49 protein-coding genes and 1 pseudogene (1 of these 50 running past the window's edge) are annotated in these 57671 nt (G+C 62.6%); 29 read left to right on the top strand and 21 right to left on the bottom strand.

All coding sequences use genetic code 11. The features are described 5' to 3' along the window. From SB772_RS36370 to SB772_RS36360, 3 genes are all read right to left on the bottom strand, one after another. Nucleotides 1–340, bottom strand: partial view of a Fic family protein gene (locus SB772_RS36370; protein WP_410837952.1) — the 5' portion only. The gene continues 1199 nt to the left of window position 1, outside the view; only the first 340 of its 1539 coding nucleotides appear in the window; it begins with the start codon at nucleotides 338–340; its stop codon lies beyond the left edge, outside the window. Nucleotides 341–565: 225 nt separating this feature from the next. Next, complete coding sequence (locus tag SB772_RS36365; protein ID WP_410837951.1) at nucleotides 566–1480, bottom strand: IclR family transcriptional regulator; 915 nt, start codon at nucleotides 1478–1480, stop codon at nucleotides 566–568. Next, nucleotides 1477–2340, bottom strand: coding sequence for an IclR family transcriptional regulator (locus tag SB772_RS36360; protein ID WP_410837950.1), 864 nt, complete (start codon nucleotides 2338–2340; stop codon nucleotides 1477–1479). The genes SB772_RS36365 and SB772_RS36360 overlap by 4 nt, the downstream gene beginning before the upstream one ends. A gap of 269 nt (nucleotides 2341–2609) precedes the next feature. On the opposite strand from SB772_RS36360, the gene SB772_RS36355 reads away from it, so the two are divergent. The 5 genes from SB772_RS36355 to SB772_RS36335 all read left to right on the top strand — a co-directional run bounded on the left by SB772_RS36355 (nucleotide 2610) and on the right by SB772_RS36335 (nucleotide 7818). Beyond that, nucleotides 2610–3569, top strand: coding sequence for an MBL fold metallo-hydrolase (locus tag SB772_RS36355; protein WP_410837949.1), 960 nt, complete (start codon nucleotides 2610–2612; stop codon nucleotides 3567–3569). Nucleotides 3570–3614: 45 nt separating this feature from the next. After that, entirely contained in the window at nucleotides 3615–5324 is a 1710-nt protein-coding gene (locus SB772_RS36350) for an FAD-dependent oxidoreductase (RefSeq protein ID WP_410837948.1), read from the top strand. A gap of 67 nt (nucleotides 5325–5391) precedes the next feature. Continuing rightward, nucleotides 5392–5640, top strand: coding sequence for a DUF2783 domain-containing protein (locus tag SB772_RS36345; protein ID WP_410837947.1), 249 nt, complete (start codon nucleotides 5392–5394; stop codon nucleotides 5638–5640). A gap of 68 nt (nucleotides 5641–5708) precedes the next feature. Next, entirely contained in the window at nucleotides 5709–7037 is a 1329-nt protein-coding gene (locus tag SB772_RS36340; RefSeq protein WP_410837946.1) for an MFS transporter, read from the top strand. An 82-nt stretch (nucleotides 7038–7119) separates the two neighbouring features. After that, complete coding sequence (locus tag SB772_RS36335; protein ID WP_410837945.1) at nucleotides 7120–7818, top strand: 4'-phosphopantetheinyl transferase family protein; 699 nt, start codon at nucleotides 7120–7122, stop codon at nucleotides 7816–7818. A gap of 174 nt (nucleotides 7819–7992) precedes the next feature. On the opposite strand, the gene SB772_RS36330 is transcribed toward SB772_RS36335, so the two are convergent. The 4 genes from SB772_RS36330 to SB772_RS36315 all read right to left on the bottom strand — a co-directional run bounded on the left by SB772_RS36330 (nucleotide 7993) and on the right by SB772_RS36315 (nucleotide 10670). After that, nucleotides 7993–9630, bottom strand: a complete 1638-nt coding sequence (locus SB772_RS36330; RefSeq protein WP_410837944.1) for an MFS transporter — start codon at nucleotides 9628–9630, stop codon at nucleotides 7993–7995. Nucleotides 9631–9671: 41 nt separating this feature from the next. After that, nucleotides 9672–9956 carry a DUF3303 domain-containing protein gene (locus tag SB772_RS36325; protein ID WP_410837943.1) on the bottom strand — a complete coding sequence of 95 codons (285 nt, stop codon included), beginning with the start codon at nucleotides 9954–9956 and terminating at the stop codon, nucleotides 9672–9674. 349 nt (nucleotides 9957–10305) lie between these two features. Further along, nucleotides 10306–10431: a hypothetical protein gene (locus tag SB772_RS36320; protein ID WP_410837942.1), complete on the bottom strand. Its 126-nt coding sequence runs from the start codon at nucleotides 10429–10431 to the stop codon at nucleotides 10306–10308. A gap of 20 nt (nucleotides 10432–10451) precedes the next feature. Then, entirely contained in the window at nucleotides 10452–10670 is a 219-nt protein-coding gene (locus tag SB772_RS36315; protein ID WP_410837941.1) for a hypothetical protein, read from the bottom strand. A gap of 422 nt (nucleotides 10671–11092) precedes the next feature. Between SB772_RS36315 and SB772_RS36310 the strand changes: the two genes are divergently transcribed. Further along, nucleotides 11093–13231: a protein kinase domain-containing protein gene (locus SB772_RS36310; RefSeq protein ID WP_410837940.1), complete on the top strand. Its 2139-nt coding sequence runs from the start codon at nucleotides 11093–11095 to the stop codon at nucleotides 13229–13231. Nucleotides 13232–13262: 31 nt separating this feature from the next. On the opposite strand, the gene SB772_RS36305 is transcribed toward SB772_RS36310, so the two are convergent. Beyond that, a complete protein-coding gene (locus SB772_RS36305; RefSeq protein WP_410837939.1) occupies nucleotides 13263–15158 on the bottom strand; it encodes an SUMF1/EgtB/PvdO family nonheme iron enzyme in 1896 nt (631 codons plus the stop codon). A 457-nt stretch (nucleotides 15159–15615) separates the two neighbouring features. Here SB772_RS36305 and SB772_RS36300 point away from each other — a divergent pair, with 457 nt between their 5' ends. The 9 genes from SB772_RS36300 (at nucleotide 15616) to SB772_RS36260 (ending at nucleotide 28256) form a co-directional block, all read left to right on the top strand. Beyond that, a complete protein-coding gene (locus SB772_RS36300; RefSeq protein WP_410837971.1) occupies nucleotides 15616–16014 on the top strand; it encodes a DUF4399 domain-containing protein in 399 nt (132 codons plus the stop codon). 53 nt (nucleotides 16015–16067) lie between these two features. Further along, nucleotides 16068–16502 carry a DUF4399 domain-containing protein gene (locus SB772_RS36295; protein WP_410837938.1) on the top strand — a complete coding sequence of 145 codons (435 nt, stop codon included), beginning with the start codon at nucleotides 16068–16070 and terminating at the stop codon, nucleotides 16500–16502. Nucleotides 16503–16793: 291 nt separating this feature from the next. Continuing rightward, a complete protein-coding gene (locus tag SB772_RS36290; RefSeq protein ID WP_410837937.1) occupies nucleotides 16794–17078 on the top strand; it encodes a hypothetical protein in 285 nt (94 codons plus the stop codon). A gap of 329 nt (nucleotides 17079–17407) precedes the next feature. Next, entirely contained in the window at nucleotides 17408–18808 is a 1401-nt protein-coding gene (locus SB772_RS36285) for an efflux transporter outer membrane subunit (RefSeq protein ID WP_410837970.1), read from the top strand. Between the two features lie 252 nt (nucleotides 18809–19060). Further along, nucleotides 19061–21643, top strand: coding sequence for an FHA domain-containing protein (locus tag SB772_RS36280; protein WP_410837936.1), 2583 nt, complete (start codon nucleotides 19061–19063; stop codon nucleotides 21641–21643). After that, nucleotides 21621–22994, top strand: a complete 1374-nt coding sequence (locus tag SB772_RS36275; protein ID WP_410837935.1) for an HlyD family efflux transporter periplasmic adaptor subunit — start codon at nucleotides 21621–21623, stop codon at nucleotides 22992–22994. The genes SB772_RS36280 and SB772_RS36275 overlap by 23 nt, the downstream gene beginning before the upstream one ends. A 37-nt stretch (nucleotides 22995–23031) precedes the next feature. Continuing rightward, nucleotides 23032–23784, top strand: coding sequence for a peptidylprolyl isomerase (locus SB772_RS36270; protein ID WP_410837934.1), 753 nt, complete (start codon nucleotides 23032–23034; stop codon nucleotides 23782–23784). A 42-nt stretch (nucleotides 23785–23826) separates the two neighbouring features. Beyond that, complete coding sequence (locus SB772_RS36265) at nucleotides 23827–26883, top strand: peptidase domain-containing ABC transporter (RefSeq protein ID WP_410837933.1); 3057 nt, start codon at nucleotides 23827–23829, stop codon at nucleotides 26881–26883. Then, nucleotides 26880–28256: a sigma-54 interaction domain-containing protein gene (locus SB772_RS36260; RefSeq protein WP_410837932.1), complete on the top strand. Its 1377-nt coding sequence runs from the start codon at nucleotides 26880–26882 to the stop codon at nucleotides 28254–28256. The genes SB772_RS36265 and SB772_RS36260 overlap by 4 nt, the downstream gene beginning before the upstream one ends. Here SB772_RS36260 and SB772_RS36255 read toward each other — a convergent pair. Together SB772_RS36255 and SB772_RS36250 are read right to left on the bottom strand one after the other, a co-directional pair. Continuing rightward, on the bottom strand, nucleotides 28248–29018 hold the full coding sequence (locus tag SB772_RS36255) for a PP2C family protein-serine/threonine phosphatase (RefSeq protein ID WP_410837931.1): 771 nt from the start codon (nucleotides 29016–29018) through the stop codon (nucleotides 28248–28250). The two genes, SB772_RS36260 and SB772_RS36255, sit on opposite strands and share 9 nt — an antisense overlap. 5 nt (nucleotides 29019–29023) lie before the next feature. Next, on the bottom strand, nucleotides 29024–29311 hold the full coding sequence (locus tag SB772_RS36250; protein WP_115100824.1) for a hypothetical protein: 288 nt from the start codon (nucleotides 29309–29311) through the stop codon (nucleotides 29024–29026). Between the two features lie 438 nt (nucleotides 29312–29749). Here SB772_RS36250 and SB772_RS36245 point away from each other — a divergent pair, with 438 nt between their 5' ends. Together SB772_RS36245 and SB772_RS36240 are read left to right on the top strand one after the other, a co-directional pair. Continuing rightward, nucleotides 29750–30253 (top strand): lecithin retinol acyltransferase family protein, encoded by a 504-nt coding sequence (locus SB772_RS36245; RefSeq protein WP_410837930.1) that lies wholly within the window; start codon nucleotides 29750–29752, stop codon nucleotides 30251–30253. A 39-nt stretch (nucleotides 30254–30292) separates the two neighbouring features. After that, entirely contained in the window at nucleotides 30293–30547 is a 255-nt protein-coding gene (locus SB772_RS36240; RefSeq protein WP_410837929.1) for a hypothetical protein, read from the top strand. 2 nt (nucleotides 30548–30549) lie between these two features. Here the strand turns inward: SB772_RS36240 and SB772_RS36235 are convergent. Beyond that, a pseudogene (locus SB772_RS36235) lies at nucleotides 30550–30816 on the bottom strand (LysR substrate-binding domain-containing protein); the annotation flags it as partial. A 190-nt stretch (nucleotides 30817–31006) separates the two neighbouring features. On the opposite strand from SB772_RS36235, the gene SB772_RS36230 reads away from it, so the two are divergent. After that, the gene (locus SB772_RS36230; RefSeq protein WP_410837928.1) at nucleotides 31007–32059 is read left to right on the top strand and encodes a phytoene/squalene synthase family protein; all 1053 of its coding nucleotides are present in this window, start codon (nucleotides 31007–31009) and stop codon (nucleotides 32057–32059) included. A gap of 212 nt (nucleotides 32060–32271) precedes the next feature. Continuing rightward, entirely contained in the window at nucleotides 32272–32520 is a 249-nt protein-coding gene (locus SB772_RS36225; protein ID WP_410837927.1) for a hypothetical protein, read from the top strand. Here SB772_RS36225 and SB772_RS36220 read toward each other — a convergent pair whose 3' ends face one another. From SB772_RS36220 to SB772_RS36195, 6 genes are all read right to left on the bottom strand, one after another. Further along, entirely contained in the window at nucleotides 32521–34086 is a 1566-nt protein-coding gene (locus SB772_RS36220; protein WP_410837926.1) for an alkaline phosphatase family protein, read from the bottom strand. A gap of 174 nt (nucleotides 34087–34260) precedes the next feature. Next, entirely contained in the window at nucleotides 34261–35700 is a 1440-nt protein-coding gene (locus SB772_RS36215) for a tetratricopeptide repeat protein (protein WP_410837925.1), read from the bottom strand. Between the two features lie 330 nt (nucleotides 35701–36030). Continuing rightward, nucleotides 36031–36291, bottom strand: a complete 261-nt coding sequence (locus tag SB772_RS36210) for a hypothetical protein (protein WP_410837924.1) — start codon at nucleotides 36289–36291, stop codon at nucleotides 36031–36033. 483 nt (nucleotides 36292–36774) lie between these two features. Continuing rightward, a complete protein-coding gene (locus tag SB772_RS36205; RefSeq protein WP_410837923.1) occupies nucleotides 36775–37638 on the bottom strand; it encodes an ABC transporter permease in 864 nt (287 codons plus the stop codon). Between the two features lie 16 nt (nucleotides 37639–37654). Further along, nucleotides 37655–38449 (bottom strand): ABC transporter ATP-binding protein, encoded by a 795-nt coding sequence (locus SB772_RS36200; RefSeq protein WP_410837922.1) that lies wholly within the window; start codon nucleotides 38447–38449, stop codon nucleotides 37655–37657. A 39-nt stretch (nucleotides 38450–38488) separates the two neighbouring features. Next, nucleotides 38489–39511 carry an ABC transporter substrate-binding protein gene (locus SB772_RS36195; protein WP_410837921.1) on the bottom strand — a complete coding sequence of 341 codons (1023 nt, stop codon included), beginning with the start codon at nucleotides 39509–39511 and terminating at the stop codon, nucleotides 38489–38491. 270 nt (nucleotides 39512–39781) lie between these two features. On the opposite strand from SB772_RS36195, the gene SB772_RS36190 reads away from it, so the two are divergent. Genes SB772_RS36190 through SB772_RS36175 form a run of 4 tightly spaced genes read left to right on the top strand, consistent with a single transcriptional unit; the run spans nucleotide 39782 to nucleotide 43975 of the window. After that, the gene (locus SB772_RS36190) at nucleotides 39782–40459 is read left to right on the top strand and encodes a response regulator (protein ID WP_410837969.1); all 678 of its coding nucleotides are present in this window, start codon (nucleotides 39782–39784) and stop codon (nucleotides 40457–40459) included. Continuing rightward, the gene (locus SB772_RS36185) at nucleotides 40449–41852 is read left to right on the top strand and encodes a sensor histidine kinase (protein ID WP_410837920.1); all 1404 of its coding nucleotides are present in this window, start codon (nucleotides 40449–40451) and stop codon (nucleotides 41850–41852) included. Before SB772_RS36190 ends, SB772_RS36185 begins: the two co-directional genes overlap by 11 nt. A gap of 18 nt (nucleotides 41853–41870) precedes the next feature. Further along, nucleotides 41871–43280 carry a sensor histidine kinase gene (locus SB772_RS36180; RefSeq protein ID WP_410837919.1) on the top strand — a complete coding sequence of 470 codons (1410 nt, stop codon included), beginning with the start codon at nucleotides 41871–41873 and terminating at the stop codon, nucleotides 43278–43280. Continuing rightward, nucleotides 43277–43975, top strand: a complete 699-nt coding sequence (locus SB772_RS36175; protein ID WP_410837918.1) for a response regulator — start codon at nucleotides 43277–43279, stop codon at nucleotides 43973–43975. Before SB772_RS36180 ends, SB772_RS36175 begins: the two co-directional genes overlap by 4 nt. A gap of 55 nt (nucleotides 43976–44030) precedes the next feature. On the opposite strand, the gene SB772_RS36170 is transcribed toward SB772_RS36175, so the two are convergent. After that, nucleotides 44031–45386: a sensor histidine kinase gene (locus SB772_RS36170; RefSeq protein WP_410837917.1), complete on the bottom strand. Its 1356-nt coding sequence runs from the start codon at nucleotides 45384–45386 to the stop codon at nucleotides 44031–44033. Further along, nucleotides 45373–46056, bottom strand: a complete 684-nt coding sequence (locus SB772_RS36165) for a response regulator transcription factor (protein WP_410837916.1) — start codon at nucleotides 46054–46056, stop codon at nucleotides 45373–45375. Before SB772_RS36165 ends, SB772_RS36170 begins: the two co-directional genes overlap by 14 nt. Nucleotides 46057–46221: 165 nt before the next feature. On the opposite strand from SB772_RS36165, the gene SB772_RS36160 reads away from it, so the two are divergent. From SB772_RS36160 to SB772_RS36135, 6 genes are all read left to right on the top strand, one after another. Beyond that, nucleotides 46222–46899 carry a response regulator transcription factor gene (locus tag SB772_RS36160; protein ID WP_410837915.1) on the top strand — a complete coding sequence of 226 codons (678 nt, stop codon included), beginning with the start codon at nucleotides 46222–46224 and terminating at the stop codon, nucleotides 46897–46899. A 148-nt stretch (nucleotides 46900–47047) separates the two neighbouring features. After that, nucleotides 47048–48529: an efflux transporter outer membrane subunit gene (locus SB772_RS36155; RefSeq protein ID WP_410837914.1), complete on the top strand. Its 1482-nt coding sequence runs from the start codon at nucleotides 47048–47050 to the stop codon at nucleotides 48527–48529. Next, entirely contained in the window at nucleotides 48526–49740 is a 1215-nt protein-coding gene (locus SB772_RS36150; protein ID WP_410837913.1) for an efflux RND transporter periplasmic adaptor subunit, read from the top strand. Before SB772_RS36155 ends, SB772_RS36150 begins: the two co-directional genes overlap by 4 nt. Then, nucleotides 49737–52850 (top strand): efflux RND transporter permease subunit, encoded by a 3114-nt coding sequence (locus SB772_RS36145; RefSeq protein ID WP_410837912.1) that lies wholly within the window; start codon nucleotides 49737–49739, stop codon nucleotides 52848–52850. Before SB772_RS36150 ends, SB772_RS36145 begins: the two co-directional genes overlap by 4 nt. Nucleotides 52851–53124: 274 nt before the next feature. Then, complete coding sequence (locus SB772_RS36140; protein ID WP_410837968.1) at nucleotides 53125–53880, top strand: hypothetical protein; 756 nt, start codon at nucleotides 53125–53127, stop codon at nucleotides 53878–53880. A gap of 88 nt (nucleotides 53881–53968) precedes the next feature. Then, nucleotides 53969–54388, top strand: a complete 420-nt coding sequence (locus SB772_RS36135; protein ID WP_410837911.1) for a histidine kinase — start codon at nucleotides 53969–53971, stop codon at nucleotides 54386–54388. Nucleotides 54389–54572: 184 nt separating this feature from the next. Here the strand turns inward: SB772_RS36135 and SB772_RS36130 are convergent, their stop codons facing one another. Both SB772_RS36130 and rpoD read right to left on the bottom strand, forming a co-directional pair. Beyond that, entirely contained in the window at nucleotides 54573–54905 is a 333-nt protein-coding gene (locus tag SB772_RS36130) for a transposase (RefSeq protein ID WP_410837910.1), read from the bottom strand. Between the two features lie 224 nt (nucleotides 54906–55129). After that, entirely contained in the window at nucleotides 55130–57124 is a 1995-nt protein-coding gene (gene rpoD / locus SB772_RS36125; protein ID WP_410837909.1) for an RNA polymerase sigma factor RpoD, read from the bottom strand. Nucleotides 57125–57671 lie beyond the last annotated feature (547 nt).

Here is a 57671-nt window from a genome sequence, read left to right as displayed (position 1 = left end):
TTAGCGGCTCCGGCATCAACCACTCATAAAAGAAGCAGGCGCGGCGAGCGTACGCGCCGGTGGGTTCGCGGGCGATCCATGCCTCCATTTCATGGCGCACGGGTTGCAGCGCATAGAGCCGTGCGAGGAATTCCAGATGAATGCCCTCGTGCCGGAAGGCGAAAGTCAGGTTATCGGTCAGGCTGGCGGCCGGGCGATAAGGCTCGGGGTAAACCTCGCGGCGGATGTCGCCGTCGGTGGACGTTGAGCGAGTCCGGCCGATTTCGCTCTGAACGGCGAACGGGTGGACCGGTACGACGCCGTACGTGTTGGATAGCCATTGATAACCGATCTGCGGCATGATTTTCGATCCGGGGTGGCTGGGACGCGCGCGAGGACACGTTGTTTTGCTCAGTTTCGCTCAGTTTCGATTACTCGGCACGCAAAACGATTATAAAACGTATGTTTTTTAAAAAAACGATTATACGGCGTCTGCGCATCGTTTCGATTATTCGGCTCGCAAAACGATTACAAAGTGGTGGTTTTTGGAAAAAACGATTACTTGTCCCCGGTTGAGGCGGCTTTTTTAGGTCCCGGCCGCCACCGCCATCCACCCGAACCGCCGCGACAACCTCAACGCCGCCGCGCGCAGCGTCTGTGCCGGCCCGCCCGCCAGCTCGCTATCGAAGCTGCCGGTCGGCCCCATCAACGCCAGCACCAGACAGATGCTGCCGGTATGGTCCAGCACCGGCGCAGCCAATGTATTGATGCCCGGAACCGGCCGGCTCAATGCGGTATCGATGCCGTCCGCGCGGATTTGCGCGAGGCGCTGAGCGTAGGATTTTGTCAGCTGCGGCAGCGATGGCGCAGCGTTTTTGCCGCCTGCGGTCGTTGTCGGAACCTCAGCCGCCGTCACCGTCGCCGCCGCCTTCCCTGCAAAAATCTCTGTCTTGTCCGCTCCCGCCAGCCGCAAGTGATCCTGCGCCAGCAAGCCATTGCGCACGTCGTCCGCGACGTAAGCAGAAAACACGCGGCCGATCGCCGTGTTCACCAGCGACATCACCGTGCCGACCCGCAAGCTCACGTGCAGCGGCCGCGTCGATTCTTCCAGACGCACGACGGTCGGCCCGAGCGGCCCGAGCACCGCCATCGCGACGCTCATTCCCGTCGACGCGGCCAGTTCGACCACTTCCGGTTCGGCTTCGCGCGCCGGCGATAAGCGTTGCAAGCCGATCAAGCCAAGCTCCAGCGCGAGCGGACCGGCTTCGAAACAACCCGACGCGTCGCGATTGAGCAAACCGATCTTCAGCAGGCTGACCAGATGCGGAAAGGCCTTGGCAGGCGGCATGCCCGCGGCGGCCGCCAGATCGCGCAACGTCAATGGCCTAGCCGCCGCGACCAGCGCGGCGAGCAATTCGCCGGTGCTGTCGAGCGACTGGATGCCGCGCTGCGGTTTCACATCGGCGAAGACGCCGTTCGAGGTGTCGGGAGCGTCGGTCACGATGCGGACGAAGCGAGCAGGGAAGGTGTCGCGGCGAGTTCGGCGCGGATGTCTCGAGCCGCGGCGAGCAGCGCCCGCGCGATCGGGCCGTCGGCGGCCACGTCGATCGCACCGGTCGAGCCGATGACCGTCAGTGCGAGGCATAGCCGGCCGTCGGCATCGAGCACCGGCGCGCTCAGGCTGCTGATTCCCGGGCTCGGCACGTCGACGCTGCACTCGAGCCCGTGTGCGCGGATCCCGGCAAGCGCCGCTTCGAACGCTGCACGCTCGCCGGGTGGCGTCATCGGGTTATCGGCGGCGCCGGACTGGTTCGCCCACATGCCGTCCAGCGTCGCGCGCGGCAGATAAGCGCAAAACACACGTCCGGTGGACGTGGCAGGCAGAGACATCACCGTGCCCACATGCAGATTCACGTGCAACGGAAAGCCCGCGTGCTCGTATCGAACGATGGTCGGCCCCTGCGGCCCGGCAATGCAGATCGCAACGCTGAAACCAATCGCCTCGGCCAACGCGGCCACGCGCGGTACGGCGGCGCGGAACGCCGGCTGGTTTTCCAGATGCAGCAAGCCGAGGCGTAGCGACAGGGGGCCCGGTTCGTAGCGGCCGGAAAGCGCGTCGCGCTTGATCAGACCCAGCCGGCTCAGGCTCACCAAATAGGCATGCGCCTGTCCCGGCGCGATTTGCGCACTGACGGCGAGATCGGACAGCGCCAGTGGCGTGCGCGCCTGCGCGAGCGCCAGCAGCACGCGGCCGCCCACTTCGACACTCTGAATGCCGCGTTGGGTCTTGCCACCGTCCGCCGGTTCGCCGCCGGTGGCGGCTTTGGCCTTGCCCGCGCCCGATTTTGCTGCTTTGCTCACACCCGTGCCCGTTCGTAAAAAGGGTTCATGTTAAACGAAGGCCGGCGCCTCCTTGTCATCATCTTAGGCGCTTTGAAATTTGCGTATAGCGATACATTTCGCTATTGACAAATAATCTGGCCGGGCCATAAGATGCATTCACCCCGACATACCGGTGCAGTCACAGAGTCAAATCGGGGCGAGACAAGCCTTCAACACAGTCAGCCTGCGCAGCCAGGCGCGCGCAGCCGGCCGTCTCGCCTCACGTCCAACTTTTGAGGGAGACAAGCATGGCAAAGGCATTCGCATCCCAGGCCGACCTGGAAGTCAAAAAAGTCACGTGGACGCAGCTGTCGGAGAACGCCTATGCGTACACCGCCGAAGGCGATCCGAACTCGGGCGTGATCATCGGCGACGACGGCGTGCTGATCGTCGACACCACCGCCACGCCGGCCATGGCGCAAGACCTCATCGCAAAGATTCGCAGCGTCACTGACAAGCCGATCAAGTACGTCGTGCTGTCGCACTACCACGCGGTGCGCGTGCTCGGCGCGTCGGCGTATTTCGCGGAAGGCGCGCAGCAGGTGATCGCGAGCCGCGGCACGTACGAGATGATCGTCGAGCGCGGCGAAGCGGACATGAAGTCGGAAATCGAACGCTTCCCGCGTCTGTTCGCCGGTGTCGAAACGGTGCCGGGCCTGACGTGGCCGAGCCTCGTGTTCGAAAAGGAAATGACGCTGTTCCTCGGCAAGCTCGAAGTGCGCATCGCGCATCTGGGCGCGGGCCATACGAAGGGCGACACGGTGGTGTGGCTGCCGTCGCAGAAGGTGCTGTTCTCCGGCGACCTGGTCGAGTACGACGCGGCGTGTTATTGCGGCGACGCGCAACTCGAACAATGGCCGGCCACGCTCGAAGCGCTGCGCGCGCTGAACGCCGAGAAGCTCGTGCCGGGCCGCGGTCCTGCATTGACCACGCCGGAAGACGTTAACAAGGGCCTCGACTACACCAAGGACTTCGTCACCACGCTGCTGCAACAGGGCCGCGAAGCCGTCGAACAGAAGCTCGATCTGAAGGCCGCGATGGCGCACACGCGCAAGGCGATGGACCCGAAGTTCGGCCACGTGTTCATCTACGAGCACTGCCTGCCGTTCGATGTCTCGCGTGCGTTCGACGAAGCGAGCGGCATCACGCATCCGCGCATCTGGACCGCGCAGCGTGACAAGGAAATGTGGGACGCGCTGCAAGCCTGATCAGAAAAAAGCGTACCGCAGAGCAGAGATGGACGGAGACACAAGATGAGCATCGACTACCAGACGCTGTCGTTCGAATATAAGCCGTGCCGGGAACAGCGCGAACCAGGCGGCGCGGAGCAGGCGGCCTATCCCGTGATCGTGGTCGGCGCGGGCCCGGTGGGCCTCGCTACCGCGATCGATGTCGCGCAGCACGGCGTGCCGGTCGTGCTGGTCGACGATGACTGTTCGTTGTCGACCGGTTCGCGGGCGATCTGCTTTTCGAAGCGCTCGCTCGATATCTTCGACCGGCTCGGCTGTGGGCAGCGGATGGTGGACAAGGGCATCAGCTGGAATGTCGGCAAGGTGTTCCTGAAAGATGAACTGGTGTACACGTTCAATCTCCAGCCGGAAGCGGGCCATCACCGGCCCGCGTTCATCAACCTGCAGCAGTACTACGTCGAAGGCTTCCTGCTCGAACGCGCGCAGGCCTTGCCTAATATCGAGATCCGCTGGAAGAGCAAGGTAGTCGGCGTGCAGCAGAACGGCGCGCCGGGCACCGAGGACGCAAGCGTCATGCTGACGGTGGAGACGCCCAACGGTTCGTATCCGTTGCGCGGCCGTTATGTGGTGGCCGCCGACGGCTCGCGCAGTCCGATTCGCAATCTGATGGGACTCGACAGCAAGGGCGTCACGTTCAAGGACCGCTTCCTGATCGCCGACGTGAAAATGGAAGCGGACTTCCCGACCGAGCGCTGGTTCTGGTTCGATCCGCCGTTTCATCCGAATCAGTCGGTGCTGTTGCATCGTCAGCCGGATAACGTGTGGCGGATCGATTTTCAGTTGGGCTGGGATGCCGATCCTGTGCTGGAAAAAACGCCGGAACGGGTGATTCCGCGCGTGCGCGCCTTGCTTGGACCTGACGCGAAGTTCGAACTGGAATGGGTCAGCGTCTATACGTTTTCGTGTCTGCGGATGGACAGCTTCCGGCACGGCAACGTGCTGTTCGCGGGCGATTCGGCGCATGGCGTGTCGCCGTTCGGCGCGCGCGGCGCGAACAGCGGCGTGCAGGACGCCGAAAATCTCGCATGGAAACTGGCGATGGTGCTCGCCGGCAAAGCGTCCGACGTATTGCTCGATACCTACGCCAGCGAGCGCGAATTCGCCGCCGACGAAAACATCCGCAATTCCACGCGCTCGACCGATTTCATCACGCCGAAGAGCCCCGTGAGCCGCGTGTTCCGCGACGCTGTGCTGAAGCTCTCGCGCAAGCACGCGTTTGCACGGCAGTTGACGAATAGCGGCCGCTTGTCGGTGCCGGCGGTGCTGCGTGATTCTCCGCTGAATACAGCGGACAGCGACTGCTTTGAAGGCCCGATGGTGCCGGGCGCGCCGTGCGTCGATGCGCCGGTACTGGCAGCAGGGCAACCGGCATGGCTGTTGCCGCAACTCGGCGAGCAATTCACCGGCATGTTGTTCTGCGGCTCGCAAGCTGTGGATTCAGCGGCGCTGGCTGCGTTGGACACATTGCGCGCCGGACCGATTCCGCTGAATCTCGTCGTCGTCACGAATGGCGATGCGCGGGCGGCGGTGGCTCAGGGCGCGAACGTCGTGCACGACGCCGAAGGCCTTGCAACGGCGCGCTACGACGCGACGCCCGGTACGTTCTATCTGATTCGTCCGGACCAGCATGTCTGTGCGCGTTGGCGGCAATTCGATGCGAGTGCGGTGGAAGATGCATTGAAGCGGGCATTGTGCGTCGAAGGCACGGCCTGAACGCGCGATGGGCCTCAGGCCACCCGCCACCCACCGCGCATCGGCAAAAAAATAGCAGGAGACAGTCATGACATTGAACACGCAACCCAATCTCGCCCGCCCCGACGATTTCTACGAGGCGCTGATCGACATGCATCGCGATCTGGACGACGCGCAAAGCCAGTCCGCCAATGCGCAACTGATTCTGCTGCTCGCCAACCATATCGGCGATCACGCGACGTTGGTCGAAGCAATCCGGTACGCCCGTGAAGGCGCGGCCGACGCCCCGGCTCGCGGCGGCGCGGCGCACCAACACCGCCGCATACCGTTCCAGTAGAAAAAAACGCGGCGCATCAGACGCCGGACCCATCGGGTCCGTTGGACCCTCACGTTTGGAGAAAACCGATGAGCCAATCTTTCGTCCCCGCGCTCGAACCGGGTGCATCTACCGCCGTGCAAGACGACCTGCTGTATCGCAAGGTCTCGCTGCGGATCATTCCGTTTCTGTTCCTGTGCTACGTGGTGTCGTTTCTCGACCGCATCAATATCGGCTTCGCGCAGTTGCAGATGAAGCACGACCTCGGTTTCAGCGACGCGATGTACGGTCTCGGCGCAGCGGTCTTCTACGTCGGCTACGTGCTGTGCGAAGTGCCGAGCAATCTGTTGCTCGCGCGCTTCGGCGCACGCCGTACCTTCACGCGGATCATGCTGCTTTGGGGTATCGCATCGGTCGGCATGATGCTGGTGTCGAAGCCCACGCACTTCTACCTGTTGCGCTTCATGCTCGGCGTGTTCGAAGCGGGTTTCTTTCCCGGCATCGTGCTGTATCTGACCTACTGGTATCCGGCGCGGCGGCGCGCGGCGGTGCTGTCGATTTTCTTTGCGGGCGTCGCGGTGGCGGGGGTGCTCGGTGGTCTCGTGTCCGGCTGGATCATGCGCGACATGGGCGGCGTGATGGGGCTATTCGGCTGGCAGTGGATGTTCGTGATCGAAGGCGCACCGGCCATCGTGCTCGGTCTGCTCGCCGCGTTTTATCTGGTCGACGGGCCGCAGCATGCAAAGTGGCTCGACGCAGCCGAGAAAGCGCAACTGATTGCGCAGCGCGATGAGGACCGCCGTCCATCGACGGACGCGCATTCGTCGCGCGCTTTCATGCACGCACTGCGCAATCCCCGGGTCTATCTGTTCGCGTTCATCTATTTCTCGCTGACCTGCGCATCGCTGACGCTGAATTTCTGGATGCCGCTGATGATTCGCGACTTCGGCATTCACGACGTGCTGGCGATCAGTCTTTATACGGTGATTCCGAACGCCGTCGGCGCGGTGGGTCTGATTCTGATTGCGCGCCACTCGGATCGTCGCGGCGAACGCCGCCGGCATTTTGCGGTTTGCACGATTGGCGGCGGCATCGCGCTTTCGCTATTGACGCTGCATCTGAGCAGTTTCCCGGCCATGCTCGCGATTCTGTCGCTGGCCGCCGTGCTGATCTTCGCGGCGCTGCCGATTTTCTGGACCGTGCCGTCGGGCTATCTGTCGGGTACGGCCGCGGCGGCCGGGATTGCACTGATCAGCAGCATCGGTATCACGAGCGGAATCGTCAGCCCGTGGGTGATCGGCCAGATCAAGACGCATACCGGCAGCATGGACAATGCGTTGTATCTGCTGACCGCGCTGCTGTTCGTCAGCGGTGTCGCGTTGCTGCTCGGCGTGCCTGAAGAAACCAGGGGTGTCTAAAAGATCGAACGGGTTTCGACGTCATATCGGGTACAGTCGCGCTATTGTCTTGCGACCTCACGTGTGACGCCTGAATTCAGCAATGCATTTCGTCGAACCCGTTCCCTTACCGCATGAAGGCCCGTCCGACATTTCGTTGTGGCGGGTCGATTTCGCTTTCGATGCGTCGTTGGACGACGTCGCCTTCGCGCCGCTCAGCGACGACGAGCGCGCCAGAGCACGAGCTTTTCGCCGTCACGAGGACGCGCTTCGTTTCGCGACGGTGCGCGTGGCGCTGCGTGCGCAACTCGCGCGGCATCTTGGCGTCGCGGCGCACGCCGTGCGCTTCACGTTCGATGCAAGCCACCGTCCCTATATTGCCGATTCCGGCACATTCGATTTCAACGTGTCGCATGCGGGCGCGCATGGACTTATCGCGATGTCGCCTTGCCGGCGTGTCGGCGTCGATATCGAACAGCACAGCGACGCATTCGATTGGCGCACGATTGCGTCGTTGACGCTCGATGAAAGCGAAGCGGCGTGGATCGAGCGCCTGGACGCCGCGCAGCAAATCGCCGCGTTTTACGATGCCTGGGTCGCTAAAGAAGCGCTCGTTAAGACAACCGGTGCAGGCATCGCACGCGGTTTGCAGCATCTGACGGTGCAGCCGCGCGACAGTGCACAGGTGACGCTGCGCAATCATATCCCGGACGACATGCGCGACATTGCAGCGCGCTGGATTGCTGCGCCGGAAGATTATGCCGCATGTGTGGCGTGGTCGGTCTCAGCGTTCGCGCGATAAACCGGCGCGACCTGAGGAATCTACACGCCTGCGCCAAAAACCAAAGCCTTCGCCCAGCCAAACGCCTGCACCTGCGCAGAGGCAGTTGCGCGGCGCCCGAGTCCGCGCGATGTGTCACACCTGCTCGTCGGACGGCGGTGTTGATGGATTGATCCGTGCGCCGCGGGATCTTTCTTAAAGCGCGTTGCTTCTCGGCGGCAACGCGTCTGCTTCCGCCTGCGCGCCCGTCAGCAGGTCGGCTTCCGGATAAGTGATCCTCACGGGCGGCACGAACCACGCGAGGCACAGACCGATCAGTGCAGCCGCGCCCGCCACCAGAATGCCGATATGAATCGACTGCACCAGCGCGTCGCGCGCGGAATTCATCATTGCATCGCCGGCATGGCCGGCACTCACCAGACGATTGATCAACGCCGCCTGTTCCGCGCGGTCCACTAGCAACTCCGGGCTCGCGAACGATTTGAACCACTGCGTCGCCTGATACGAATCCAGCGATCGATGCACGCCGCGCGTGTACAGATGCCCGAGCAACGCCCCCGTCGTCACGGTTCCAAGCATGCCGCCGAACGTACGTAGCGATTGCAGCAGTGCGGTGGCTGCGCCAAGATGGTCGCGCGCGACGATTTGTTGTGAACAGATCGTCAGGCTAGTCGCCACCAGACCGAGTCCGAGTCCGCTAATACCCATGCACGACATCCAGATCAGATGTGGCTCGTTGCCCTTGAGAGCGACCACGCTCAAACACGCGAGCGCGGATAGTGCGAAGCCGGCGTACATGATCGCATTCGCGCGACGGATTCGTGTGACGATACGATTGTTCACCACGCTGCCGATGGTCGTGCCGAGCAGCAACGGCGTGATCAGCATGCCCGAGTCGTGCGCGGACATGGCATAGCCGCCCTGAAACAGCAGCGGCACATAAAACACCAGCGAAAACAGTGCAAAACCGCCGAGCACAGACATTGCCAGCAGCGGGGAGAGCTTGCGATCCATCAGGATGTCCACTGGAATGATCGGGTAGCCGATGCGTCGCTCCCATAACCAGAGCGTCAGCCCGCAGATCGCCGCCACCGCGCTCAACACCACAGTCATCGTGCTGACGCCTTGCCTTGGAAATAACTCGATCAGCAATTGCAGCGAACCGAATGTGACGGCGAGTACGCATGCGCCGAGCCAGTCGAGCCGCACTGGGCCGCTACGCCGCAAGTGACGCAGCGGCGGCAGAAAGCGCTGCACGAACAGCAGCGACACCAGACCGACCGGCACGTTGACGAAGAACACCAGCCGCCAGCCGCTGTATTGCGTCAGCATGCCGCCGAGCGTCGGGCCGACCATATTGGCGACGCCGAACGCGGACGTCACGAACACCAGCCAGCGCAGTCGCAGCCTCGGATTGGGGAACAGATCGGCGACGGTGGCGAATACCGTGCCGATCAGAATGCCGCCGCCGATGCCTTGCACGCCGCGCGCGATCACAAGGAACAGCATGCTGGTGGCGACCCCGCACAGCACCGACGCACAGGTGAACAGCACGATGGCGGCGATCAGAAACGGCTTGCGGCCGAACAGATCGCCGAGGCGTCCGAAGATCGGAATCGTGATCACAGACGCCAGCATGTACGACGTCGCGACCCACGCGTACAGGTCGAAGCCCTTCAGATCCGCGACGATGCGCGGCAGCGCGGTGCCGACGATGGTCTGGTCGAGCGCGACCAGCATCGCCACGAACGCGATGCCGAGCATTGCCAGCAGCGATTCGCGAAACGGCAGCAACTGTCCGTTGGGAAGCGGCGTAGCGCGATCCGGTGTCATGACATGCTCCACAGAAAGTGAAGGCGGACGTATTGGTATGTTTATTGGCGAGCTGCCTGATCTGCGGCCAATACAGCACCCAGGTCTTCGTCCGTCATTGCCGGTGAGATGGTCATCGACAACAGATCGCCCCATTCGAGCGCCATTGTCGCGAGCGGGCGCGTATCGTCCGCTTCGACGATCGCGACGCCATGCAACCCGCCCGTTGCGTGCCAGCGCCCGAGCAATTTGACGCCTTCCGGTGGCTTGCCGCCGGTTTTCATGAAGCGCTCAATCACGGGCAGTTCCGCCGACGGCAGTCCATTCCATTGCACGATGAATTTCATTGCGGATCTCCAATGTGAATTGGCGATGCCGGCTCGTGGCGGGCTGCCATCGCAAGCGTTGCGCGGCGCTTATGTATGACGCGTGTCGCGACACTTCTGCGCCAGCACGCCGCAAGCAGAACAGTGTGCGCTGTTCGCGAGCGTCATAAGACCACGTGGCGTCTTAACCATCATAGTTGACGGGGCGGCGGCCATCGTCGACGCACGCGGACATTCAATAGGCCTATTAAATAATGACCCCTCCGCGAAAAAAGCGTGGAGAGGTCATTTGTTTCCAATTACGGGCGTCTCGCGCGTCCTACAGGAAGGATCCTTTGATACGGCCTTCGAAAATGGCGGTGTTGATGTCTCAGTTATCGACGTGGCCTTGGGCGCCATTGTCGACACTGACGACGGCGGAGCGGGCGCCGCGCAGATGCTTCATCTGGCACGGAACAAACGCAAACGGCACGCGCATCGAGCGCGTGCCGTTCATGCGAACGTCGGAGCCGGAGTCTAGCCGCGCGACGGTTTGCGCGGTGCAGCCGCGTCGGCGATGGCCTGGTGCACTGCGGGAAAACCCGGTGGAAACTCGACGATGCGCGGTGAGCCTGGCGCCGGTTGCGCGGCAAAACTCGAGCGCGCACCGATGCGGGCTCCGCCGACAATGGCAGCCATGGCCTGACGGTCAAGTTCGGCGCTGTCGGTGAGGTCCTTGATGACGAGCTTTGCCATGGCGGCTCCAGAGAAGAAGGCGAGTCGGCCGCCGCTTCGCTTCGATGGAGCGATAGTTCGGCGGCCGACCGGGTTGACTCGCGAAGGTATGCTGAGGTCTCCTCGCACTTACCAGTATAGGAAATCTGCTTGCGGCCCGCCTGCTGCATATCAACAATCAGCAGTAGAGAAGCCCCCGGTCTTTCGGGGCGAAGCGCGCGATTCGCGGATGACGGCGCGGGCCCAACAGGGTGCCGCATGCTGTTGGATATCTCGCGACACCGCTATGGCGTGTCCGCAGCGGGGCAATCCTGGTTTGCGAAAGCGTGGGTCCGGGGCTAGTATCGAAGCGGCACATGTAACTGGTTACGACAGGTTTTTTACTCCGACTGGCTCCGGTCGCATCCGACCCGGTCCAACGGCAGCGGCGGCGCTTCGCAAAAATGGCTAGCCTTGCGCATGTGATTCGCGACTTTCAGAGCGGCGAGCTGTCACGCGACGAGTTCGTTGCTCAGCTCGACAGCACGTTGACGACCGAAGGGCTCGGTCCGACGCAGCTGCTGGAGGTGCTCGGCACGGCACATCGCAAAACACCCCTGCCCGACGATCTGTACGCGGAAGTGCGGCGGCGGATCGAACAGTTGCGTGTCTCCAACGTGGCGGCGGGCGGCGAGGAAACCGGGCTGCAGACGACGATCGAGATTCCGTCCGAGTCGTCTGCGCGTTCCGCGAGCGCGTCGAATTCATCGAACGCCGCAAGCGCGGCAGGTGGGATCAACCCCCTGGGGCACGACCAGGTCAAAGGCACCGGCGACACGTTGAATAACCGCTTCGTTCTCGAGGAATGTCTGGGCGTCGGCGGGATGGGCACGGTGTACAAGGCGCTCGATCTGCGCAAGCTCGAAGCTTCGGATCGCAAGCCGTATCTCGCGATCAAGGTGCTCAACCTGCAGTTCCGCGGCAACCCGAACTCGCTCGTCGCGCTGCAACGCGAGGCGCGCAAGGCGCAGGTGCTGGCGCATCGCAACATCATTACGGTGTACGACTTCGACCGCGATGGGCCGATCGTCTACCTGACGATGGAGTATCTGACCGGCAAGCCGTTGAGCCAGCTGCTGCGCACGCCCGGCTACAAAGGCATGCCGGTGCGCGCCGCGCTGCCGATCGTGCGCGGCATGTGCAACGCGCTCGCCTACGCGCACGAACGCGGCTTCGTGCATTGCGATTTCAAACCCGCCAACGTGTTCCTGACGACCAGCGCGGAAGTGAAGGTGATCGACTTCGGCATCGCGCGCGTCTTCCAGCGGCCGGAGGAGGAGACCGACGCAACCGTCTTCGATCCAGGCAGCCTCGGCGCGTTGACGCCCGCATACGCGAGTCCGGAAATGCTGGAACATCTCGAGCCGGACCCGCGCGACGATATCTATGCGCTCGGCTGCATCACCTACGAGCTGTTGACCGGCCACCACCCCTTCGATCGACTGTCGGCGACGCAGGCGCGCAGTGCGGATTTCAAACCGCAGCGGCCCGCCAACCTCGACGCGAAACAGTGGCGCGCGTTGCGCGCGGCGCTTTCGTTCGATCGCAACACGCGCATGCCGAGCGTGACGCGCTTCATCGCGGAGTTCGACAACGAAGCGCGCGCCGAGAAGTCGGGGATGTGGGTGAAGGTGGGCTTCGCGAGTCTGGCTGTGTTGTGCACGGCGGTCGTCGGTGTATTTGCGTTCCGGTCGTCGCAGGACCGGCAGGGCGAGGCGCCGGCGGTAACGGCGGGTTCGCAGACTTTAGCGGATCAGGCGGCTTCGGTAGCGCCGCCTGTTTCGACGACAACGGTGGCGAGCGCGCCTGAGCCACCGTCAACCGCTGGGTCGTCCGTCGCGCAAGCCCCGCCCGCGCCTAGGCCGGCGCTTACGTTAGCCGCGCTGGCGCCGGTGCTGGCGCAGGTTCCATGTTCGGCGCTGGCCGGTTCGGCACACGACCACGCATTGACGGTGCGCGGCTACGTCTCGCAACGCTACGGCGCCGCACGTCTGAAGGACACTCTGGCCGCACTGCCGGGCGTCGACACGCTCGCATTCGAAGTCGAGCCGATCGCCGACGACAAATGCGACACGATCAAAGCGCTCGCTCCGTACTGGTCCCGCAACTGGCAAGGCGGCCACGTCGCGGCGCTGCATGTGCGCCCGCCTGGCGGCCAGTTGAGCGAAGGCGATCCGCTTGTCGTCGACGTGACGACGCCCGCTTACGACTCGTACGTAAACCTCGACTACTACCAGCTCGACGGCAGCGTCGTGCATATGGTGCCGAGCCCGCGCGCCAAGGACAATCAGGCGCCGCCGCGCTACGCCGCGACGATCGGCAGCGCGGGCGACTGGATCATTTCGAAGCCGTTCGGATCGGAGATGGTGGTGTTGCTGATTACGCCGGCGCCGCTATTCGACAAGCCGCGTCCGGAGAGTGAAGCGCGCGCCGACTATCTGCGCGCGCTCGACACGCGTCTTGCGCAAATCGCCGGCAAGTACGGTCAGGACCGCATCGTCGCCGATTTTGCGCAGATCACGACGAAGCCGCGCACGCCCTGACGCGTGCGCAAGCGCATTCGCGGCACCTGGATCACTGGAGTTCCTTGACGACCCTGAAGCCGTCCTGCGACTGGCGAACGCCGGCACTGTATTTGAAGCGCGTCGCGCTGAGCATGTAATTCGCGCCTTCGCGCCACGAGCCGCCACGAATCACGCGCATCTCGCAGCCTGGCGTGTCCCACGCGCGGCCGTCTGCGGGTGCGTTCTGGTACGAGTTGTGCCAGCAATCGCCGACCCACTCCCAGACGCCGCCGTTCATGTCGTACAGGCCGAGCGGATTCGGCGCGAACGAGCCGACGCTCTCAGGGCCTTCCTTATGCCAGGGTTCGCCGCAATCCTTGCAATTGGCGTTGCCCTTGCGCATCTGATCGCCCCACCAGTATTGCGTGGCGGTGCCGCCGCGATCCGCGTATTCCCATTCTGCCTCGGTCGGCAAGCGATAGGTTTTGCCCGTCACCTTGCTGAGCCATCTCACATACTGCTGCGCGTCGTCCCAGCTGAGGTCGCGTGCCGGCGCGTTTTTTACGGAATTGGTTTCGGGCGTCAGCTTTTGACAGGCGTTGGCGTTGGCGCACGCGTTCCATTGCTCGACTGTCACCGCGTATTTACCGATCGCAAACGGCGCGCCGATGGTCACGTGATGGACGGGTTTTTCGGAGGGATCGTCGGTGTTGCTGCCCATCGAGAACGAGCCCGCCGGCACGGGAATCATGATTGGACAGGTGGCGCAATCGCGGCTCTCGTTGGCGTTGGCTGGGCGTGCTGCGGGTTTTTGCGCGGCTGTTGGCGCGGTTATCGGCGCGCTCGAGGATGCGGGAGCAGGCGCAACGGGTGTTGGCGTGGCCGCTGCGCGCGGGTGTTCCGGCGGCGCTGCGCTGGCAGGCGCGGCGGCCCGCAACCGGTCGATGCGCGCATGGGCGAGCGCGGCAAAGCGGCCATTCGGATAGGCCTTCAGATAGGCTTCGTAGTCGCTCGGGTAGTTGCTGTCCTTGATCGAATTCCAGAAGGTGATTTCGTATTGCTCGCTACTGTCCTTCGGCAGGATGCCGCGGCTATGCAACGCGACAACCGGTTCAACGCGTGTGGCGGCCGTGAGTTGCGCGGCTGCGACGCTGAACGAAGGCACGGTCAAACGAAAAGCCCTGGACAACGATGAAACCATCCACGGGCTTTGCTCACCGCCGGTGTCCTCGCGAACTTCTGCCGCTATGCGTTGAAACAGGCCGTCAAGATCCTGCGACGGGGTGTCGGCAAGGGCACGCAGCAATGCGCTCGTATACACGCCGTGACGCACGCCGTCCGCTGCAAAACCGCCCGGCGCGGTTGCGTAAGCGAGCAGCGTATTGCGGGGAAGCGCATATGCGTCGGGCGTTGCACGGGCCGCGAACGGATTGTTCAGGCACGCATCGAGGATCACGAGATTCAACGGATCGGCGCGCGGCGCGCGCATCGCTTGCAACACGGTGCGCAAGTCGACACCTTCGCCAGTCAGCCGCGCCGGTGAGCGCACGTCGATGCCGGCCGGGATCAGCAGCGTCTGCCCGCCGACTTGCATGCCATGTCCCGCGAAATAGAAGAGCCCGATGCCGCCGGCTTGCAAACGTTGACGGAATTCGGCGACTGCCTGTTGCATCTGTGGCGGTGTCGCGTCGATACGCATGACGACGTCGAAGCCGAGCGAGCGCAGTTGGTCGCGTAGCGCGAGCGCATCGCGTGGCGCGTTCTCACGAAGCGGTTCTGTGCCGTTGCCATACCCGCCGTTGCCGATCACGAGCGCAATACGCCGAGGATGGTCGTTGTCCATCCGTTCGGCCGTCACTGCCGCGACGCCGGCCTGCGCGCCGTCACGCTGCGCTGCGGCATAGGCTCCGCCCCAATACGCCTGAATTGCCCCGGCCATGCACACCAGCAGGAATATTCGCCACATATTCAAATCCTGTTTGTTCCGGACAGAACATAGGTATTCGACAACCGCCGCGCCGGCAGCGGCAGTTGGAGCGCATCGCACGGTGCATCGACGCCGCTGCCGGCCATTCATCGACAAGCTATGAACAACGATAGCACGCGATTTGCGGGTCACAACCGTCCGTATGTCGTCTTAAGGTTAACGAGCGTGTCGTTTCTTTTTGGCAAGTTACGTCCTAAGCTAAATCACCAGATAACGCAGCACGGCCTTTGCATGCCGCGGCCGTCCGACCACGCGCGCGCCCGCAAAACCAGCCGGAGCGCGCGGCCCGCGCCTCGTGCAACAAAGGCGTCCGGGCCACGCTTCGGGAGAGTGCGCAATGCAAATAACCTTCACACCGGGCGTGCTCAACACACGGCATCGGGCGCGCGCGCGGTCCTCCGTTCTCTGCACGGCGCTTTGTACCGCGCTTTTCACCATGCTCGGCGTCGCGTCGCTGTCCGGTTCCGCACTCGCTGAGCAAACCGCTTCCTCGCCGGGCGCCGAGGAGTACATCATCTGGCCGCCGGACGGCGCGGTGATTCACGGCGGCAAGCTGTGGGTGCGCATGGGCTTGCGCAACATGGGCGTGTGTCCGAAGGGCGTCGTTTTCCCCAATACCGGGCATCATCATCTGCTGATCGACACCGATCTGCCGCCGCTCGACCAGGAAATTCCGTCGGACCGCAATCACCTGCACTTCGGCGCCGGCGAGACGGATGCGCGCGTCGAGTTGCCGCCCGGTAAGCACACGTTGCAGCTTCTTCTCGGCGACCACAACCACGTGCCGCACGTGCCGCCCGTGTATTCGAAGAAGATCACCATCAACGTGCAATAAGATTCGCGCGACCCGTTCGTTCAACGCGGGTCCGTCAGGACGGAGAGCCTTCCATGTACAAGAACATCGCTATCGTGGCGCTTGTGACACTGGCTGCACTGGCCTCGCCGAACCTCGTCCTGGGCGGCACGACGCCCGCGCCGGCCGGCGCACATGCGTATATCGGGTATCCGAACGACGGTCAGGTGGTGCCCGCCAACAAGCCTTTTCGAGTGTGGTTCGGCTTGCGCTTCATGGGTGTGGCGCCCAAAGGCGTCAAGTATCCGAACACCGGACACCACCACCTTCTGATCGATACCGATCTGCCGCCGATGGACCAGGAAATTCCATCCGACCGCAACCATCTGCATTTCGGCGCGGGCGAAACGGAAACGATGATTCAACTGCCGCCCGGCAAGCACACGTTGCAGTTGCTGATGGGCGATTCCATGCACATTCCGCACAATCCCCCGGTGTACTCAAAGAAGATCACGGTCATCGCGCGATGACGCTGCGCGCAAGCGTCGCCGCACGGCGTGTCGTCCACAGTGTCTCGTTCCGGCCAACACGGCTGTGCGTGTTGTTGGCTGCGATCCACCATCCGCCGCCCGGCGCCTTGCCGTCACCTCGACGCCTTTAGCCGGACCGTATCTCGCCAGCCCTTTATCGACGGCCTTTCTGCGATCTTCTTAGGATCGGAAAACAAAACTGGCACAACCCATGCATGAGTGATGCTCGAACAGACAAGTTGTTCGAGCCCAACCGCAAGACTGTGCCGTTTCCCTTCCAGGAGATCCACCATGAACACGCTGATGATCAAAGATCTGTCCATCACCGAACCACTCGACAGCAAGGCCATGAGTGCCGTGCGCGGTGGTTTCGGCTACGACTATCCGCCGTCGTTATACTTCAGCTTCGCGCCGGTGTACGCACCGGACAACAGTAAAAGGGTCGACGCCACCCAACTGATCAACACGACGATGAACATTCAGAACGCGAACGGCAACAACGCAGCGTTCGATGCCGGCACCACCACCACGATCAACCCGCATGTGAGCGCCAGCAATAACATCCATGTCGCCTGAACGGCGCAGGCTGCCGCGGAGGCTAACCGGCCTCCGCGGGCCGCGCAACAGCGGTTCGTCAAAAAATTTCGCCGTCAATCGTTCTTTTCACGCGACCCCGCGTCACCGTACGATCCCCGCGCCGACTTTCTTGCACCGCTTCGATGGTGAAGCCGGGCAGGACATGCTTTACTTGAAGGGCGCGTTCTCCTCGTGCAGTGCAGCCGGCGTCATCGGAGAAAATCGTGTCAGCGTTGCTTGATTCATCGGTCCGTCAGCGCTTTTGCAATTCATCTGCTCAGTGCGGCGCGGCATTTCAGCCGTCGGGTGCGAAGCGCGTCGCCGCAGCGATACGAGGACTCGGCGCAGCGGTTTCGTGCGCACTGCTGCTGTGCGCGTGTGTCGACGTCAGCATGCCCGATTACAAGCGGCCCGACACACCGGCCAAGGCCTCATGGTCGGATCAGAAGGGCTCGCCGGCGCTGGCGGCCGCGACCATCGAACCCGACTGGTGGAAGGGCTTCCACGATCCGTATCTGGACACGCTGATCGCGAAAGCGATTGCGGGCAACTTCGACATCAAGGTGCTGGCCGCGCGCATCGACGTCGCCGGCACGCAGATCGGCGAAGCGAAAGCAGGCGCGTTGCCGACCATGGATCTCGGCGCCGGCGCCGATTTCGAAAAGACCACGCGCCAGACTTTCTCCAAACAGTACAACCTCGCCGCCCAGGTGAACTGGGACATCGACATCTGGGGCAAAGTGGAGAAGGGCGTGCAGGCGCAAAAGGCCGAGTTCCATGCGACCGAGGCGGATTGGCGCGCCGGCTATCTGGAACTGGTCTCGAACGTATCGAGCACCTATTTCCAGATTCTTCAATTCGACGACCAGATCGACCAGCAGCAGAAAACGCTCGTCACGAACAAGCAGATTCTCACGATCTACGACGGCCAGAGCCGCAACGGTCTCATACCGCAGACCCAGGTGTTGCGTCAGCAAGCCGAGATCAACCGCCTGACGAACCAGTTGCTCGAACTGCGCCGCTCGCGCGATCTCGCGAACAATGCACTGTGCACGCTGGTCGGCGTGCCGGCGGGCGAGTTCCAGCTACCCAAAGGGCATTTGCAGCAACGCGTGCAATTGCCGTCCGTGCCCGACGGCTTGCCGGCGCAACTGCTCGCGCGGCGCCCCGACGTGGTGGCCGCCGAATTCAGAGTGCTGGAATCCTACGACCTCGTCGGCCAGGCCAAGCTCGCGCAACTGCCGACCATCAGTCTGACCGCCCACGGCGGCACCGCCAGCTTCGCGCTGACCGACTTGCTGAAATCCTTCACGTACGGTTTCATGCCGAGCATCAACATTCCGCTGCTCGATCCCGGCGTGCGAGCCCACGTGAAGGTCACGCAAGCGCAATCGACGGTGGCCGAACAGCAGTATCGCGTCGCCGTGATGGGTGCGTTCGAGGAAGTGGAAAACGCGCTGGTCAATCTGAATTCGCACAAGGAGCAGCGCGTGCAATTGCAGCAGCAGGTGTCGCGCCTGCAAATCGTCGCCGACCAGATCCAGGCGCAACTGCGTCTCGGCGTGGTGTCGCAGCTCGAAGTTTTCGAAACCGAACGGACCCTTCTGGAAGCGCAGCAGGCGCTGCTCGCCAACCATCAGCTGATTCTGTCCGATACGGTGCTGCTCTATAAAGCGCTGGGCGGCGGCTGGCCGAGCGTCGACGTGCAAGCGCAAGCCAAGGACAAATAAAGCGCAAGTAAATGAACACTGAGCTTATCCGCGGCGTGGCGTACAGCGTGTGGAATTCAGGCTGCACGTCGCGCGTTTATTGCCTCTACGACCGACGATCTGAAAATTGACACTGGCCATGTGTGACTTAAAATTGTTAGAGGGCCGACGTTTGCGCGGCTCGTTCGAACAGCATCTATCCGCCGTCGTCAGTTCCCTCCATTTTCATTGCGTTTCCGCCGCGGCGGGTAAACGCTTAGTGATCCAGACAAAATGAACGACGGCGAAGCTCCGATTGCCGAGGTGAGCACGACACTGGACGCCGCGTTCGACGTGGTGCTGTCACCGGTTGCGTCCGCGCAGCCTCCCGCGCTCGACGCAATCCGGATCGTCGACAACCTGTTCGCAATCGGGCGCAGCGAGGCGCCGTTTACCGACTACCCGGCTGAGCGGATCACGCGTCTGTCGCGCCGGCATGCGCGGATTTTCACGGAGCACGGCGCCGTCTATGTTGCCGACCTCGGTAGCAAGAACGGCACCACGGTGAACGGCATCGCGGTGCAAACGACCCCTGCCCGCGTGCGTGCCGGCGACGAATTGTGCTTCGGCGGCGAGCTTTGCTACCGCGTCGGCATCGAGCCGCGCGCGCGTATCGTGGCCGCCGCCAGCGCCGCGCCGGCGCCTGGCTTGCTGCTGGTGCCGCAGCGCGACGATCTCGGACTTCAGCCGATCGACGTGCAGGCGTTTCCGTTTCTCGTCAGCAAAACGGACGAAATCTTCTCGCGCTACAAAGATCGCTATCCGCATCAGGTCAACTACATCTCGCGGCGGCACGCGCACATCTTTCTGAAGGGCGGCGAGCTGTACGTCGAGGATCTCGGCAGCACCAATGGCACATTCGTCGGTGGAAAACGGCTCGACGAATCGGCGCTGCCGCTTGCCGACGGCGACCTCGTTGCATTCGGCGGCGACCACTTCGTCTACAGGGTGACGCTGAAAAAAGCCCCTGAAGTCGAGCCGACCGTGACCCAGCTATTTCTGAATCCCGCCATCGACGAGGCTGCCGATACCGACAAGACCACGTTCGTTGCCGCCGCGCATTCGTTCCTCGATATCTTTTGCGTCGACCCGGGGCTACAACGCGAAGACGAGGTCAACGAGGCGGCGCAGGCTGCGTCGGCGCATTCGAAACGCGACATGCCTACCGGCGGGGCAAACGGAACCCACGGCGCCAGCGGTACCCATGGGTCGAACGGCGCCAGCCGCGTCGGCGCCGCGAAGGGCCGGCAGCAACGTTGGCGTCTGCTGGCGGCCGAACTCGGCAAGGCCTTTGCGGGCGGCGACCGCACGACTGTGCGACGGGTGGCGTGGTGGGGCGGCGCGGGTGCCGCCGTGCTGGTGGCCTTGGCGCTGACGCTCTACATGCGGGGTTCCTCGGAGCGCGAATTGAAAAACCTGCTGGCAAGCGGCGACTACACGAGTGCGATCGCGGTGGCGAACGGCTATCTGACGCGCCATCCCGCCGATCCGCAGGTCATGGCGCTGGCGAGCGAAGCGCTGCTGAAGGCGGAGGTCCCCGGCTGGCTGAATGCGCTGCAAAAGGTGCAGTTCGAGCAGGCGGACACGCTGCTCGCGGAGATGAAATCGTTGAGCGCGAACAACGCGGACGCCACATCGCTGGTCGGCGAATTGCAATGGGTCGGCGATCTGGAGCGCTTCGTGGTCGGACGGGGCGGCGTGGACGCGCCGATCCGGATGTACGCGGACGAGGCCACTATCCACAGCTTGCTGCAACGGTGGGACGACGACGCCAAAAATCACCAGCGCGCGCTCGACCGCATCGCGTCGTACGTGCCCCTGTTCGCGGAGCCGTATGCGCAGGCGCTGAGCCAACTGCGCAAACTGGAAAGCGACGACTCGGTGTACCTCGCCGCCATCGACCGGCTCAACGCGACGATTCGCACCGAACTGGCGCGCGACAAACTCGACGCCCTGCCGTCGGTGTTCGACGATTACGCGCAGCGTTATCCGCGTCTCGCGGGCCTCGACCGGCTGCGCGAGGATTTGCGCCAATACGCGAACGTGCTGAACGCCGCGCTCGGCCGCCAGCTGACGCCGCTGCTGTCTTTGCTGAAGACGGTGCATTTCGGCACGCCGCCGTTTCAGGCGCAGTTCCGGCAACTGGCCGCAAGCCGCCTGCCTTCGGCGGATGTGATCCAGCGCCATGACGCCGTCACCGCGGCATGGTTGCGCGGCGACGCGCAGCAGGCGCTGGCCGGTTTGCAGGCGATGCCCGCCGGTCCGTGGTCGGACGTGCTCGCGGCGGAGCAGGCGCACAAGAAAGCGCTGCTCGATCAATTCGCCGACCTGCAGAAAACCCGGGGTGGCAACGGTTACGACGAACGGCTGCTGTCGTTCTACGCCAGCCTCGATCCCGCGGCGGATGCGTGGTTCGTGCAAGCGATCCAGAAGGACGTGTCGGCGTTGCACGACAAGGCGCTGGCCCGCGCGCAGGATTTGTTGCTGCACGCGCAGAGTCTCTGGAAGCAATACCGCGCCAATGGTTCGATCGGCGGCACGCAACGGCTCGAAGCGGGGATTTCAGCCGGTTTCCGCAGCGAGGCGCGTTTGTTGTCGGACGCGCAGGCTGCCGCGCAACAGGGCATGCGCATCTATACGCAGTTGAAGGCGGAGCATCCGGCCGACTTCGACCGTCTGCTCACGGATATCGAAGCCGAAGCGAATTTGCAGCGCCGCTCGTTGACCGAACTGCGCATGGTGCTGGACCCCGGGCTGTTGAAAGCGAAGCTGGCATTGATCGGAGGCGAGCAGAGTGAAGCGCGACAGTCACCCTAGGCCGTTGTCGGCGGCGCTGGAGGACCACAGCGTCGAAGGCATCGCGATCCTGACCGCCGAACCGGTGCGGCTCGCGCGCGCGCTGATCTGGGCGATGGCCGGGCTGGTGGTGGCCGGCTTGCTGTGGTCGTTCGTCGGCCGCGCGGATGTGATCGTCAGCGCACAAGGGACTTTGTCGCCGGACTCGGAAGTGCGCCGCATCTATGCGCCGATCGACGGCGAACTCGCCGATCTGTACATCGCGGAGGGGCAGCCGGTGCAGAAGGGCGACGTGCTGGCGCGGCTTAACGCCCGCGGCGCGATCGAAGCGGCCAGCAACGCGCTGCAAGCGCAGCTCAAACTCGAAGATGCCGAGCGCGACTGGAAGCAGTTCCCCGAGAAGAAGGCGCTGATGGCGCGCAAGGCCGCCGCGCTCAAGGCCCAGATGGAAGTGGAAGCGCGTCAGCACGAAAACCGCGTGTCCGAGGGCACGACCAAGCTTGCCGAAGGGCAGAAGGCCGAACTCGACCAGGCGCGCAGCGTGCTCGAGAACGCCCGCCGCACGCGCGAGGCGGCGCGCCAGGAACTGGACAGGTACTCGCGCCTGTTCGCGCAGCCGGGCGGCGGCGGCATTGCCGAGCTGCAGGTGGAGCAGAAACGCACCGCCGCGATGGAAGCGGACAACGCCTACCGCGTCGCGCAATCGAAACTCGCGGAACTGGATTTCCGCTTGAGCCACGAATATGCGCTGGCCAACGCGCAACTCGAGACCAGCGGGCAGCAGAGCACCGACCTGCAACTCCAGTACGACGCCGCGGTGCGCGATATCACCGACGCGGAAGACAAGGTGCGCCTGCAATTGCAAACCGCGCGGCTCGTGGCCGAAGCTGCCGCGCGGATTCGTTTCGAGAACATCGACAAGGACAATTTTCTGCTGATCCTCGCACCGGTCTCGGGCGTCGTCACCGATGTCACCTCGACACAACGCGGCGACAAGATCCAGGCGAACACGCCGCTCGGCGGCATCGCGCCGAAGGATGCACAGCCCATGCTGAAAATCGAGATCGCCGAACACGATCGTGCGTTTCTGCACGAGGGCTTGCCGGTGAAGCTGAAGTTCAGCGCGTTTCCGTACCAGCGTTATGGACTGATCAAAGGCACGCTTGCCTATATTTCGCCGGCGACCAAGCCTTCCGCGCAGGACAAGCAGCCGGTGTACGAAGGCCGCGTCACGCTCGAAGACAAGTTCTACCAGGTCGCCGGCACCCGTTACCCGTTGCGTTACGGCATGACCGCGAGCGCGGAGATCGTGGTGCGCGAGCGGCGCCTGATCGACCTCGGTCTGGATCCGTTCAGGCAGGTCGCGGGCTGATAGCGCAGATCACACGTCAATTAAAGGAGCGGATGACATGACCGCGATAGTGCGAATCGATGAAGAAGTCGTGGGCGTTGCCGAGTTCATTCGTCTTCTGAAATTGACCGGCCAGTTCGAGAGCCTGATCGAGCAGATCGTGCGCGACAAGCTCACGGTGCACGCGGCGAAGAAGCAGGGCATCGTCGTGACAGCGGACGAAATCCAGCAACGCGCCGATCAGTTCCGCCGCGTGCGCGGTTTGCATCGCGCGACGGATATGAATCAGTACCTCGATGTGCTCAACGTGAGTCTCGACGAATTCGAAGCGTTCATCACCGACGGGCTGTATCAGGAAAAGATGCTTGACAGGGTCGGCGACGAGGCGGCGATCAAGGACTACTTCGCGCTGAATTCGCCGAAGTTCGATGCGATCGAGGTGAGTCATATCGTGCTCGACAGCGAGGGCAAGGCGAAGGAAATGATTTCCTATCTGCACGACGATCCGGACAGCTTCGCGGACATGGCGCGCGAGCATTCGATCGCCGACACGCGCGAAGCCGGCGGTGTGATCGGCAAGGTGTTGCGCGGCTCGCTGAAGCCGGATATCGAGGCGAAGATTTTCAACGCGGCGGTGGGCGATCTGCTCGGGCCGTTTCCGTCGGCGGACCGCACGTGCTTCGAGATTTTTGCCGTGACGGCCAAGTATCCGGCGACGCTCGATGCGGACGTCGCCGCTGAAGTGAAGCGTCTGCTGCGCGAAAGCTGGCTGATCGCGCGTGCGCAGGAACATGTGATCGAAGCGCGATAGCCGACATAACAACGCCAACGCCGAATCGAGGTCGAGAAGCGCATGGATGCACCCCAGACCGCGCCGTCTGCTGCCGAGTTTCTAACCTCGGTGGAGATTCTTTCGCCGTTTTCGCGCGACGAGATCGAACGTCTTGCCGAATATGCACAAGCGCGCTTCTATTCGTTCGGCGAAACGGTGTGCTCCGCAGGCGAGGCGGCCGACGGCTTGTACGTGGTTCGTTCGGGCTCCGTGCGCATTTTCACCGAGGAACACGGCAAAGAAACCAGCATGGGCGTGCGCAAGGCCGGCGAGATCTTCGCCGACATCGCGATGTTGCGCGCCTATGTGCACGAAGCGTCGGTGCGGGCGTCGGCGAAAACCGAGCTGCTGTTCATTCCACGCGCCGCGATCGAGCCGGTGATCGCCGGCAATCAGGCCGCGCTGGCGTTTATCGCGAGCTACGTGGCAATCAGTTCGGCTGGCGGTTTCGTCGCGCAGCTGTTCGATCTGCGCGGCAAGCTGAACAAGGCGGAACTCGAAGAATATGTGCGCAGCGTCGGCGTAAAACGCGTGGCCGCCGGCAAGGAGATTCTCAGGCAGGACGGGCGCGACGACCGGCGGCTCTATGTGGTCCGGCAAGGGCAAGTGCGTATCGTGCGGCACGAGGAAGGACACGACTACACGCTCGCTACGCTGGACCAGGGCGAAATCTTCGGCGAGAAAGCGTGTTTGATGCGCCAGGAACAGATGGCTTCGGTGGTGGCGACGACCGATACGCGGCTGCTGGTGATTCCCGAGCGCACGGTCCACTTCATCCTTGAGCGCAATCCGAAGCTGCGCGAAGTGCTCGACGAGCGGATTCGTTACGGCGATCGCGAACTGCAGCGGCAAAAGCGGCTCGAACAGCGGCGCAAATTGCCGCTGATGCTCGATTTGCAGACCAGGCCCGAGTTCGGGGAAAAGGTCATCAAGCGCTTTGCGCTGGTCGAGCAGGCCGAGGAAATGGACTGCGGCGCCGCGTGCCTCGCGATGGTGTGCCGTCACTACAGCATTCCGATGACGCTCGGCAAACTGCGCGAACTCGCCAACGTCACGACTCAGGGCGCAACCCTCGACAGCCTCGCGCGTGCCGGCGAATCGCTCGGCTTCACCGCGCGCGGCGTGCAATGCACCTTCGACGCGTTGCGTGGCTTCGACCTGCCGTTCATCGTGCATTGGGAGGGCTACCACTACGTCGTGGTGTACGGGGTCTCGAAGGAGTATGTGTGGGTCGCCGATCCGGCGCTCGGCTTCAGAAAAATGGCGGTTGAAGATTTCGAACGCGGCTGGAGCGGCACCTGCCTGCTGTTTACCGGTGGCCCGAATCTGTTGCAGCTGTCGGCTTCGCGTTCGCCGTGGATACGCTTTGTCGGCTACCTCAGGCCGTACAAGAAAATTCTTGGACACCTGTTCCTCGCCACCTTCGTCATTCAGGTGCTCGGCGTGATTCCGCCGTTGATCATCCAGAACATTCTCGACGGCGTGATCGTGCATCAGAACGTCAGCCTGCTGCACCTGCTGATCGGCGGCCTGGTTATTTCGAGCGTGTTTTCGCAATTGATGTCGTCGATTCGTGCGTATCTGGCGAATTTCATGGTGCGCAACATGGACTTCTCGATGATGTCGCAGTTCTTCAAGCACACCATGTCGCTGCCGTTCTCGTTCTTCGCCAAGCGCAAGACCGGCGACATTTTCGCGCGCTTCCAGGAGAACCAGACGATCCGCGCCTTCCTCACCGAATCCACCGTGACCACCGCGCTGAATCTGCTGATGGTGTTCATCTACTTCACGATCATGTTCGTCTACAACGTGAAGATGACGCTGGTGCTGATCGCTTTCGTCATACCGATCATGGCGCTGACCGCGCTGGCCACGCCGAAGATCAAGAACTACGCGCGCGAAGTATTCACCGCCTCGACCGATGCGAAGGCGTTTCTGATGGAAGCGCTCGCGGGCGCCGAAACCGTCAAGGGCATGGGCATCGAGCGGCCGGTGCGGCTGCGCTGGGAGAAGAAGTACGCGAAGGCGCTCGAGGTTCAGTATCGCGCGCATGCATTCAATATTCTCGTCGGCCTCGGCAGTCAGTTGCTGAACGCCGCGACCACGATCGCGATTCTCTGGGTCGGCGCGAATCTGGTGCTGGCGCGCGAAATGACGATTGGCCAGCTGATTGCGTTCAACGCGTTCATGGGCAGCGTGCTGGGTCCGCTGATGGGGCTGGTCGGCTTGTGGAGCATGCTGAACGACGCGGGTGTCGCCATGGAGCGCCTCGGCGACGTGCTCGATATCGAGCCGGAACAGAAGCCGGAGGATTTGCCCTCGCGCGTGATGCTGCCCGAACTGCAAGGTGAAATCAGCCTTAACGGGGTCTATTTCCGCTACGGCGACAACGACGCCGCATACGTCCTCGAAAATATCAGCTTCGACATCAAGCCCGGCGAACTGGTGGCCATTGTGGGCCGCAGCGGTTCGGGCAAGACCACGCTCGCCAAACTGCTGGTCGGCTTCTATGCGCCGACCGAAGGCAAGATGACCATCGACGGTTACGATCTCGGCGTGGTCGATAAGGCGTATTACCGGGCACAGATCGGCTACGTGATGCAGAGCAATCTGCTGTTTTCCGGCACGATTGCCGAGAACATCGCGAGCGGCGACGATGCGCCCGAACGGCGCCGCATCGAAGAAGTCGCGAAGATGGCCGACGCGCATGCGTTCATCAGCAAGATGCCGCTCGGCTACGAGCAGATTGTCGGCGAACGCGGCGTCGGTTTATCCGGCGGGCAGATTCAGCGCCTGTGCATCGCGCGGGCGTTGTATCACGATCCGCGTCTGCTGGTATTCGACGAGGCGACCTCGGCGCTGGATTCGCAATCGGAAAGCAATATCCTCGGCAATATGCACGACATTCTGAAGGGCCGAACCGCGGTGATCATTGCGCATCGGCTCAGCACGATCATGCGCGCGGACAAGATTCTCGTGCTGTATGAAGGTGCGATCGTCGAGCAGGGCCGGCACGATGAACTGATCCAGCGTGGCGGCATGTACTACCAGCTGGTCCAGAAACAGTTGAGCGCGTGATGAAGATACTCGACCAGATTGAAGAGGCCAGCCCGGCGATTTCGTACGCGGGCCTGATCGAGCGGATCGAAATTTTGCGCTCGACGCTGCGCTGGTCGTCACGGCTCGAGCGCGCCGACATCGACAAGCTGCTCAGGCAGGCCACCTCGTTGCGCGACGAGGTGATGCAGCTCTCGCACAAGGAGCGCTTCGTGCAAGCCGCGACGGCTGCCGAGCCCGCGCATGTCGATCAATCGCGTGGTGCGCGGCGAAGAGCCTTGCTCGAGCGCAGCTTCATTTTCGAGGGCACGTTCGGCGACAATCCGCGTCTGCTCGAATCGCTCGAAATCGCCGAAAAAGCGGCGCCCACCGACCTGCCGGTGCTGATCGACGGCGAAAGCGGCACCGGCAAGGAACTGATGGCGAAAGTGATTCACGCGAACGGCGGGCGGCCGGACAAGCCGTTTATCTCGGTCAACTGCGGTGCGATTCCCGACAATCTGCTCGAGTCGGAATTATTCGGACATCGCAAGGGCGCGTTCACCGGTGCGTCGGGCGACCGCAAGGGCAAGTTCGAAAGCGCGCATACCGGCACGATCTTTCTCGACGAAATCGGCGAGTTGCCGCTGGCCGGCCAGGTGAAGCTGTTGCGCGTGCTGGAGGCGCATGAGATTCAGCGCGTGGGCTCCGATGAAACGATCGCCGTCGATACGCGCATCGTCGCGGCGACCAATCGCAATCTTCGGCAACTGAGCGAGGAGGGCAAGTTTCGCGAGGACCTGTTCTACCGGCTCAGCGTGATTCACGTCACGCTGCCGCCGCTGCGCGAGCGACGCGACGAGATTCCGCTGCTGATTGCGTGGTTCGGCGACGAGGCCGCCGGCACGCTCAAGCGCCGGCCCGTGCGATTGACGCCGCGGCTGCGCGACTTTCTGCTCAACTATGCCTATCCCGGCAATATCCGTGAACTGCGCAACGTGATGTATCGCGTGTCGTGCCTCGCCGGCGACATGGCGGATATCGATCATCTGCCGTTGGATATGCGCCCGGCTGGGCCCGGTTCGGCCGCGGCGGCGGGCACGGCGTCGTCAGGCGGTGAACCGGTCAGCGTGGCGAATCTGATGTCGCTGAGCGACGCCAAGCGAGCCGCCAGCGACGACGCGGAAAAAGCCTTCCTGGAGCGCGGCCTTCGCGAAGTGAACGGCACGGTTGCGGAACTGGCCCGGCGCATCGACATGAACCGCTCGCATCTGCAAATGCTGCTGAAGAAGCACGGCCTGCATTCGAAAGACTTTCGCAACCGGAACTCGCCGCCGGCCGGCAATGCCGTCGCCGATGACGATGACGAGGAAGACAGCGATAGTTCGCCAGCTGACGCCACGCCGTCAGGGTGACGGGTTGAGCAGCGTTTTGTCGGATGCGTAGAGATCCTCGGCCTGCACCACCACAGCGGTGATGTTGTCGCGCCCGCCGCGCGTGAGCGCCAGTTCGACCAGTTCTTCGGACGCGCGCTTGCACTCCACCGTGGTCAGCACGGCGAGCATGTCCTGGTCGGTGATCTCGTTGCTCAGGCCGTCGCTGCATAGCAGGAAGACGTCGCCATCCGCGACTTCGATGGCATCGTCGTCGAGTTCGAGCTTGTCCGTGGCGCCCACGGCGCGCGTAATCATGTGCTGAGCCGGATGGTGCCGCGCCTGTTCGTCGGTGATGACGCCCAGCGATTTGAGTTCTTCGATCTGGCTGTGGTCGCGCGTCAGTTGCCGCAATTGCCCTTCACGATACAGATAGAGACGGCTGTCGCCCGCCCACAGATAGCCGCAGAAGCGGTCGCACGCGAGCAGCACGATCACGGTGCTGCCGATTCGCTGCACCTGGCGGCGCGCCGCCTCGTCCCTAAGCTGGCGGTTGGCCTTTTGCAGCCGGGCGCGCGCGTCGGCGATCAAGGCTTTCATGCCCACCGGCGGCGCGAGCCGGCTCAACGTATCGATCACCAGATGGCTCGCCAGATCGCCGACCGCGTGCCCGCCCATGCCGTCGGCGACGGCCCAGCGCCCGAGTTCGGGCTGGTCGAGGCAGGCATCTTCGTTGATTTCGCGGACGCATCCGACGTCGGAACGCGCCGACGACGTCCATCGAAATTGGCTCGCACAAGTCACAACGTCTACACCGTATCGTTTCTGCTGCGTGCGTCGGGAGAGACACTGATGTTCGAGTTCGCGCCGGTGTTGCGGACATCGACCGACTGGAACTGGTTGATCATCTGGTTAGCATAGAAGTTGTTCGAGACCTCGTACAGGTTGACGACCGGCCCGATGCTAGGTGTTTCCCGCACATAGGGCTGAATCCAGCCGTACACCCACGGCGCACCGCCGCCGCCGCGAATCGCCGCCATCGCTTTACGGTCGAGCGCGAGGTTCAGCGCCAGGTCATTCACTGTGATTGAAGCCATGTCGATCTCCGGTTGGCCGCCCGGGGGCGGTGCGCGTTAAAAGAGAATCTGAACGAGATGGTGCAAGTGGCATGCCAATTTGCGGCCGGCGCGCGCGGTTTGTCGTAACGCATTGATTGGGCTGCGATTCCGTTCGATCGGGCGCACTCCGTATGTTCAGGCCGACGCGCAGAGGTCGGGTTGCAGCCGACAGCCACGGCCTCGAACCGGTGCTGTACCCAACACATTGGCAAGGCCTGCCGTCCGCCTATCGACGTCCGCAAATGATCGCCGGGCGCCAACACTTCGACGTGAAATCTGTCGGCTGACGGCGCACACCTGATTGATTCCCGAACCCTCGAAAATGCCGATTCCCCCGTCAACAAAGGCTTTGCGGCGCATGGCCCGGTTGATGCACAAGACCTCGCAACAGTGTTGGATATTGAACCGAGGCCAGCCATGAACACCAACCTTCTTCAGACGAACATCGAACGGCGCAGCGAAGGCCGCGACGATACGTCGACCATCGACCTGCCGATCGGCGCGCACCTCGTGACGCAACGGAACGGTTACGAACACCACGGCATTTATGTCGGTAACGGCCGAGTGGTTCATTACGCCGGTTTTGCGACTTCGGCGCGTCGTGGCCCGGTGGAAGAGGTGGAACTGGCGCGCTTCGCCGCCGGCCATCCGCTGTCGGTTCGCGCGACACCCTGCCCGCGCTACCAGGGTGACGAAGCCGTGCGCCGCGCGCGCTCCAGGCTCGGCGAAAACCACTATCGGCTCCTGACCAATAACTGCGAGCACTTCTGCGCGTGGTGCCTGCTCGGCGAAAGCCGCAGCGAACAGGTGCATTGCTGCCTGACCCATCCGCGCACCGGCATGCATGCGCTGCTGTGTCTGGTGAAGGCTTTTGTTGAAAGTGGCACGCGGGGCGCTCAGGTTGCCGCGCACGCTGCCTGAGTGAATGGAACGAGTGGAACGGGATTCGAGGAGAACATCATGGTTGCCGCAGAAAAGACCTTGCACTGGGCCGTCGATAAATGGCTCGCGCCGACACCGTCGATGCCCGCGCGCGTCGTGCAGTTTTGCCACAGCAAGATGCAGCATCAGCGCTATGTTTGCGTGGAGGCATTACGGCCGAATGGACTGCTGTCGATCTTCTTCTTCCGTCACGACGACGGTTCGTGGAACGTGTTCCCGCCGCAAGCCGAACGGCCCGCGATGAACGGCCATCGCCGTGCGGCGGCTTGTTAGTCTCACGTTTGCGTGGCCGCTTCCTTGACGATCCACTGACTGAACAGCAGCATCGCCGGCGTCATCGGTCTGGCCTTCAACCACGTCAGCCAATAGCTGCCGGCATGAACCTCCACGTCGAACGGGCGCATCAGCCGGCCGGTGTTCAACTCGTGATCGAACATCAGCGCAGGCGCCAGCGCGATACCCGCGCCTTGCATCGCCGCTTCCACCATTAACCTCGACGAATCGAACACCGGCCCGCGGATCGGCCGCGGCGGAATGCCGGCGCCGCGAATTCGCGATGGCGGGTGCCCCTTTCGTTTTAAGGCATACGCAGATCCTCACGGTCTCGACAATCAGTCTCTCCAATTGGTGTTGCGCACGCACTGACGACGCCAGCGTCGCACAGCAGAAGCGTGACGCCGTATACAATTCGGCAGCGCCTGATTTTTGCCCAATACCGACCTGATCCCATCCATGCCGAATCCGACCCGGGCCTTTCTTCTCGGCCCGCTCCTGAAAGGCGTTTCACGCTCCTTTTACCTCACCTTGCGCGTGCTGCCCGTCGGGATGCGCGATCCGATCGGCCTCGCGTACCTGTTGGCGCGCGCCGCGGACACGATCGCGGACACGTCGCTGATCCCGCCGGAGCAACGCCTCGCATTGCTGTTGTCGCTGCGCGACCAGGTCAACGGCGCCGCGGACGACGGCGCGTCGATCCGGCGAATGGCGGCCGAAGTGGCCGGTCAGCAGATCCAGTCGGATGAAAAAGTGTTGCTCGAGTCGCTCGGGCCCGCGCTGGCGGTGTTGTCGCAACTGAGCGAGTCCGACCGGAAGGCAGTGCGCGAGATCGTCTCGACGCTGACCGAGGGCATGGAATTCGATCTTCGAACGTTTCCCGATGAGCGTTCCGGACAGATCGCCGTGCTTCGGGAATATGAAGAACTCGACCGGTATACCTATCTGGTGGCGGGATGCGTCGGCGAATTCTGGACCGCGATGACCTACGCGCACATGCCCGGCACACTGAAGGAGCGGCCCGAGACGATGACGCGCCGGGGTGTGCGCTTCGGCAAAGCGCTGCAGATGACCAACGTTCTGCGCGACTGCGGCAAGGATTTGCGGATCGGCCGCTGTTATCTTCCCGGCACGATGCTGGATCGATTCGGCTTGAGTGCGCAAGACCTTTTGCTGCCGGGTAATTCGCTTCGCGCGCGGCCTCTGATGGTGGCGCTCGTGCGCAAGACGCTGGATCACTTCCGCGAAGCCCTGGAATACACGCTCGCAATTCCCGCGTTTTCCGTGCGCTTGCGCCTTGCCTGTTTGTGGCCAGTGCTGATCGGCCTCGATACGCTGCTGTTGCTGGTGGATAACGGCGCATGGCTCGATCCGGCCAAGGTCTCCAAAGTGCGGCGCAACGACGTGTACAGGATCATCGCGTCTTCCATGCTGCTGGTCACGTCGAATGCACTTGTGCGCAAGTCGGTCGAGCGGCGGATCGGGAAAATCGAAGCGCGGCTCGCAGACTGACGCCACATTCACCTATGCCACGAGGCGCGCGCCCGACCGAACCGATTGCTTTAATGCCCACCATTCAAGTGGGCAAGGCCGTCATGACAAGCGTGGCTTTCAATTGCGAAGGCGCGTATTTGATCCGCATCATTTAACCCCGGCCAATCGGGAAACCCCTGGCTTCTTGGATCGTTGGTTCGCGTTAGGCTCTTCAAAAGAGGAGACGAACCGTGCGACAGGTGTTCAATATTGCCGTGGTATTGCTGCTTGGCTATCTGATGGCGGATAGAGCGTTGATGCGCGCGCAAGCAGGAGAAATGGGAACAATAACCTGCTCGCAAGGCGCGGATCTGGTCAAATTGGACGCGTTGAAAAAGGGTTTTGGTGAGGCCGGATCCAGCAGTCAGGGTGAAAATTTCCTGTCGAGTTGCCTCGTTACCGGCCGTGGGCGCGTCGGCGATCTGATCGCGCGCGATTGATTATCGCGGAGCGTCCTGCCCCGGGTACATACTGTCGGCGGCCCGCGCATGTGCGGTATTGCCTGCGGATTGCCTTAAACGCGTAAACGCGTGGCCGGTGCGCTTTTCCCGGTCACTTCGAGCTTCATAAAAGTCTTTGCTCAGCCACTGTCCGAAACCCACCATCGCGGAGCCGAGTGCGCTCTTCAACCGTACCCAGACAGTGTCCGTACGAGCAAGTTGTGCGGCCGACTCCACCAGGCCCGCGGCCAGCAAATCGAGTTCGGCGTGCAGGTAATCGGCGAAATGATTGAGCCCGTGCTGGTTGCCATTGGAAGACTTTCGCTCGAGGTCCACGTGCTCAGGAATCAGCGACTGATTGGTGACGCGGATAAACGGTGGCGTATCTGTCCGGGCAACGCCCGTGGACCGGATTGCCACCCCGGCGCTTGCCGCGGCCTGCACGCGTTTGCCGAGCGGTCCAAGCGCCCACTTGTCAGTGAGATACTTCAGCAGGCTTGAATGATCGAATTGCGCGTGACACACACCGGGATCGCACCACGGTGAAATCAGAACGGCGGGCACGCGCACGCCGAGCCGGGTGAAATCGAATGCGTCGACGTGCTCGTCGGGCGCGACCGCATTGGACGGCGGTGGCACGTGGTCGAAGAAACCACCATGCTCGTCGTACAGCACGACTAACAGTGTGCGCTCCCACAAGGCTTGATTGGAGCGCAGCGCATTGTAGGTATCGGCGATCAGCTTTTCCGCCTTCATGATGTTGTGCGGCGGATGATCGTCGTTCTGCGCTTCGCCGAAGTATTTCGGCTCGATCAGAACAAACGCCGGAAACGCATTCTCGGGGCCGGCTGCGTCCTCGAAGAACTCGTTGAACAAGCGGTAGTTCGCGAGGTTTTCGGCGCGCCTCTGATTTTTCAATAGCAGCGATGCGGGGAAATCGTAGAAGTAAACCCTCCACGTTTTCTTCGCGTCGTTCAGGCGGTCGAAAATCGTGTCCTGGGTTTGCTCGGTGTACCACTTCGGATTCAGTGCGTCGAGTCCCGAGGGCATCTCGACCTGACCCATCGATGTGCCCGTCAGCGCGAAATACCGGTTCGGCCAGGTCGGGCCGGGCAATGACGAGAACCATCTGTCGCAAACGGTGAATTGCGCGCCTAGTGTGTGCAACGCCGGCAGAAAATCGAGCGGGTAGTAGCCCATGACGTCTTGCCGCTCGGCGAGGCTGCTCTTCGGGTAGTTCGTTGCAAAGGATTGAACGAAGCCACCATTGTCGCCCTGGAGTTGCTTTAACACGGCCGCGTGCCCGTGATCGGGATCGAGCTTCATCTGCCGCTCGCTTGTCTCACGGGGGTAAAATGTGTGGCCTTTGCCGTCGTCGTTCGATTTCGACGATGCGTTCTGGATACCGTCCAGCCCCTCGTGCACTTTGTCCAGACATCCGAGCATCTGATCGAACGAGTGGTTTTCCATCAGCAGCAGAACTACATGTTCGATGTGATCCTTCTGTGCAGCGTTCGTTGTATTGACCTCGCTTGCCGCCGCTTTGCCGTTGTGGACGTCACTCATATTCATCGCTCCAGCAGGGGATTGGATGGATTCAGTGTGCGCACTACCGTTCGAGCTCGATCGTGTGAGCTTGCCAGCGTTGCAAACGTAACGCAAAACGCGCCGCTGCGAAAGAGTCTTAGTGACAAAGCAACATGAGATGCCTTGAAGTTAGCCGATCCTCGTCGCGATCCATCAGGCATCGCTTTGTGCGGCTTGAAACTGGAGTGCCGCGGGCGAATTCGAAACGGGTCTGGTTTTCACGTCGGGCATGGGCGTGCCGGGACCGTCGGCGTCCTGAAACGCCTTGCTGAGCCGAGCCATCTGGATTTCACGCGTCGACAAGCTACCTGCGTCGAGTTCCGCCGCCCGCGCATATTTGCGCCCGGCGCCAGACAGGTCGCCCTTACGATCGAGCGCCCGGCCCCATTCGGCATACGAAGGTGCCAGGTCAGGACGCAGCGCCACCGCACGCGAGAGCTTGTCGATCGCTTCGTCGTAGCGGCCGACAGTCACGAGCGCCTCGCCCCAGTCGTGCAGATTGTCTACCGAGTCAGGCGTCATCTTTGCCGCTTTTCTGAAGGCATCGAGTGCTTCCGGATAACGCTTCGCGTGCAGAAGCACATCGCCGAGAAGACGCAGGTTTTCAGCCGTCTTCGATTTCTCGCGCGCGCCGGCCTGGAGTGCGTCGAGCGCGTCGTCGATTCGGTGCTGCTGTTCGAGCGCAATCCCTAGGGTTGCCCGCAAAACCGCCGAATCCTTGTACACGGTCAGTGCTTCACGGCTTTGTTGTTCGGCCTGTTGCGACAGCCCTTGCCTGGTGAGCAGCCACACCTTACCGGCCAGCGCCCATTCGCTCTGCTCGGAGGCAGGCAGCGCAAGCGCCTCGTCATAGATATCGACGACCTCGCGATAATCGCATTGCGCCGGCGAACACCTGGTCTTCTGGACTTCTGAGTAAAGGTGGCTGGCGAGTACATTCGGCTCGGCGAGTCGCATGGCCTGGGTGGCGATGTCGCGTACGAATATTTCCGGGTCGCGCCCGACGAACGGCACCGCGCTCTCGCGCGAGTTGAATGGACCGCCTTCGATCTGCACGTGTGCAACGTAGGAATCCGCGCTGTCGCTCACCTTGGTGATGCCGACATGAACGACAACATCCGGGCGCTTGACGACACCTTTGATGAAGCGGACCGTCGACGCATAGGACATGTCCTGACCGGGGATCTGGATATCGGGTTGCGCGTCGTTGTCGGCCATCGTGTCGTGTGGAATCGACTGGGCGTCCTGGCCGATCTTCCGCATCGCGGACATGATTCGCACGGCAAGAAAGTCGGAGGTATAGCCTCGTTCCACTAACGAATGCGGCGTTTCGACCGGCGGCACCAGCAACTGTCGCGTGAGCACGCCGCGCACCACGAGACTGAAAAACGCGACGGCCAGCAGCGCGCACACCCACGGCAGGACATATGGCCATAGTTCCTTCGGGCAGCGGCCGATCCATCCGGCCGTGCGCAATCCAGCCGGGACGAGTCCTCCCGAATGGCTGTTGATATGGCGGCCCGTGCTGCTGACGCGGGAGAGCGGGCGGCCTTGCCAGTTCATGGTCCGACGTTGCCCCTGAATACTCGACATGACGCACCTCGATTCAACCGGAGTGGGTAAGTGCACGACTTGAGTGGCAGCTGTTACGCATCGTCCGTGCCATCGCGCGTCGATCGTTGCCCGGTGGGGATGCGCGAGCGCTGCAGCGATATCGACGCTCGAATAGTGTTGGCCACTGGCCAACGGATGCCCGTCAGAAGTTCGGTGGCGGCAGACCTGGAAGGGAAATGGAGCACGCAGATGCAACTGCAGGCGCAAAGAGTTGGCGCCTATCGAGTAGACGCCGCGTTAGTCTCATGCCGTAGCAAGCGAAGCGGCGTTTTACCTGGGGCAGCGGTGTCGAGAAATCAGCCTGCCAGCTCAATTGCCTCCCTTGAAAAGCTCCTGCATTCGGGCAGCTTCACCACTTTGCTGCGATTGTTGAAGTTGCTGGTAAACCTGCGCCCGCGTCAGCCCCTGTGCGGGACCGCCCGACATCGTGGTGGTTGCAGGCTGCCCGCCGACGGAGTCGACAACTGCCTGCGGGGCTTGCGCGGTCGTCTCCGTGTTGGCGTCCTGGGCACGCGCTTGCCACGACAGCGCGCAAAGTAGTCCGCCTGCGATCATCAGAACCTTCTTCATTTCCATCTCCTTCAAACTGCCGGCGCCGCCGTCGCGGCACCTCATTGCGGAAACCTCGCCGGATTGCTCACGATGAAGATCGAGCGGTCCGACGAGACACGGAGTGGAGACAGTCACTGGCTTTCATTGTCGAATTCTGCGCAGCGCACCAGAGAAGTGTGTTACCGGAAGACCTTCCTTTCGCAATGGAAAGGTGCATGCTGTGGCTTTATTGTTTGACGGACCTCAGAGAGCCGGTTTGCTTCCACTACGAAAACGAGACGAGCCAGTCGCAATGAAACTTAAGCATTAATCAGCCATCCTTAATGCGTAATAAGCAGATTCGGATCTGATGTTTTTATACGATGATTGCTGTGGGGATGAGCTGCGCTCAAGACAGAAAAAACGTCAGGAAGGAGGAGGGAATAGTTCGCGTGCGCTGTAACCAGAACGAAAAAAAGGGCGCCCGCGGCGCCCTTTTTACGCTACAACCTGACGATCCAGTTAAACCACCGCCGGCCGCCACTTCAACAAACGCTGTTCGACGGCAGTCAACAGATAATCCGCGGCCAGTGCGACCACAGCCAACACAATCATCGCCGCGAACACCCCGCTTGCGTTGAATGCGCCTTGAGCGGTCGAGATCAGCAAACCGATACCTTGCTTCGAACCGAGGAATTCGCCGACCACCGCACCCACCAGTGCAAAGCCGAAGCTCACATGCAAGCTTGCCAGAATCCAGCTCAGCGCCGACGGAATCACAACCGAAGTCGTCACCTGGCGGCGCGACGCACCCAGAATCTGCGCATTCGCGATCATGTAGCGATCCGCCTCGCGCACACCCTGAAACGCGTTGGCGAACACGACGAAGAACACCATCACCACCGCGAGCGCCACCTTCGACGCCATCCCAAGACCGAGCGCAATCACGAACACCGAGCCGAGCACCACACGCGGAATCGAATTGGCGATCTTGATGTAAAGACTGAACACGTCGGACAGCAGCTTGTTGCGGCCGAGCAGGATGCCGCAGAAGATGCCCGCCACCGAACCGATGATGAAGCCAAGACCGGTTTCTTCCAGCGTGACCCAAACCTGCGTAAGCAACGGACCCTGCGATGTGCCGTTCACGAACCAGTCGATGATCTGATTGAAAATCGCGGTCGGCATCGAGAAGAAGAACGGGTCGATCCACTTCAGGCGTGCCGACAATTCCCAGCCGCCGAGCACGACCACCAGCACGAGAATACGCAGCGAGACCACCAGCGCATGACGTTGACGGATGCGTTTTTGCGCAACGCGTTCGACTTGCGCGAGCGACGCGAGATCGATACCCGAAGGCATCACCTGTTGAGGGGTAGTAGACATGTTTGCGGTTCCTTGATTAACCGATCTGCACTTCTTCGCGCAGGTCGTGCCAGATGTCGCGCGAGATTTCGATAAAACGCGGGTCGTAGCGAACCTCGGACGTGACGCGTGGACGCGGCAGATCGATTTCGTACACTTTTTTCAGCGTCGCCGGGCGTGCGGTCAGCACGAACACGCGGTCGGCAAGCGCAATCGCTTCTTCGAGATCGTGCGTGACGAACACCACCGAGCCGGCGCCGCCCCACAGTTGCAGCAGTTCGTCCTGCATCAGCGTGCGGGTCTGCATGTCGAGCGCCGAGAACGGCTCGTCCATCAGCAGGATTTCCGGCTTGTTGATGAAGGTCTGTGCGAGCGCCACGCGCTTGCGCATGCCGCCCGACAGCTGATGCGGATAGTGCTTGCCGAACTTGTCGAGACCGACGCGGCGCAGCCATTCGTTCGCTTCGTCGTAGGCGGCGGATTTCGTGCGGCCGCGATACAGCGGGCCGGCCGCGACATTGTCGATCACCGAGCGCCACGGGAACACGGCGTCGGCCTGGAACACGAAACCGATGCGGGGATCGATGCCGTCCACCGGCGCGCCCATCACGCGCACTTCACCGGTGGTCGGCTTCAGCAGGCCGGTGATCATGCTGAGCGTAGTCGACTTGCCGCAACCCGTCGGGCCGACAACGGCGACGAATTCGCCACGCGCCACCGACATGCTGAAGTCGCGCAACGCGATCGTCGCTTTGCCGTCCGGGGAAATGAAGCGGCACGATACGTTGCGCATCTCGATGGCTGGCGTATCGCGTGACATAGGTTGATTCATCGGCGGATGCCTCGCTGTTATCGTAAAGTTGAAAGGGCGTTACTTCGCTGCCGTCTTGACCGATGCCGACGACACGTACTCGTTCGTGTATGTCTTGGCGAGGTCGATATGCTTACCCTTGACCGAAGGATTGAATGCCGATAGCACCTTCAGCACCGTGTCCGGGCCGTCGGCGGGCATCTTGCCGTCCTTCGTGAACATCGGCAGCGACGCCTTCAGCGCGCCGACGTACAGGTCCTTGTTGTTGCCGTAGTAGTCCTTCGGCATCTTTGCGGCGATCTCGTCGGCGCTATGCGTTGCGATGAAGTTCAGTGTCTTCGCGAACGCGTGCGAGAGTTTCGCCGCGTCGTCCTTGTGCGTTTCGGCCCACGCGCGCTGCACGTAGAAGCTCGAGGCCGGATAGGTGCCGCCGAGCGCGGCGCGCGTGCCTTCGAGCGTGCGCATGTCGACCAGCACTTTCGCGTCGCCGGTCTTCAGCAACTGCGAGACGGTCGGCTCGGTCGTCATGCCGGCGTCGATACGGTTCTGCTTGATGGCCGCGATAAAGCTGTTGTCCGCGCCGACCGGCAGCAGCGTGTATTGCGTCGACGGCACGCCGGCGCGCTGCGCGAGGTATTGCGTGAGGAAGCTGGTGGAGGAGCCGAGACCGGTCACGCCGAGCGTCTTGCCCTTCACGTCGGCCATGCTCTTGAGCGTTTCGGAGGCCTTGGTCGAGACCATTTCGACCTCGCCCGGCACCTGGCCGAAAATCACCAGCGCCTGGACTTCCTTGCCCTTGCTTTGCAGATCGATGGTGTGATCGTAGAAGCCCACCACGCCTTGCACCGCACCCGCGAGCAGTTCGTTTTCCGCATCGACGCCCGCCGGTTGCGAGAGGATTTCGACGTCGAGGCCTTCATCCTTGAAGTAGCCGAGCTGTTCCGTGAGCTTGGCCGGCAGGTAGATGATCTTGGTGGCGCCGCCGACCATGATCGTGAGTTTTTCGGCATGAGCGGCGGCCGAAGCGGCGGCAAGGGTGAACGCAACACCCGACACAACGGCGATCTGGCGCAAGGTACGCATGAAGCAGTCTCCTGAGGTTTGTTCGCCGCGATGTGCTGATGCGGCGCTTTCTGGATGAATGTCGGGGATTATAGAAACCGGAAACCTTCTGCCAGCTTTCTGCACTGCCGGCAAATCATGGGTGTTAACCCGGAACTGAGCCACAACCCCGCGACCGGCCTGCCGCAACGCCGTCGAAAACGCCCCGGCGTGTGCCACAAATCACGCAGGACGCGCGCAAAGCCCTTGTTTTACGGCACAATCGACGGCCTGACTTTCGCCGTTCCCGCCATGAAGCTGCTGCTGATCGAAGACAACCCCACGCTTGCGCACTGGCTCGCGAAGATGCTGGAGCAGGAGGCGTTCGCGCTCGACGCCGTGCAGGACGGCGACGCGGCCGACCAGCTGCTGCGCACCAATCACTACGACGTGATCCTGCTGGACCTGAATCTGCCGAAGCTGTCGGGCAAGAACGTGCTGCGCCGGCTGCGCCAACGCGGCGACGCCACGCCGGTGCTGATCCTGACCGCGAGCGGCTCGATCGACGAGAAGGTGGAACTGCTCGGCGCCGGCGCGGACGACTACCTAGTCAAGCCGTTCGAAGTGCGCGAACTGATTGCTCGGATCAAGGTGGCGATCCGGCGGCAGACGCCTTCGAAGGCGAGCGAGGTGGTGTGCGGCGATCTCGCGTTCGATATCGACACGCGCCAGTTCACGCTGAAAGGCGCGCCGCTGAACGTCACGCCGCGCGAGCGCACGGTGCTCGAAACGCTGATCCTGCGCCTGGGGAAGACGGTGACGAAGCCGGCGCTGGTGGACGCGATCTTCACGCTCGCGGATGAGCCGAGCGAGGACGCGGTCGAAATCTATATCTCGCGGCTGCGCAAGAAGCTCGACGGCAGCTCGGCGGCGATCGTCACGCTGCGCGGGCTCGGCTATCTGCTGCGCAAGAAAGAAGATGACCAATAGCCTGCGCATGCGTCTGCTGTGGTGGCTGCTGGTGCCGCTCGCGTTGTACGTGTTTGTGACCGGCAAGGCCGAGTACGACAACGCGCGGCGTACCGCGGATCTGGTGCAGGACAATCAGTTGATCTCGTCGGCGCGGATGATCGCCGGCGAAGTGGAATGGGTGGACGGTTTCCTGCGTGTCGATGTGCCGCCCGCCGCGCTCGAAGTGTTCGTGTCGCCGTACCGCGATCAGGTGTTCTACAGCGTGAGCGTCGACGACGGCCGGTTGCTGGCGGGCTCGCCGGATTTTCCGCCGCGCGCGGCGCAGGCGCCCGACACGCCCGATCACTACGACGCCGACCTGCGCGGCCAGCCGGTGCGCGCGGTCGGCCTGGTGCGGCAAATGTACGACAACGGCGTGACGCGGCGCGTACTCGTGACGGTCGGCAAGACCGTGCGCTCGCGCGACGCGATGGCGCAGCAGCTCTGGCAGCCGCAACTGGTGCGGCAGATCGAGATGATCGTGCTGGCCGTGGTGCTGGTTTGCATCGGCCTGACGTTCGAATTGCGGCCGTTGATGAAAGTGAAGGAGGAGGTGGCCGACCGCGACCCGATGCAGCTCGAGCCGATTCGCGTCGAGCGCCTGCATACGGAGTTGCGGCCGATCGTCGAGGCGATCAATCAATGCATTGCGCGGCTCGGCGTACAGGTGGCCGCGCAACGGCGCTTTATCGCCGACGCTGCCCATCAGTTGCGCACGCCGCTCACGCTGCTGGGCACGCAGTTGCAGTTCGCGCGCCAGCAGGATGGCTTGACGCCCGCACTCGGCGAAGTGCTCGCGGCCATGCATCGCAGCAGCGGCTCGATGGTCGGGCTGACCAACAAACTGCTGCTGCTCGCACAGGCCGAGGCGGCCGACAACACCCAGTTAGCGGTGGAAACGGTGGATCTGGTGCCGCTGGCGATGGAGGTGGTGGAAGATCTGGCATTGCTCGCACAGGCTCGCGACATCGATCTGGGCGCCGAGTTGAACGGGCCCGCGCCGGTGGCGGGGCATCGCGGGCTGCTGCAGGCGCTGATCTCCAATCTGGCGGAGAACGCGATCCGTTACGCCGGCAAGGGCGGCCACGTCACGGTCGCGGTCGGCGCCGACGCGGAAACGGTCACGCTGACCGTGCTCGACGACGGGCCGGGCATTCCGCCGGAGTCGCGCAGCCGCGTGTTTGAGCCGTTCTTCCGGGCGTCGGCGGATACGGAAGGGACCGGGCTCGGGCTCGCGATCGTGCGCGAGATCGCGGACGCGCACCACGGCGAAATCACGCTCAAGCCCGGCGATGGCGGCAAAGGCGTGCACGTAACGGTGTCATTCCCGCGAGCGGCGGCAGGCGGTCTCCAGAGGGGCACCGACATATGAAAGAGAGGTCTACGAATCGTGTTCTCAGGTAGTTTGCGTGGGCGTTTGCTGTGGTGGCTATTGTTGCCGCTGGCGGCGTTCGTTTCCATTTCCGGCATGATTTCGTTCCGCAACGCGCAGACCACGGCCGACCTGGTTCAGGACAATGCGTTGCTGTCGTCGATGCGGATCATCGGCGAGGACGTCGACTGGGACAACGGCCGCGTCGTGATCCAGATTCCGCCGGCCGCACTCGAACTGTTCGAGTCGCCCGAGCAGGACAGCGTGTTCTATCGCGTCGAGGCGAGCGGACATCGTCTGCTGGCGGGCACCCCCGAGCTGCCGTTGCCGCCGGACTCAGGCGACGGCCCCACGGTCTATTCCACCCATCTCCAGGACGGCCGCGCCGTGCGCGCCGCTACTTACGTGCGGCAACTGTACGACTCAGGGCGTACCGAGGAAGTCGTCGTGGCGGTCGCCAAGACGGAAGGCTCGCGCGATGCGATGGTGTGGCGTTTGCTGCGTCCGCAACTGTCCGGCGAAGTGCTCACGCTGGTGCTGGCGATGCTTTTCGTCTATCTCGGGCTGACCTTCGAACTGCGACCGCTGATGAAGGTGAAAGACGACGTCGCCGATCGCAATCCTTCGCAGCTCGAACCGATTCGCGTGGCGCGGCTTCATGTGGAACTGCGGCCGATCGTCGAGGCGATCAATCAGTGCATCGCGCGCATGGGCCAGCAGGCCGCGACCCAGCGGCAATTCATCTCCGATGCGGCGCATCAGTTGCGCACGCCGCTCACGCTGCTGGATGCGCAGATCCAGTTCGCACGCCAACGCGAAAACCGCGATGCGGGGCTCGCCGAAGCGCTGACCGGCATGCACAAAAGCAGCCGCAAGATGACGACGCTGACCAACAAACTGCTGCTGCTCGCTCAGGCGGAGTCCGCCGTGCCGTCCAAAGAACATGAGCGTGTCGATCTGAGCGCGTTGATCGCGGGCGTGCTCGAAGAACTGATCGCGTTCGCACAGTCGCGCGAAATCGATCTGGGCGCGGAACTGGAAGATGGTCTGTACGTCACCGGTGACGAAGCACTGACCGCGGCGCTGGTGACCAATCTCGTCGACAACGCACTGCGCTATACGCAAGCGGGCGGCTGCGTGACGGTGCAGACGCAGCGCAGGAACGACATGGCGATTGTGCGTGTCGTCGACAACGGGCCGGGTATCAAAGCCGAGGCGAAGGCGCGCGTGTTCGAGCGCTTCTATCGCGCGTCGAACCATGCGGAAGGAACCGGCCTCGGTTTGCCGATCGTGCGCGAGATTGCCCATCGGCAGGGCGGCACGGTCACGCTCGAGCCGGGAAAAGACGGCATCGGTCTGGTCGCGACCGTCGAGATGCCATTGTGGGTAGCCGCGCTTCGAAGCGCGGCAACGAGGGGAGACATATGAAACTGCTGCTTGTCGAAGACGACGCCGACCTGGCGCGCTGGGTCATCAACCTGATGCAGGTCGAGCATTTCGCGCTGGATTGGGCGCAGGACGGCGAAAGTGCGGAGACCTTGCTCGGCCTGCAATGCTACGACGCGGTGCTGCTTGATTTGCGTCTGCCCGGCATCGGCGGCAAGGAAGTGCTCGCGCGTTTGCGCCGCAAACGCGACAACGTGCCGGTGCTGATGCTGACCGCCAACGGTTCGACCGACGACAAAGTAGCCTGCTTCTCGGCCGGCGCCGACGACTACGTCGTCAAGCCTTTCGACGCACGCGAACTGGTGGCGCGCATCAAGGCGCTGATCCGCCGTCAGGCGGCGGGTGACAAGGGCCAGTCGATCGACTGCGGCGATCTGCGCTATCTGTTCGATACACGCGAATTCCTGCTGCAAAACGAATTGTTGCCGCTGCGCCGGCGCGAACACGCGATCCTCGAAGCGCTGATTCTCAAGCAGGGCAAGACGGTCTCGAAGACCACGCTGATGGACAGCGTCTTCAATCTTGACGACGAACCGAGCGCCGATGCGATCGACATCTACATTCACCGTTTGCGCAAGCATCTCGCGAGTTCGAGCGTGAAGATCATGACCTTGCGTGGACTCGGCTACATCCTGCGCGAAGAAGCGCCTCGCGAAGGATTCGCCGAAGCGCTATAACCGCATTCCGCTATGTCGTTCCGCTAGTGACTTCACCGACGTTTGCTGCACGGCGCTACTCATTCGGTTTGTACAGCACGACCTCGCATCCGGGCGTCGCGTCGTTGAAACGGATTGACATGCCATGCATGCCCGCTACCGCGAGCGCCAGACTCAGGCCGAGCCCGCTGCCCGGCGTATGGCGGCTTGCCTCGCCGCGATAGAACCGTCGCAGCACGGCTTGCTCTTCAGCGGGGGCAATACCCGGCCCGTCGTCGGACACGCTGACGCCGGCACCCGTTCGGTCGCGGAACACCGTGAGTCGTACCTTGCCGCCGTGCGGGGCGAATTTGATGGCGTTCTCCACCAGATTGGCCAGCGCTTCGAACAGCAGGTTCGGCTCGCCCTGAATGTCCAGCGGCCCGGTGGTCGTGCGCCGCACTTCGAAGCTGATCTGTTTGTCCTCGGCGGTCGGCTCGTAGAACTCGAATACGTCATCGGCGACGGCGGCCAGATCGACATTCGTGAAGCCTTTGCGGCGCACGCCGCTTTCGATTTCCGAAATACGCAGCAGCGCATTGAAGGTGCGCAAGAGGCCCGTGGTTTCGACAATGGTTTCATCGATCGCGGCGCGATACTCCGCTTCGGTTTTGGCGCGCCGCTGCGCGCGTTCGAGCCCGCCGAGCATCCGCGTGAGCGGCGTGCGCAGATCGTGCGCAATTGCATCGCACACGCCCTTGACCTCGTGCATCAGCCGCTCGATCTCGTCGAGCATGCCGTTCACGACGCCGACGAGGCGATCCACGTCGTCCCGCTTCGAATGCACCGGTAGGCGCCTGCTGAGATTGCCGGCGACGATTTCTTCAATCGATGCGGTCACTGCATCGAGCCGCCGCATCGCCGAGATACCGATCACGCTCGCGCCGATCAAGCCGATCACAAACGTGAGTATGGCCGTGGAAAGCAGCGCGTGCAGCAGTTCTTCGTCGAAGTGGTCGAGTTCGCGGACGTTCTGGCATTGCAAGGCGATGCGGCTGTCGGACAGGCGCGCGGCGATACATCGTCCGGGCGGGTGGTCCGGCAGATTTGCGAGTCGCATCGAAAACGGCTTGTCGAAGTGGGGGATCGCCGGCTGCTCGCCTGGATAGCCGCCGGCAAGATGTTTGCCGCCGGTGTCGAACAGCGCGAACGGGCGCTGGCGGCGAGGGTCGAACTGGCCTTGATGTTGAAAGCGCGCAACCAGTTCGTTCGGGTCTTCGCGTATCAGCTGGGCGTGTTCCCGCACCAGCCAGTCGTCGATGCGTTCCTGTTCGAAGCCGGTGATCTCGCGATACAGATAGCCGAATAGCAGAATCGCGATCACGCCGAACAGCACCAGAAACAGCGTGGCAAGGCGAAAGCCGGTGGTGCGGTGCAGTTCAGTCAGGCGCATGCAGCATGTACCCCGAACCGCGCACGGTATCGATCATCGGCGCCGACCCGTCCGGGTCGAGCTTCTTTCTGAGGCGGCTGATGTGCACGTCGATTACATTAGTCCGCTCGTCGAGCCGGTAATCCCACACCGCCTCGAACAGCATGGTGCGGCTTACGACCTGGCCCTCGTGCTGCACCAGATATTCGAGCAAGCGGTATTCGCGCGGCAGCAGCGGCACCGGGCGGCCGCCGCAGGTCACTTCGCGCTTGAGCGGGTCGAGCCGCAGCGGCCCGACCTGATATTCCTGCACACCTGGCGCCGCTTCGCGCCGACGCATCAGGGCGTCGAGTCGCGCGGTCAGTTCGATGAACTCGAACGGCTTGGTCAGATAGTCGTCGCCGCCGGCACGCAGACCGCGCACGCGTTCGTCGACCGCGGACAGCGCGCTGAGAATCAGCACCGGCGTGAGCACACCGGCGCTGCGCAACGCCGCCAGCATGCCGAGCCCTTCGAGGCCGCCCGGCAGCATGCGATCGAGCACGATCGCATCATAGGTGTTGGCGACCGCGAGCATCAAGCCGTCGCGGCCCGTGCGCGCGGCTTGCACCGTGCAGCCGTGATCGGTGAGGGCCTCGACGATTTCCCCGAGGGTCTGCTCGTCGTCCTCGACGACCAATACATTCGACATGCCTCTATCCAGGTCAATGAGCCGGCTCAATCGGCTGGCCAAATAAGCGCGCGCCGGGCCGTTGCTACACTACGCCCGTACGTGCGATCTCCGCAGTATGCCGCGCGAAGCCGCACAGGCGTTTCGCGCCAACATGAAAAAATTTTAATGTAAGCCCATTTACGCATGCGAATCCTTCTGATCGAGGACGATACGCGCGCCAGTCAGTTCCTGGCACGCGGTTTGAGCGAGAGCGGTCTCATTGTCGACACGGTGACCGACGGTGCGACTGGGCTCGCCTATGCGCGCGAGGGCATCTACGACGTGATTGTGAGCGATCGGCTCTTGCCCGCGCTCGACGGTATGGCGCTCGTGCAGCAACTGCGCGCCGGCGGCGACACGACGCCAGTGCTAATGCTGTCGGCGGTCGGCGGGTTGAACGAACGAGTTGAGGGGATTCGCGCGGGTTGCGACGATTACCTTGTGAAGCCGTATGCGTTTGTCGAAGTGCTGGCGAGAATCGAAGCGCTTGCGCGGCGCGCGGATCGCAGCAGGATGAGCGAGCGGCTCGAGTGCGCGGATCTGATACTCGACACGCGTGCGCGGAGCGCGAGCCGCGCCGGCCGCGATCTGCGGCTGCAGCATCGCGAGTTTCTGTTGCTCGAGTGCCTGGCGCGACGCGAGGGACAGGTCGTGACGCGCAGCATGTTGCTCGAGGCGGCGTGGAATTACGATTTCGAACCGCGCGGCAATATCATCGACATGCATATGCATCGTCTGCGGACGAAGGTCGATCGCGACTTTCCGGTGGCGCTGATTCACACGGTGGTGGGCGCGGGCTATGTGCTCAATCCCGCGCCTTGAACGTTGTCGATAGCTGCGCACAGGCCCCGCTAAACGACCATGTTGCGGGCATGTTGCGCCGCATTAAATTTTTTTAATCATTGGGCGAAAGCGCCGACAGGACCTGCTGGCTAATCTGGCGAGATTCTTTGTTGCCAGAGGCGTTTCCATGTCAGGGCTGCCACGTTCGGCGCCGTTTTTTTCCGCCGTCAGTCCTCGTGCGCGGCATGCCGGCGCCGTGCGCGCTGCGTTGTGCACGCTGGCTGTCGCATTTCTGGCCGGCTGCTCGCTCGTGCCCGCCTATCAACGGCCCAATGCGCCGCTGGCGCAAACCTTCGACGGCGCGGCGGGCGCGTCGCTGGCCGATACGGTGCCGGTCAGAAGCGGCTGGTGGCGCGAGTATCACGACCCCGCGCTCGACGCGCTGGTCGAGCGCAGCCTGCACAATAACTTCACGCTGGCGTCGGCCATCGCGAGCGTCGAACAGGCGCGCGGCAATGCCGAGAAAGCCGGCGCGCCACAGTATCCATCGCTCTCGCTCGGCGGTACGTTCGATCGCAGTCACCAGGGCCGCGGCTCGACCACCAAGAGCCAGAGCCTGTTCGCCGAAGCCAGCTACGAGATCGATTTCTGGGGCTTCAATGCCGCCAATGCCAATGCAGCAGAGCTGCTTGCGCGCGCCTCCGAATTCGATCGCGATACGGTTGCGTTGACGCTGACGGCCTCGGTTGCGGACACGTATTTTCAGGTGCAGAGCCTGCGCCGCCGTCTCGCGATCGCGCGGACGATCTCCGGCGACGCGTCGCGCATTCTTCAATTGCTGCTCGCGCAACAGGCGGCGGGCGTCGCGACCGAGTTGCAGGTGCAGCAGCAGCGCAATGCGCTCGCCACCTTCCAGGCCGCCGTGCCGGCGCTGCAACAGCAACTCGACATCAGCGTGCATGCGCTCGCCGTGCTGGTGGGCACGGCGCCCGAACAATTCACGGTCAGCGAAGCCCCGCTCGCCGACATCGTCATTCCGCAGCCACGCGCGAATCTGCCCGCGAGCCTGCTCGAAACACGTCCCGACATCCGCTCGAAGGAAGCACAGTTGCAATCGGCGAATCAGAGCGTCGGCGCGGCGCGCGCGGCTTTTCTGCCGAACCTCGTGCTGACCGCCGACGGCGGCCTCAGCAGCAAATCGCTGTCGCATTTCCTGTCGAGCCCGTTCGCCGGCATCGCCGCTTCGCTGGCGGCGCCGATCTTCGACGGCGGCGCGCTGCGCGGCCAGTTGCATGCAAGCCGGGCGGCCGAGGCGAAGGGCGTTGCGGACTACCAGCAGGCCGTGGTGAGCGCGTTGCAGGACGTCGAGGATTCGCTTTCGGCGGCACAGCAGCAGCAACTCGCGGAAGCGGCCGACCAGAACGCCGCCGACGCCGCCCGCAAAGCCGCCACGCTCGCCCAGGCCCAATACACGCTCGGCACCGTCGATTTTCTGACCGTCCTCGACGCCCAACGCACGCTGTACCAGTCCGAAGACACGCTGGTGCAGGCACGGCTCGCGCGCCTCCAGGCGTCGGTCAGTCTGTTTCGCGCGTTCGGTGGCGGCTTCGGCATCACCGCCGATAGCGGCAGCAGTCCCGCTTCCTCTTCTACGCCTTCCCGCTCATGAAACCTGCAGACCTTCCGAACCACGAGGCGCCGCGCGCGCGTAGAAGCCGCGCGCCGATGATCGCGGCGTTGGCCGTTCTCGTCGTGATTCTCGTGGCGTGGTTCTGGCCGAGGCATCCGGCCGTCAAGCCGGCGCCGGCCGTGCCGGTGAACGCCGGCCATCCGGCGAGCCGCGACTTTCCGATCCGCGTCGCGGCGGTGGGCACGGTGCTGGCGCTCAATACCGTGGACGTCAAAGTGCGCGTCGATGGCCAGCTGCAGCGCGTGGCGTTTACCGAAGGGCAGGACGTGAAGGCCGGGCAACTGCTCGCGCAACTCGATCAGGGACCGTTGACCGCCCAGCTGCATCAAGCGGAAGCGGCGCAGCGCAAGGACCAGGCATCGCTCGATAATGCGCGGCTCGATCTCGCGCGTTATTCGAAGCTGGTCGGCATCGGCGCGGCGACCACCCAGGCGGTCGATACGGCGAAGTCGCAGGTGGCAGCACTCGCCGCGACGGTCGCCGCGGATGCCGCGCTGGTGCAGAGCGAGCGCCTGCAACTTAGCTTCACGACGCTCGTTGCGCCGTTCACCGGCCGCGTCGGCGCGCGCGAGGCCGACATCGGCGCAATCGTGCATCCGGCTGACACGACCGGCATCGTCACCGTCACGCAGATGGAGCCGATTACCGTGCTGTTCTCCGTGCCTCAGGACGTGCTGCCTGAGCTGCTCGCCAATCAGGCGAAAGCGCCGCTGATGGTGAACGTCACCACGCGCTCCGGCAGTACGGCACTTGCCGACGGCACGCTCGTGTTCGTCGACAGCACGGTGGATGCGACAACCGGCCAGATCAAACTCAAGGCGTCGTTCACCAACAAGGACCGCAAGCTTTGGCCCGGCGAACTGGTGAATGCGCGAGTCCTGGTGCGTACCGATCGTCAACGTCTGGCGGTGCCGAGCCGCGCGGTGGTGAACACGCAGAACGGCACGCAGCTGTATGTGATCGACGCGAACGGCACGGCGCGGATGCGGCCGGTGCAAACCGGTGTCACGGTCGACGGTATGACGGAGATACGCAGCGGCATTGCGCCGGCGGATCTGGTGGTGTTCGACGGACAAAGCCGGCTGAACCCGGGTGTGCACGTGGCGGCGACCATGGTGGCGCCGGTTGCCGAAGCACCGGCCAATGCGAACTCGGCGGGTAGCCAGGCTAATCAGGACAACCCGTCATGAGTCTCCTGGAATTGTTCATCAAGCGGCGCATTGCGACCAGTTTTCTGGCGATCGCGGTGCTGCTGACCGGCGCGGTGGCGTATTTTCTGCTGCCGGTCGCACCGCTGCCACAAGTGGATTTTCCGACCATTCAGGTCGTCGCGAAGTTGCCCGGCGCGAGCGCCGAGACCATGGCGACTTCGGTGGCGACGCCGCTGGAGCGGCAACTCTCGCTGATCGCAGGCGTCACGCAGATGACGTCGTCCAGCTCGCTCGGTAACACCAGCATCGCCATCCAGTTCGACCTGTCGCGCGACATTAACGGCGCGGCGCAGGATGTGCAGACCGCCATTAACGCAGCGGGCGGCAATCTGCCGAAGAATCTGCCGAACCCACCGACCTACGAGAAGGTCAACCCAGCCGACTTCACGCTGCTGTCACTGGCGCTGACGTCGCCATCGCTGACGCTCACGCAGCTCGACAGCTATGCCGAAGACTATCTCGCGCAACAGATCTCGCAGATGCCCGGCGTCGGCCTGGTCGATTTCCACGGCCAGCAGCGGCCCGCGGTGCGCATCCAGCTCGATCCGGACAAGCTCACCGCACGCGGCCTGACGCTGGAAGACGTGCGCTCGATCGTCGGCGTGCAGACGGTGAATGCGCCGAAGGGCAGCCTGAACGGCCCCGACCGCTCGGTGATTTTCAACGCGACCGACCAGATCACCACCGCGTCGCAATATCGCGATCTGGTGGTCGCATACAAAAACGGCGCGCCGATTCGCGTGTCCGATCTCGGCACCGTCCTGAACGCCGCCGAAGACAACCAGCAGGCCGCGTGGCTCCAGCACGAACGCGCGATCATTCTCGACATTCACAAGCAGCCGGGCCACAACGTCGTGCAGACGATCGCCAACATCAAGGCGAAGCTGCCCGCGCTCGAAGCGATCCTGCCCGCCGCCGCGCATCTGCATGTGGTGGGCGATCGCACGCAGACCATCAATGCGTCGGTGCACGATGTCCAGTTCACGCTGATGCTGACGATCGCGCTGGTCGTGATGGTCATTTTCTCGTTCCTGCGCAACGTGTGGGCGACGGTGATTCCGAGCCTGACGATTCCTCTGTCGCTCGTCGCCACGTTCGGCGTGATGTATCTGCTGGGCTATAGCCTCGACAATCTGTCGCTGATGGGCTTGACGATCGCGGTGGGTTTCGTGGTGGACGATGCGATCGTCGTGATCGAAAACGTGATGCGTCACATCGAAGAGGGTGTGCCGCGTATGAAGGCCGCGCTGCTCGGCGCGATGGAAGTGCGCTTCACCATCATCTCGATGACGATCTCGCTGATCGCCGTGTTCATTCCGATCCTGCTGATGGGCGGCATCGTCGGACGGTTGTTTCGCGAATTCGCGGTGACGGTGAGCGCGGCGATCGTGATGTCGGCACTCGTTTCGCTGACCGTCACGCCGATGCTGTGCGGCTGGTTGATCCGTTTGCCGGAGCCGAATGACGGCGGCCGGATGCGCAAGCTCGAGGCGTGGCTCGAGCGTGGCTTTGTCGCAGTGGAACGGCGTTACGAGCGCGGTCTCGACTGGGTGTTGGATCGCCCGAAAATGATGCTTGGTGTGACGATAGCGACGATCGTGGCGACCGGCGCGCTGTTTGTCGCCATTCCGAAGGGATTCTTTCCGCAGGAAGACTCCGGCTTGATCATGGGCGTCGCGCAAGCCGCGCCGGATGTTTCGCCTCGCGCGATGTCGCAGAAGATGCAGCAGCTCGGCCATATCATCGAAGCCGATCCCGCCGTCGATAACGTCTACTACTGGATGGGGCCGAATCCGACCGTGAGCCAGGGGCGCGTGATGATCAACCTGAAGGCGTTCGGTCAGCGCAAGGACAGTGCCGCGCAGGTGCTCAATCGTTTGAAGCCGCAACTGGCGAAGGTGATGGGCATTTCACTGTCGATGCAGGTGCGCCAGGACATTCAGGTGGGTGGCCGTATCAGCGCCGCGCAGTATCAGTACACGCTGCAGGACCCGGATATCAACGAACTCAATCATTGGGCGGGCGTGCTGACCGACAAGCTGTCGAAGCTTGCGCAACTCGCCGATGTCACGTCCGACCAGCAGGCCGCTGCCACCAGCGCGACGCTCGTGATCGACCGCAGCACGGCGTCGCGCTTCGGTATCACCGCGCAAGCCATCGACGACACGCTATACGACGCGTTCGGCCAGCGGCAGATTGCGACGCTGTTCACGCAGCTGAATCAGTACCATGTCGTCGAAGAAGTGGACCCGAGCTTCCAGTTGACCACCGACGCGCTCGCGCACCTCTACGTGCGCTCGCCGCTCACCAACGAACTGGTGCCGCTCGACACGCTCGCAAAAGTCGAAAACAACGTGTCGCCGATTTCGGTGAATCACCAGGGGCTGTTCCCGGCCGTGACGATCTCGTTCAATCTCGCGGCGGGTCAGTCGCTCGGTAACGCGGTGACGGCGATTCATCGGGCCGAAGTCGCGGCTGGCAAGCCCGATAGTTTGACCGGTTCGTTTCAGGGCACCGCGCAGGCGTTCCAGGCGTCGCTTGCGAGCGAACCGTATTTGATCGCCGCGGCGCTCGTGGTGGTCTATCTGATACTCGGCATCCTGTACGAGAGCGCGATTCATCCGCTCACCATCATTTCGACGCTGCCCTCGGCGGGCGTGGGCGCACTGCTTGCGCTGATGCTGTGCGGCCAGGATCTCTCGATCATGGGGATGATCGGCATCATCCTGCTGATCGGCATTGTGAAGAAGAACGCGATCATGATGATCGACTTCGCCCTGGTGGCCGAGCGCGAGCATGGCCTGTCGCCGCGCGAAGCGATCCGCGAGGCCTGTGTGCTGCGCTTCCGGCCGATCATGATGACCACGCTCGCGGCGCTGTTCGGCGCGCTGCCGCTCGCGCTTGGGTCTGGCGCGGGTGCCGAATTGCGCGTACCGCTCGGCATTGCGATTGTCGGCGGCCTGATCGTCTCGCAGATGCTGACGCTTTTCACGACGCCGGTGGTGCACCTGTGGTTCGATCGTTTGTCGCACTGGCTGGCGAAGCAGCGCGAGAGGGGCACTATGGTCGAACGGGAATCCGTTGGTTGAGCGCTGACGCGAATCGCGTGCTTGAGAAGTATATTTTTTGTATTTTGCGTGGCGCTTAAGCGTCTCTTAAGGCTCGGTCCAAGCTTGTCCTGGTGAGGTGTTGGACGACAGCCATTCGCGGTTCTTTTAGGTCTTTCGTAAGCCTTTCATAAGGTTTCCCGTCGCATATTGGCGCCTGGACGAAACGCGAGCGGACTTGCTCGCAACGTCGATCTATTTGCCTATCAACGGGAGAACCAGCGTGGCTGAGAGTTCGAACTATCGCGTTGCCGACATGAGCAACAAAGTGCCTGAAGTGACACTCGTCTTCTGGGCGATCAAGATCATGGCGACCACGGTCGGCGAAACCGGCGCGGATTATCTGGCTGTGCACGTCGGCCTCGGCACCACGCTGACCGGCGGGATGATGCTTGCGTTGCTGCTCGCCGCACTGGCCGTGCAGCTTCGCATGCGCAAGTACGTGCCGTGGATTTACTGGCTGACCGTGGTTCTGGTCAGCGTGGTCGGCACGCAGATTACCGATGCGCTGACCGACCGTCTCGGCATCAGTCTTTACACCAGCACCGTCGCATTCTCCATTGCGCTCGCCGTTGTGTTCGCCCTTTGGTATCGCCGCGAGCGGACGCTATCGATCCACACGATCGTCACGACACGCAGAGAGCTGTTCTACTGGGCCGCCATTCTGTTCACGTTCGCTTTGGGCACCGCGGCAGGCGACCTCGCGACAGAAGCGCTGGGACTCGGCTTCATGATCGGTGTGGCGGCGTTCGGCGCGTTGATCGCGTTGGTGGGTATCGCTTACTACATGGGCGGAAATCCTGTGCTGACCTTCTGGATTGCCTACATTCTGACGCGGCCGTTGGGCGCCTCGTTCGGTGACCTGCTGTCACAGTCGCGCGCATACGGCGGTCTCGGACTGGGCACGATCAATACGAGCGTGTTGTTCCTGAGCGCGATCGTCGTGCTGGTTATCTTCGCCAGCGCGCTCGAACAACGGTCCATACGCACGATCACCGCGCGTGAACCTTGAGCCCGCGGCGCTAGAAAAGCCGCACACATTGCCTTCTTTTTTCACCACGTTTTCTACCGACCATCAGAGCCAACCGAAGAGAACAATCATGAGTCAACGTACCCTCAGCAAGACCGTCATTGCCTCGTTCATCGCGATCTCCGCCGTCAGTTTCGGGCATATCGAGCCGGGCAGGATCGGCTTTTCGTCAGCGCAGGCTGCCGAGGCCGCCAAGGCTTCGAAGCTCGGCGACCTGTCGCCGTTCCGCAAGATTGCCGCCGATACCGCGGCTCTCGTCGACACAGGCAATCTCGCGGGTGGAAAAACGCGTATCAAAGATCTGGAACTCGCATGGGACGATGCGGAGCCTTCGCTGAAACCACGCGCCGCAGCCGACTGGCACACCGTCGACAAGGCGATCGACCGCGCATTGAGCGCATTGCGCGCCAGCACGCCGAATGCGGCGGAATGCAAACAGTCGCTTGCAGATCTGCTGACGGTTATCGATCGGATGAGCGGAAAGGCCTGACGCCGTGGCGATGCTCGATGCAGGCGTCATCCGCAAGGCTGCGGATGGTGTCGTCAATCGATATGGCATGCGAAGCGATAACGAATTCGCGTGACGCGCGAAACAGCTGTTTAAAGCAGTCGGAATTGATTCGACGCGGTTCGATACGCGGCGAGCGGAATCATCGACGCCGGGCTATGCGCTTTCAGGTGGAAGGCTCCGTGGCACGGACCAGACGATCGTTTACCTGGTCGAGCACGCCGATCTTCTTCCACGCGATATATCGAAGGTAGCAGGTCTGCTGTGGCGGAAAAGTCGCGGCAAGCCTGTGCCATTTTTCCTTGTTCTGCTGGACCCACAGGATTGCGTTGAGGATGTCCCGATCACTGCGGCGTGGTCGCCCGCGCGCTGACGGTAGTGCCGGAAATAGGCTCTGGACGCGATCCCAATCGGCGTCGGTGAGGGGAATGTGTAGTATCGGCCGCCCTGAATGTCTGTATTGGAAGGTCGCAGTCTTTGAATGCTGCGTTGCTACCATGCTAGTAAATCCTTCCGGGTCGGTCAAATACTCTTGTTGTGGTGCATGACAGTAAATCCTGGGCTGTCTCCGAACGTTCTCGGTCGCCCTGGCAAGCGGCCGGACCATGTCGACAATCACTGTCGACACGGTCGGTATGAGATACGGGTGTGAAATGCGGCTCGCGAACGGGATTCGCGGCCTGCGCTTGCCGTGCATGGCGCACGACAAGCGCAATGGCCTGCCTAGCGGTCGAGGAACGACTTCAGACGATCGGCGCGGCTCGGATGCATCAGCTTACGCATCGCCTTGCTTTCGATCTGGCGAATCCGCTCGCGCGTGACGTCGAACTGTTTGCCGACTTCTTCGAGCGTATGGTCCGACTTCGTGTTGATGCCGTAGCGCATGCGCAGCACCTTCGCTTCGCGCGGCGACAGCGAGTCGAGCGCGTCGTCGATCGCGGCACGCAAGTCGGCCTGCATCGCTGCGTCGGCCGGCGAGGACGCGGCCGAATCTTCGATCATGTCGCCGAGCGTAGCGTCACCGTCGTCACCCACCGGCGTTTCCATCGAAACCGGCTGCTTGGCAATTTTCAAAATGCCGCGCACTTTCTCTTCCGACAGTTCCATGCGTTCAGCCAGCACGGAAGGATGCGCTTCCTGGCCGGTCTGTTGCAAAATCTCGCGCGAAATGCGGTTTAGCTTGTTGATCGTTTCGATCATGTGCACCGGCACGCGAATCGTGCGCGCCTGATCGGCGAGCGAACGCGTCACGGCCTGGCGAACCCACCATGTCGCATACGTCGAAAACTTCCAGCCACGCCGATATTCAAACTTGTCGACCGCCTTCATCAAACCGATGTTGCCTTCCTGGATCAAGTCGAGGAAGAGCATGCCGCGGTTCACGTACTTCTTCGCGATCGAGATCACGAGGCGCAGATTCGCCTCGATCATCTCGCTCTTGGCTTTGCGCATCTTCGATTCAGCCGCGACCATCTGACGATTGATTTCTTTCAGATGCTTGAGCGGCAGTGAAACCGTCGCTTCGATGTCGATCAGTTTTTGCTGTTCCGACTGAATGGCCGGCAGATTGCGCTCGAGTGCCGCACCGAACGACGACGACCCGCGCGCTGCGCGCTCTGTCCAGCCAAGGTCGGCTTCGTGACCCTTGAACGATTCGATGAACTGCTCGCGCGGCATGCCGCTCTTCGTCACGACGATTTGCAGAATGCGGCGCTCGATTTCGCGCACCTGCGCGACCTGGTGCTGCACGTCGCCGCACAGGCGGTCGATGGTGCGCGCCGTGAAGCGAATCTTCGCGAGGTTCTGCTGAATCTCTTCGCGGGCACGCAGATAAGCTTTCGAGGTGACGTCACCACGCGTGTGCGACGCGTTCAACTGGTCGTACAGGATACCAACCCGGGTGAAGATTTCGAGGCAATCGTTAGTCAGTTGCCTCAGACGCGCTTCGTCCGCCGCCGAGGAATCGGCCGGGGCGACGTCGTCGTCGCTATCGCTGTCTTCGTCATCGCCGGTTTCAGTGTCGACGTCGGCCACCGCGTCCGCGCTCGTATCGACTTCCGCTGCCGCCGTATCTTCATTCAGACCGTCGACCAGTTCGTCGATGCGCAGCTCGCCGTCCACGACCTGTTGGGCGCTGGCCAGAATTGCGGAGATCGCGAGCGGGCAAGCGGCGATCGCCTGCACCATTTCGTGCAGACCGTCTTCGATGCGTTTTGCAATCGCGATTTCGCCCGCGCGGGTCAGCAGCTCGGTCGCGCCCATTTCGCGCATGTACATGCGCACGGGATCGGTTGTGCGGCCGAACTCGGAGTCGACCGTCGACAACGCGACTTCGGTTTCCTCGTCTGCCTGGTCGTCCGACACCACGGCGGGCGTGTTCGAGTTCAGCAGCAGGGTTTCCGCATCGGGGGCCTGCTCGTAGACCTGCACGCCCATGTCGTTGAAGGCGCTGACGATGCTGTCGATCGCCGCGGTTTGCGCGAAGTTGTCGGGCAGGTGATCGTTGATCTGAGCGTGGGTCAGGTAGCCTTGCTCCTTGCCCAACTGGATCAGCGCGCGCATCTGCCGCTGGCGTTCTTCGGCTTGTTGCGGCGGCAACTCGGCCGCGACGGGGATCGCCTTGCCCGCGCCCTTGCCTTTGCCGGTACGGCCTGCGGGTGCCTTGGCGGCGTATCCGCCCGTTTCGTGTTGCGAATCTTCGCGATCAAAAGGGTTCACGTATTCTCCTCTAGAGGCTTCGCTATGAGACGCAAGACGCGACCGTCAGGCGTTTCGAGCATGGCTCAACATCACCTGAGTGACTCAACGCGGTTGTTTGGCTGTGCTCTGGGGAGCAAAAAAGATGAGCCCGCGCGAAGCGGGCCGATAGAAATGCGCGAAATTCGCGCGGCTCGCATTATATACGAGCTTGCGCCGTTGCGCGCATTGTGAGCACATCAATTCGTGCACGCGTCTATGGTGGACTCGTTTGCGGTCGGTACAGGTGTCGGGCAGGTGCTTGTCTAAGGGCCGCATCATCAGTACGTCACGTGCAAGGACTGGTCCTTCACTATAGATGAACTGGTTCGTCCTCACACGATACGATCGCTGCAGACCATCCTGCTATATGTAGGGGGGCGCAACTTTTAGCGTCGATTCACACTTACCCACAAGAAAATTCACAAAAGGGGGTTGACGACATGTCGGTCGTTCTCCATAATCTCGCTTCTCTGCTGCAGATGCAGCGACGCAGAACGAAGCGGTGCCGGGTTGTGAAGTTGATGCA

This window comes from Paraburkholderia sp. SIMBA_030, assembly GCF_046535245.1.
Taxonomy (GTDB): domain Bacteria; phylum Pseudomonadota; class Gammaproteobacteria; order Burkholderiales; family Burkholderiaceae; genus Paraburkholderia.
The sequence above is the reverse complement of the archived record's forward strand: the minus strand, read 5'-3'. Positions and strand labels throughout refer to the sequence as shown.

Bases quoted from the DNA above. Each gene is read 5' to 3' on its own strand.
- SB772_RS36300 (WP_410837971.1), top strand. From the start codon at position 15,616: ATGCTCGGCGTCGCGTCGCTGTCCGGTTCCGCACTCGCTGAGCAAACC.
- SB772_RS36150 (WP_410837913.1), top strand. From the start codon at position 48,526: ATGAAACCTGCAGACCTTCCGAACCACGAGGCGCCGCGCGCGCGTAGA.
- SB772_RS36220 (WP_410837926.1), bottom strand. From the start codon at position 34,086: ATGAGTGACGTCCACAACGGCAAAGCGGCGGCAAGCGAGGTCAATACA.
- SB772_RS36175 (WP_410837918.1), top strand. From the start codon at position 43,277: ATGAAACTGCTGCTTGTCGAAGACGACGCCGACCTGGCGCGCTGGGTC.
- SB772_RS36330 (WP_410837944.1), bottom strand. From the start codon at position 9,630: ATGACACCGGATCGCGCTACGCCGCTTCCCAACGGACAGTTGCTGCCG.
- SB772_RS36290 (WP_410837937.1), top strand. From the start codon at position 16,794: ATGAACACGCTGATGATCAAAGATCTGTCCATCACCGAACCACTCGAC.
- SB772_RS36315 (WP_410837941.1), bottom strand. From the start codon at position 10,670: ATGGCAAAGCTCGTCATCAAGGACCTCACCGACAGCGCCGAACTTGAC.
- SB772_RS36190 (WP_410837969.1), top strand. From the start codon at position 39,782: ATGAAGCTGCTGCTGATCGAAGACAACCCCACGCTTGCGCACTGGCTC.
- SB772_RS36295 (WP_410837938.1), top strand. From the start codon at position 16,068: ATGTACAAGAACATCGCTATCGTGGCGCTTGTGACACTGGCTGCACTG.
- SB772_RS36230 (WP_410837928.1), top strand. From the start codon at position 31,007: ATGCCGAATCCGACCCGGGCCTTTCTTCTCGGCCCGCTCCTGAAAGGC.
- SB772_RS36345 (WP_410837947.1), top strand. From the start codon at position 5,392: ATGACATTGAACACGCAACCCAATCTCGCCCGCCCCGACGATTTCTAC.
- SB772_RS36140 (WP_410837968.1), top strand. From the start codon at position 53,125: ATGAGCAACAAAGTGCCTGAAGTGACACTCGTCTTCTGGGCGATCAAG.
- SB772_RS36280 (WP_410837936.1), top strand. From the start codon at position 19,061: ATGAACGACGGCGAAGCTCCGATTGCCGAGGTGAGCACGACACTGGAC.
- SB772_RS36270 (WP_410837934.1), top strand. From the start codon at position 23,032: ATGACCGCGATAGTGCGAATCGATGAAGAAGTCGTGGGCGTTGCCGAG.
- SB772_RS36165 (WP_410837916.1), bottom strand. From the start codon at position 46,056: ATGTCGAATGTATTGGTCGTCGAGGACGACGAGCAGACCCTCGGGGAA.
- SB772_RS36130 (WP_410837910.1), bottom strand. From the start codon at position 54,905: ATGGTAGCAACGCAGCATTCAAAGACTGCGACCTTCCAATACAGACAT.
- SB772_RS36145 (WP_410837912.1), top strand. From the start codon at position 49,737: ATGAGTCTCCTGGAATTGTTCATCAAGCGGCGCATTGCGACCAGTTTT.
- SB772_RS36135 (WP_410837911.1), top strand. From the start codon at position 53,969: ATGAGTCAACGTACCCTCAGCAAGACCGTCATTGCCTCGTTCATCGCG.
- SB772_RS36355 (WP_410837949.1), top strand. From the start codon at position 2,610: ATGGCAAAGGCATTCGCATCCCAGGCCGACCTGGAAGTCAAAAAAGTC.
- SB772_RS36325 (WP_410837943.1), bottom strand. From the start codon at position 9,956: ATGAAATTCATCGTGCAATGGAATGGACTGCCGTCGGCGGAACTGCCC.
- SB772_RS36210 (WP_410837924.1), bottom strand. From the start codon at position 36,291: ATGAAGAAGGTTCTGATGATCGCAGGCGGACTACTTTGCGCGCTGTCG.
- SB772_RS36170 (WP_410837917.1), bottom strand. From the start codon at position 45,386: ATGCGCCTGACTGAACTGCACCGCACCACCGGCTTTCGCCTTGCCACG.
- SB772_RS36340 (WP_410837946.1), top strand. From the start codon at position 5,709: ATGAGCCAATCTTTCGTCCCCGCGCTCGAACCGGGTGCATCTACCGCC.
- SB772_RS36215 (WP_410837925.1), bottom strand. From the start codon at position 35,700: ATGTCGAGTATTCAGGGGCAACGTCGGACCATGAACTGGCAAGGCCGC.
- SB772_RS36305 (WP_410837939.1), bottom strand. From the start codon at position 15,158: ATGTGGCGAATATTCCTGCTGGTGTGCATGGCCGGGGCAATTCAGGCG.
- SB772_RS36205 (WP_410837923.1), bottom strand. From the start codon at position 37,638: ATGTCTACTACCCCTCAACAGGTGATGCCTTCGGGTATCGATCTCGCG.
- SB772_RS36350 (WP_410837948.1), top strand. From the start codon at position 3,615: ATGAGCATCGACTACCAGACGCTGTCGTTCGAATATAAGCCGTGCCGG.
- SB772_RS36160 (WP_410837915.1), top strand. From the start codon at position 46,222: ATGCGAATCCTTCTGATCGAGGACGATACGCGCGCCAGTCAGTTCCTG.
- SB772_RS36250 (WP_115100824.1), bottom strand. From the start codon at position 29,311: ATGGCTTCAATCACAGTGAATGACCTGGCGCTGAACCTCGCGCTCGAC.
- SB772_RS36335 (WP_410837945.1), top strand. From the start codon at position 7,120: ATGCATTTCGTCGAACCCGTTCCCTTACCGCATGAAGGCCCGTCCGAC.
- SB772_RS36195 (WP_410837921.1), bottom strand. From the start codon at position 39,511: ATGCGTACCTTGCGCCAGATCGCCGTTGTGTCGGGTGTTGCGTTCACC.
- SB772_RS36155 (WP_410837914.1), top strand. From the start codon at position 47,048: ATGTCAGGGCTGCCACGTTCGGCGCCGTTTTTTTCCGCCGTCAGTCCT.
- SB772_RS36265 (WP_410837933.1), top strand. From the start codon at position 23,827: ATGGATGCACCCCAGACCGCGCCGTCTGCTGCCGAGTTTCTAACCTCG.
- SB772_RS36310 (WP_410837940.1), top strand. From the start codon at position 11,093: ATGGCTAGCCTTGCGCATGTGATTCGCGACTTTCAGAGCGGCGAGCTG.
- SB772_RS36185 (WP_410837920.1), top strand. From the start codon at position 40,449: ATGACCAATAGCCTGCGCATGCGTCTGCTGTGGTGGCTGCTGGTGCCG.
- SB772_RS36240 (WP_410837929.1), top strand. From the start codon at position 30,293: ATGGTTGCCGCAGAAAAGACCTTGCACTGGGCCGTCGATAAATGGCTC.
- SB772_RS36245 (WP_410837930.1), top strand. From the start codon at position 29,750: ATGAACACCAACCTTCTTCAGACGAACATCGAACGGCGCAGCGAAGGC.
- SB772_RS36320 (WP_410837942.1), bottom strand. From the start codon at position 10,431: ATGAACGGCACGCGCTCGATGCGCGTGCCGTTTGCGTTTGTTCCGTGC.
- SB772_RS36200 (WP_410837922.1), bottom strand. From the start codon at position 38,449: ATGAATCAACCTATGTCACGCGATACGCCAGCCATCGAGATGCGCAAC.